The sequence below is a fragment of the Bacillus sp. M6-12 genome (genome assembly GCF_002860285.1).
Classification (GTDB): Bacteria; Bacillota; Bacilli; order Bacillales; family DSM-1321; genus Peribacillus.
In genome coordinates this window covers 265,526-322,797 of record NZ_PGVF01000001.1, presented here as the reverse complement: position 1 = coordinate 322,797, position 57,272 = coordinate 265,526, and the positions used below count along the sequence as shown (strand labels likewise).

73 protein-coding genes and 1 pseudogene (1 of these 74 cut by a window edge) are annotated in these 57,272 nt (G+C 32.7%); 8 read left to right on the top strand and 66 right to left on the bottom strand.

Features of this window, described 5'->3' with window-relative positions; genetic code table 11:
- Positions 1–69: 69 nt before the first annotated feature.
- The 9 genes from CVD28_RS02310 to CVD28_RS02280 form a co-directional block, all read right to left on the bottom strand.
- On the bottom strand, positions 70–531 hold the full coding sequence (locus CVD28_RS02310; RefSeq protein ID WP_101590744.1) for a hypothetical protein: 462 nt from the start codon (positions 529–531) through the stop codon (positions 70–72).
- Between the two features lie 135 nt (positions 532–666).
- The gene (locus CVD28_RS02305) at positions 667–963 is read right to left on the bottom strand and encodes a hypothetical protein (protein WP_101590743.1); all 297 of its coding nucleotides are present in this window, start codon (positions 961–963) and stop codon (positions 667–669) included.
- 11 nt (positions 964–974) lie between these two features.
- On the bottom strand, positions 975–1,145 hold the full coding sequence (locus CVD28_RS29150; RefSeq protein ID WP_142384713.1) for a hypothetical protein: 171 nt from the start codon (positions 1,143–1,145) through the stop codon (positions 975–977).
- A gap of 164 nt (positions 1,146–1,309) precedes the next feature.
- Entirely contained in the window at positions 1,310–3,205 is a 1,896-nt protein-coding gene (locus CVD28_RS28535; RefSeq protein WP_101590742.1) for a zinc-ribbon domain-containing protein, read from the bottom strand.
- Between the two features lie 111 nt (positions 3,206–3,316).
- Positions 3,317–3,487, bottom strand: coding sequence for a plasmid mobilization protein (locus CVD28_RS27750; RefSeq protein ID WP_180953858.1), 171 nt, complete (start codon positions 3,485–3,487; stop codon positions 3,317–3,319).
- A gap of 418 nt (positions 3,488–3,905) precedes the next feature.
- On the bottom strand, positions 3,906–5,183 hold the full coding sequence (locus CVD28_RS02295) for a nuclease-related domain-containing protein (RefSeq protein WP_180953856.1): 1,278 nt from the start codon (positions 5,181–5,183) through the stop codon (positions 3,906–3,908).
- A gap of 147 nt (positions 5,184–5,330) precedes the next feature.
- Positions 5,331–5,990 carry a nuclease-related domain-containing protein gene (locus CVD28_RS02290; protein WP_101590740.1) on the bottom strand — a complete coding sequence of 220 codons (660 nt, stop codon included), beginning with the start codon at positions 5,988–5,990 and terminating at the stop codon, positions 5,331–5,333.
- 254 nt (positions 5,991–6,244) lie between these two features.
- Positions 6,245–6,751, bottom strand: coding sequence for a hypothetical protein (locus tag CVD28_RS02285; RefSeq protein WP_101590739.1), 507 nt, complete (start codon positions 6,749–6,751; stop codon positions 6,245–6,247).
- Positions 6,752–6,899: 148 nt separating this feature from the next.
- Positions 6,900–7,526, bottom strand: coding sequence for a hypothetical protein (locus CVD28_RS02280; RefSeq protein WP_101590738.1), 627 nt, complete (start codon positions 7,524–7,526; stop codon positions 6,900–6,902).
- Positions 7,527–7,689: 163 nt separating this feature from the next.
- On the opposite strand from CVD28_RS02280, the gene CVD28_RS02275 reads away from it, so the two are divergent.
- Positions 7,690–8,316 carry an immunity protein Imm33 domain-containing protein gene (locus CVD28_RS02275; RefSeq protein ID WP_101590737.1) on the top strand — a complete coding sequence of 209 codons (627 nt, stop codon included), beginning with the start codon at positions 7,690–7,692 and terminating at the stop codon, positions 8,314–8,316.
- A gap of 76 nt (positions 8,317–8,392) precedes the next feature.
- Here the strand turns inward: CVD28_RS02275 and CVD28_RS02270 are convergent, their stop codons facing one another.
- The 26 genes from CVD28_RS02270 to CVD28_RS02150 all read right to left on the bottom strand — a co-directional run bounded on the left by CVD28_RS02270 (position 8,393) and on the right by CVD28_RS02150 (position 29,545).
- On the bottom strand, positions 8,393–8,968 hold the full coding sequence (locus CVD28_RS02270; protein ID WP_101590736.1) for a hypothetical protein: 576 nt from the start codon (positions 8,966–8,968) through the stop codon (positions 8,393–8,395).
- A gap of 148 nt (positions 8,969–9,116) precedes the next feature.
- Positions 9,117–9,545: a hypothetical protein gene (locus CVD28_RS02265; RefSeq protein ID WP_101590735.1), complete on the bottom strand. Its 429-nt coding sequence runs from the start codon at positions 9,543–9,545 to the stop codon at positions 9,117–9,119.
- Between the two features lie 143 nt (positions 9,546–9,688).
- Positions 9,689–10,213 (bottom strand): hypothetical protein, encoded by a 525-nt coding sequence (locus CVD28_RS02260; protein ID WP_101590734.1) that lies wholly within the window; start codon positions 10,211–10,213, stop codon positions 9,689–9,691.
- Positions 10,214–10,295: 82 nt separating this feature from the next.
- On the bottom strand, positions 10,296–10,589 hold the full coding sequence (locus tag CVD28_RS02255; protein WP_101590733.1) for a hypothetical protein: 294 nt from the start codon (positions 10,587–10,589) through the stop codon (positions 10,296–10,298).
- Between the two features lie 163 nt (positions 10,590–10,752).
- On the bottom strand, positions 10,753–11,013 hold the full coding sequence (locus CVD28_RS02250) for a hypothetical protein (protein ID WP_101590732.1): 261 nt from the start codon (positions 11,011–11,013) through the stop codon (positions 10,753–10,755).
- Positions 11,014–11,117: 104 nt separating this feature from the next.
- Complete coding sequence (locus CVD28_RS02245; RefSeq protein WP_180953855.1) at positions 11,118–11,567, bottom strand: RDD family protein; 450 nt, start codon at positions 11,565–11,567, stop codon at positions 11,118–11,120.
- A gap of 395 nt (positions 11,568–11,962) precedes the next feature.
- Positions 11,963–12,388 carry a hypothetical protein gene (locus CVD28_RS02240; RefSeq protein ID WP_101590730.1) on the bottom strand — a complete coding sequence of 142 codons (426 nt, stop codon included), beginning with the start codon at positions 12,386–12,388 and terminating at the stop codon, positions 11,963–11,965.
- A gap of 156 nt (positions 12,389–12,544) precedes the next feature.
- The gene (locus CVD28_RS27745) at positions 12,545–12,691 is read right to left on the bottom strand and encodes a hypothetical protein (protein ID WP_180953853.1); all 147 of its coding nucleotides are present in this window, start codon (positions 12,689–12,691) and stop codon (positions 12,545–12,547) included.
- 111 nt (positions 12,692–12,802) lie between these two features.
- A complete protein-coding gene (locus CVD28_RS02235) occupies positions 12,803–12,997 on the bottom strand; it encodes a hypothetical protein (protein WP_101590729.1) in 195 nt (64 codons plus the stop codon).
- Positions 12,998–13,058: 61 nt separating this feature from the next.
- The gene (locus CVD28_RS02230; protein WP_101590728.1) at positions 13,059–13,901 is read right to left on the bottom strand and encodes a type II toxin-antitoxin system SpoIISA family toxin; all 843 of its coding nucleotides are present in this window, start codon (positions 13,899–13,901) and stop codon (positions 13,059–13,061) included.
- A gap of 207 nt (positions 13,902–14,108) precedes the next feature.
- The gene (locus CVD28_RS02225) at positions 14,109–14,570 is read right to left on the bottom strand and encodes a hypothetical protein (RefSeq protein ID WP_101590727.1); all 462 of its coding nucleotides are present in this window, start codon (positions 14,568–14,570) and stop codon (positions 14,109–14,111) included.
- A gap of 230 nt (positions 14,571–14,800) precedes the next feature.
- Positions 14,801–15,172 (bottom strand): hypothetical protein, encoded by a 372-nt coding sequence (locus tag CVD28_RS02220; RefSeq protein WP_101590726.1) that lies wholly within the window; start codon positions 15,170–15,172, stop codon positions 14,801–14,803.
- Entirely contained in the window at positions 15,153–16,043 is an 891-nt protein-coding gene (locus CVD28_RS02215; protein WP_101590725.1) for an AbrB/MazE/SpoVT family DNA-binding domain-containing protein, read from the bottom strand. Before CVD28_RS02215 ends, CVD28_RS02220 begins: the two co-directional genes overlap by 20 nt.
- Before the next feature lie 344 nt (positions 16,044–16,387).
- Positions 16,388–17,527, bottom strand: coding sequence for a GNAT family N-acetyltransferase (locus CVD28_RS02210; RefSeq protein ID WP_101590724.1), 1,140 nt, complete (start codon positions 17,525–17,527; stop codon positions 16,388–16,390).
- Complete coding sequence (locus CVD28_RS02205) at positions 17,524–18,867, bottom strand: F390 synthetase-related protein (protein WP_180953851.1); 1,344 nt, start codon at positions 18,865–18,867, stop codon at positions 17,524–17,526. Before CVD28_RS02205 ends, CVD28_RS02210 begins: the two co-directional genes overlap by 4 nt.
- A gap of 15 nt (positions 18,868–18,882) precedes the next feature.
- Positions 18,883–19,695, bottom strand: a complete 813-nt coding sequence (locus CVD28_RS02200; RefSeq protein WP_101590722.1) for an MBL fold metallo-hydrolase — start codon at positions 19,693–19,695, stop codon at positions 18,883–18,885.
- Positions 19,696–20,718: an NAD-dependent epimerase/dehydratase family protein gene (locus CVD28_RS02195; RefSeq protein WP_101590721.1), complete on the bottom strand. Its 1,023-nt coding sequence runs from the start codon at positions 20,716–20,718 to the stop codon at positions 19,696–19,698.
- A 2-nt stretch (positions 20,719–20,720) separates the two neighbouring features.
- Positions 20,721–21,884 (bottom strand): ATP-grasp domain-containing protein, encoded by a 1,164-nt coding sequence (locus CVD28_RS02190; protein WP_101590720.1) that lies wholly within the window; start codon positions 21,882–21,884, stop codon positions 20,721–20,723.
- Positions 21,874–22,869 (bottom strand): beta-ketoacyl-ACP synthase III, encoded by a 996-nt coding sequence (locus tag CVD28_RS02185; RefSeq protein WP_101590719.1) that lies wholly within the window; start codon positions 22,867–22,869, stop codon positions 21,874–21,876. The genes CVD28_RS02190 and CVD28_RS02185 overlap by 11 nt, the downstream gene beginning before the upstream one ends.
- Positions 22,870–23,083: 214 nt before the next feature.
- Positions 23,084–23,587, bottom strand: a complete 504-nt coding sequence (locus tag CVD28_RS02180; RefSeq protein ID WP_101590718.1) for a hypothetical protein — start codon at positions 23,585–23,587, stop codon at positions 23,084–23,086.
- A 304-nt stretch (positions 23,588–23,891) separates the two neighbouring features.
- Positions 23,892–25,124, bottom strand: coding sequence for a hypothetical protein (locus CVD28_RS02175; RefSeq protein ID WP_101590717.1), 1,233 nt, complete (start codon positions 25,122–25,124; stop codon positions 23,892–23,894).
- Positions 25,125–25,299: 175 nt separating this feature from the next.
- Entirely contained in the window at positions 25,300–25,743 is a 444-nt protein-coding gene (locus tag CVD28_RS02170; protein WP_101590716.1) for a flagellar export protein FliJ, read from the bottom strand.
- Between the two features lie 120 nt (positions 25,744–25,863).
- Positions 25,864–26,241, bottom strand: a complete 378-nt coding sequence (locus tag CVD28_RS02165) for a type II toxin-antitoxin system Phd/YefM family antitoxin (protein ID WP_101590715.1) — start codon at positions 26,239–26,241, stop codon at positions 25,864–25,866.
- Positions 26,242–26,459: 218 nt separating this feature from the next.
- Positions 26,460–27,248, bottom strand: a complete 789-nt coding sequence (locus CVD28_RS02160) for a hypothetical protein (protein WP_101590714.1) — start codon at positions 27,246–27,248, stop codon at positions 26,460–26,462.
- Between the two features lie 22 nt (positions 27,249–27,270).
- Complete coding sequence (locus tag CVD28_RS02155) at positions 27,271–27,966, bottom strand: DsbA family protein (protein WP_101590713.1); 696 nt, start codon at positions 27,964–27,966, stop codon at positions 27,271–27,273.
- Positions 27,967–28,117: 151 nt separating this feature from the next.
- Positions 28,118–29,545: a S8 family serine peptidase gene (locus CVD28_RS02150; RefSeq protein ID WP_101590712.1), complete on the bottom strand. Its 1,428-nt coding sequence runs from the start codon at positions 29,543–29,545 to the stop codon at positions 28,118–28,120.
- A gap of 161 nt (positions 29,546–29,706) precedes the next feature.
- Here CVD28_RS02150 and CVD28_RS02145 point away from each other — a divergent pair, with 161 nt between their 5' ends.
- Positions 29,707–29,937, top strand: a complete 231-nt coding sequence (locus tag CVD28_RS02145) for a hypothetical protein (RefSeq protein ID WP_101590711.1) — start codon at positions 29,707–29,709, stop codon at positions 29,935–29,937.
- Between the two features lie 44 nt (positions 29,938–29,981).
- Here the strand turns inward: CVD28_RS02145 and CVD28_RS02140 are convergent, their stop codons facing one another.
- The 6 genes from CVD28_RS02140 to CVD28_RS02115 form a co-directional block, all read right to left on the bottom strand.
- Positions 29,982–30,470, bottom strand: coding sequence for a hypothetical protein (locus CVD28_RS02140; RefSeq protein ID WP_101590710.1), 489 nt, complete (start codon positions 30,468–30,470; stop codon positions 29,982–29,984).
- Positions 30,471–30,617: 147 nt separating this feature from the next.
- Positions 30,618–31,073: a hypothetical protein gene (locus tag CVD28_RS02135; protein ID WP_101590709.1), complete on the bottom strand. Its 456-nt coding sequence runs from the start codon at positions 31,071–31,073 to the stop codon at positions 30,618–30,620.
- A 53-nt stretch (positions 31,074–31,126) separates the two neighbouring features.
- Positions 31,127–31,354 carry a hypothetical protein gene (locus tag CVD28_RS02130; protein WP_101590708.1) on the bottom strand — a complete coding sequence of 76 codons (228 nt, stop codon included), beginning with the start codon at positions 31,352–31,354 and terminating at the stop codon, positions 31,127–31,129.
- Between the two features lie 122 nt (positions 31,355–31,476).
- Complete coding sequence (locus CVD28_RS02125; RefSeq protein WP_101590707.1) at positions 31,477–31,836, bottom strand: hypothetical protein; 360 nt, start codon at positions 31,834–31,836, stop codon at positions 31,477–31,479.
- 96 nt (positions 31,837–31,932) lie between these two features.
- The gene (locus CVD28_RS02120; RefSeq protein WP_142384712.1) at positions 31,933–32,544 is read right to left on the bottom strand and encodes a hypothetical protein; all 612 of its coding nucleotides are present in this window, start codon (positions 32,542–32,544) and stop codon (positions 31,933–31,935) included.
- Positions 32,545–32,670: 126 nt separating this feature from the next.
- Positions 32,671–33,012 (bottom strand): YolD-like family protein, encoded by a 342-nt coding sequence (locus CVD28_RS02115; protein WP_101590705.1) that lies wholly within the window; start codon positions 33,010–33,012, stop codon positions 32,671–32,673.
- Positions 33,013–33,195: 183 nt separating this feature from the next.
- Between CVD28_RS02115 and CVD28_RS02110 the strand changes: the two genes are divergently transcribed.
- Positions 33,196–34,056, top strand: a complete 861-nt coding sequence (locus CVD28_RS02110; RefSeq protein ID WP_101590704.1) for a hypothetical protein — start codon at positions 33,196–33,198, stop codon at positions 34,054–34,056.
- A 103-nt stretch (positions 34,057–34,159) separates the two neighbouring features.
- Here CVD28_RS02110 and CVD28_RS29145 read toward each other — a convergent pair.
- Positions 34,160–34,699: pseudogene (locus CVD28_RS29145) on the bottom strand (methyl-accepting chemotaxis protein); the annotation flags it as partial.
- Positions 34,700–35,628: 929 nt separating this feature from the next.
- On the bottom strand, positions 35,629–36,192 hold the full coding sequence (locus CVD28_RS02100) for a GNAT family N-acetyltransferase (protein WP_101590700.1): 564 nt from the start codon (positions 36,190–36,192) through the stop codon (positions 35,629–35,631).
- 374 nt (positions 36,193–36,566) lie between these two features.
- Between CVD28_RS02100 and CVD28_RS02095 the strand changes: the two genes are divergently transcribed.
- Both CVD28_RS02095 and CVD28_RS02090 read left to right on the top strand, forming a co-directional pair.
- Complete coding sequence (locus CVD28_RS02095) at positions 36,567–37,064, top strand: hypothetical protein (RefSeq protein WP_101590698.1); 498 nt, start codon at positions 36,567–36,569, stop codon at positions 37,062–37,064.
- A gap of 260 nt (positions 37,065–37,324) precedes the next feature.
- A complete protein-coding gene (locus CVD28_RS02090) occupies positions 37,325–37,636 on the top strand; it encodes a hypothetical protein (protein WP_101590696.1) in 312 nt (103 codons plus the stop codon).
- Between the two features lie 246 nt (positions 37,637–37,882).
- Here CVD28_RS02090 and CVD28_RS02085 read toward each other — a convergent pair whose 3' ends face one another.
- From CVD28_RS02085 to CVD28_RS02055, 7 genes are all read right to left on the bottom strand, one after another.
- Positions 37,883–38,260 (bottom strand): FtsB family cell division protein, encoded by a 378-nt coding sequence (locus CVD28_RS02085; protein ID WP_101590694.1) that lies wholly within the window; start codon positions 38,258–38,260, stop codon positions 37,883–37,885.
- A 330-nt stretch (positions 38,261–38,590) separates the two neighbouring features.
- Positions 38,591–39,625, bottom strand: a complete 1,035-nt coding sequence (locus tag CVD28_RS02080) for a hypothetical protein (RefSeq protein ID WP_101590692.1) — start codon at positions 39,623–39,625, stop codon at positions 38,591–38,593.
- A gap of 168 nt (positions 39,626–39,793) precedes the next feature.
- Entirely contained in the window at positions 39,794–40,093 is a 300-nt protein-coding gene (locus tag CVD28_RS02075; RefSeq protein WP_101590690.1) for a hypothetical protein, read from the bottom strand.
- Between the two features lie 104 nt (positions 40,094–40,197).
- On the bottom strand, positions 40,198–40,848 hold the full coding sequence (locus tag CVD28_RS02070) for a hypothetical protein (protein ID WP_101590689.1): 651 nt from the start codon (positions 40,846–40,848) through the stop codon (positions 40,198–40,200).
- A gap of 122 nt (positions 40,849–40,970) precedes the next feature.
- A complete protein-coding gene (locus tag CVD28_RS02065; RefSeq protein ID WP_257985726.1) occupies positions 40,971–43,001 on the bottom strand; it encodes a phospholipase D-like domain-containing protein in 2,031 nt (676 codons plus the stop codon).
- Between the two features lie 191 nt (positions 43,002–43,192).
- A complete protein-coding gene (locus CVD28_RS02060; protein WP_101590687.1) occupies positions 43,193–43,594 on the bottom strand; it encodes a hypothetical protein in 402 nt (133 codons plus the stop codon).
- The gene (locus CVD28_RS02055) at positions 43,594–44,103 is read right to left on the bottom strand and encodes a DUF6036 family nucleotidyltransferase (RefSeq protein ID WP_101590686.1); all 510 of its coding nucleotides are present in this window, start codon (positions 44,101–44,103) and stop codon (positions 43,594–43,596) included. Before CVD28_RS02055 ends, CVD28_RS02060 begins: the two co-directional genes overlap by 1 nt.
- Positions 44,104–44,340: 237 nt before the next feature.
- Between CVD28_RS02055 and CVD28_RS02050 the strand changes: the two genes are divergently transcribed.
- On the top strand, positions 44,341–45,234 hold the full coding sequence (locus CVD28_RS02050) for a hypothetical protein (protein ID WP_101590684.1): 894 nt from the start codon (positions 44,341–44,343) through the stop codon (positions 45,232–45,234).
- Positions 45,235–45,306: 72 nt separating this feature from the next.
- Here the strand turns inward: CVD28_RS02050 and CVD28_RS02045 are convergent, their stop codons facing one another.
- The 7 genes from CVD28_RS02045 to CVD28_RS02020 all read right to left on the bottom strand — a co-directional run bounded on the left by CVD28_RS02045 (position 45,307) and on the right by CVD28_RS02020 (position 49,283).
- Positions 45,307–45,936 (bottom strand): YfbR-like 5'-deoxynucleotidase, encoded by a 630-nt coding sequence (locus CVD28_RS02045; RefSeq protein WP_101590682.1) that lies wholly within the window; start codon positions 45,934–45,936, stop codon positions 45,307–45,309.
- 158 nt (positions 45,937–46,094) lie between these two features.
- Positions 46,095–46,502: a hypothetical protein gene (locus tag CVD28_RS02040; protein ID WP_101590681.1), complete on the bottom strand. Its 408-nt coding sequence runs from the start codon at positions 46,500–46,502 to the stop codon at positions 46,095–46,097.
- A gap of 150 nt (positions 46,503–46,652) precedes the next feature.
- Positions 46,653–47,006: a hypothetical protein gene (locus tag CVD28_RS02035; protein WP_101590679.1), complete on the bottom strand. Its 354-nt coding sequence runs from the start codon at positions 47,004–47,006 to the stop codon at positions 46,653–46,655.
- A gap of 439 nt (positions 47,007–47,445) precedes the next feature.
- A complete protein-coding gene (locus tag CVD28_RS02030) occupies positions 47,446–47,850 on the bottom strand; it encodes a hypothetical protein (RefSeq protein ID WP_101590677.1) in 405 nt (134 codons plus the stop codon).
- A 63-nt stretch (positions 47,851–47,913) separates the two neighbouring features.
- Positions 47,914–48,279, bottom strand: a complete 366-nt coding sequence (locus tag CVD28_RS02025) for a hypothetical protein (protein WP_101590675.1) — start codon at positions 48,277–48,279, stop codon at positions 47,914–47,916.
- Between the two features lie 53 nt (positions 48,280–48,332).
- Complete coding sequence (locus CVD28_RS27740) at positions 48,333–48,473, bottom strand: hypothetical protein (RefSeq protein ID WP_180953849.1); 141 nt, start codon at positions 48,471–48,473, stop codon at positions 48,333–48,335.
- 30 nt (positions 48,474–48,503) lie between these two features.
- Positions 48,504–49,283, bottom strand: a complete 780-nt coding sequence (locus CVD28_RS02020; protein ID WP_101590674.1) for a hypothetical protein — start codon at positions 49,281–49,283, stop codon at positions 48,504–48,506.
- A gap of 186 nt (positions 49,284–49,469) precedes the next feature.
- On the opposite strand from CVD28_RS02020, the gene CVD28_RS02015 reads away from it, so the two are divergent.
- Together CVD28_RS02015 and CVD28_RS02010 are read left to right on the top strand one after the other, a co-directional pair.
- Positions 49,470–50,675 (top strand): hypothetical protein, encoded by a 1,206-nt coding sequence (locus CVD28_RS02015; protein ID WP_101590672.1) that lies wholly within the window; start codon positions 49,470–49,472, stop codon positions 50,673–50,675.
- 154 nt (positions 50,676–50,829) lie between these two features.
- Positions 50,830–51,630, top strand: a complete 801-nt coding sequence (locus CVD28_RS02010) for a hypothetical protein (RefSeq protein WP_101590671.1) — start codon at positions 50,830–50,832, stop codon at positions 51,628–51,630.
- Between the two features lie 138 nt (positions 51,631–51,768).
- On the opposite strand, the gene CVD28_RS02005 is transcribed toward CVD28_RS02010, so the two are convergent.
- The 9 genes from CVD28_RS02005 to CVD28_RS01965 all read right to left on the bottom strand — a co-directional run.
- Positions 51,769–52,416 carry a hypothetical protein gene (locus CVD28_RS02005; protein WP_101590669.1) on the bottom strand — a complete coding sequence of 216 codons (648 nt, stop codon included), beginning with the start codon at positions 52,414–52,416 and terminating at the stop codon, positions 51,769–51,771.
- Positions 52,417–52,447: 31 nt separating this feature from the next.
- Positions 52,448–52,837, bottom strand: a complete 390-nt coding sequence (locus CVD28_RS02000; protein WP_101590667.1) for a hypothetical protein — start codon at positions 52,835–52,837, stop codon at positions 52,448–52,450.
- A gap of 116 nt (positions 52,838–52,953) precedes the next feature.
- Positions 52,954–53,220 (bottom strand): hypothetical protein, encoded by a 267-nt coding sequence (locus CVD28_RS01995; protein ID WP_101590665.1) that lies wholly within the window; start codon positions 53,218–53,220, stop codon positions 52,954–52,956.
- Between the two features lie 14 nt (positions 53,221–53,234).
- Positions 53,235–53,609 carry a hypothetical protein gene (locus tag CVD28_RS01990; protein WP_101590663.1) on the bottom strand — a complete coding sequence of 125 codons (375 nt, stop codon included), beginning with the start codon at positions 53,607–53,609 and terminating at the stop codon, positions 53,235–53,237.
- 91 nt (positions 53,610–53,700) lie between these two features.
- Positions 53,701–54,078 carry a hypothetical protein gene (locus tag CVD28_RS01985; RefSeq protein WP_101590661.1) on the bottom strand — a complete coding sequence of 126 codons (378 nt, stop codon included), beginning with the start codon at positions 54,076–54,078 and terminating at the stop codon, positions 53,701–53,703.
- Between the two features lie 150 nt (positions 54,079–54,228).
- On the bottom strand, positions 54,229–55,839 hold the full coding sequence (locus CVD28_RS01980) for an FMN-binding glutamate synthase family protein (protein WP_101590660.1): 1,611 nt from the start codon (positions 55,837–55,839) through the stop codon (positions 54,229–54,231).
- 167 nt (positions 55,840–56,006) lie between these two features.
- Positions 56,007–56,465, bottom strand: a complete 459-nt coding sequence (locus tag CVD28_RS01975) for a hypothetical protein (protein WP_101590658.1) — start codon at positions 56,463–56,465, stop codon at positions 56,007–56,009.
- A 105-nt stretch (positions 56,466–56,570) separates the two neighbouring features.
- On the bottom strand, positions 56,571–56,990 hold the full coding sequence (locus CVD28_RS01970) for a hypothetical protein (RefSeq protein WP_101590656.1): 420 nt from the start codon (positions 56,988–56,990) through the stop codon (positions 56,571–56,573).
- A 143-nt stretch (positions 56,991–57,133) separates the two neighbouring features.
- A protein-coding gene (locus CVD28_RS01965; protein ID WP_101590653.1) for a transglutaminase domain-containing protein crosses the window boundary here: on the bottom strand, positions 57,134–57,272 show its 3' end. It continues 830 nt past the right edge of the window; 139 of the gene's 969 nt are visible here — the last part of the coding sequence; the start codon falls outside the window, past its right edge; it ends in the stop codon at positions 57,134–57,136.

Genomic DNA, 57,272 nt, shown 5'->3' with positions numbered 1-57,272 from the left:
ATGAATTAAAGGATATTTCTACAAAAAGTAGGTGATTATGTGGATTTATTGGTCTAAGAGCTACATAGCTTAAGACTCTAATTGAACCCATTCTTGCCATGAAAATGTATGATTTACTTGATAAAGGTCTTGTGATAAATCAACTGGAAGAATAGCGATTTCAGGTATTGGTAAATGGGTAAATTGAGCTAATGTCAGGTCTAAATAGAGTTCGTTTTTAAACAGCAACCATGTATGAGGCGTATTCCCAACAAATCCGTCACAAATTTGAATGTCTTGGAGCTTAAATTTACCCATACGGAGTTTATGGCTAATGGAATAAATCACATACATAGAAGCCTTACGACATGCTTTAAAAACTGCTTCGTTGTAGCTGACTGCAGGGTTTAGATTGCAATGAAGAAAAAATTCATGTGTATCAAGCACTGATAAGATTTGCTGAAGGTCTGAATCAAGTTTTGGTGAATCTGGTTGAATAAATTTACGTGTACGATGTAATTCTTTAAGGATTTCTTTATAAGAATCATTCATGAGCCAAACACCAACTTTTTATGTATTTTAGGGATATATCTGGATTATACCAGCTTACCCCTAAATTTCACACCTATATATTCCGAAAAGATTCGTTTTCACCATAAATGAACCATTATAATATAAACAAAAGAGCTACCCCTTCTTTCTATAATCTCTCTTGATTTTAGTCTTTGAATCCAGATTTTCAATTTCACGAACTCTGCGATAAAACATTCCAGTGCTGATTCCTAAAATCTCAATCGCTTTAGTGGCTTTTATTTGTTTGGTTTTCCACAATGGATAAATTTCAGCAAACTTATCAGCATCCACAAAATCCTTTGGTTGGCCACCTTGAAATGTATCATTATGAATTCGGTTCAGAATCGTATAATTATCCTTATAGGATTCGATGATTTGTTTCTCATATTTAAGGATTTCTTCGTCATCCATATTAACTTTCTCTATAACTTCCCTACTAAGTTTTCTTCTCCATAAATATTGAATAACTCCTGAAGCTCCTGGTTCGTTTGTTTACTTTGACGTAAACGCTTCTTATGATTCGTGATTCTGCTGTTATACGCCTGTGTTTTACCTATATAAACCTTATAAGGCTCTTGTTTAAAATACAGCATGTAGATATATTGTTTGTTGTTTTATTACTAACTCCATTAATTCCTCTTTTGACATATCACATAGATTGTTTATAGACAATGTTGTTCCTCTCTTTCACTATAAATTTCTATATGATAAGCAAAAAGAAAACACATGATAAATTATCATGTGTTTAAAAAGTAGATTAATCTTTAGTTTTTTTCCTGACACAAATAGGACAAGCACTACCATTTTTCCTATGAACAATACCAGTTTCCCATTCATGACCATTAGAGCATAACCACCATACTTTTCTATTAGTTCCGCTTGTTACCTTATATGGTGTAATATCTCCATTTTTAGTGGGATGCCATTCTTCTATCAATTCGGGTCTTATTGTTGCTAAACAATTTTCTGCATTAACTTTATTTCCAGAACAATAAGGACAACCTCTACCTTTTACTCTATTTCCAATGAAAGCATCCCATTCATGACCACATTTTCCTAACCACCATACTTTTTTATTACTTCCGCTTGTTACCTTATATGGTGTAATATCTCCATTTTTAGTGGGATGCCATTCTTTTGCCAATTCTGGTTTTAATGTTGCCAAGCAATTTTCTATATTAACTCTTTTTCCAGAACAATAAGGACAACCTCTTCCACCTCTTCTGTTATCAATACTTGCTTCCCACTCATGCCCTTTCTCACATAACCACCATACCTTTTTTCCACTTGATTTTGTATATTTATCAGGGGCGTTTTTATTTTTAGTGGGATGCCATTGAGAAGCCAATAAAGGATTTTTAGACAATAAATTATTTTCTGGTGAGGCATCCCTGCCAGAACACTGAGGGCAACCTATATTTTTAGAACGTGTATATACGCTTGCTTTCCATTCATGTCCTTTTTCACATAACCACCATACTTTTTTATTAGTTCCGCAAGTCACTTGCTTGGTTGTTAGCTTTTCATTTTTAGTGGGATGCCATTCTTTTGCTAATTCTGGTTTTAATGTTTCCAAACAATTATCGTCACAAACCTTTTGTCCAGCACAATAAGGACAACCATTACCTTGTGTTCTATTCCCAACTAATGATTGCCATTCATGTCCTTTTTCACATTTCCACCATAGAATTTTATTGCTATATGGACTTATCCCTGAAGGTTTTATACTTCCATTCTTGGTAGGATGCCATTCTTTTATTAATTCTGGATTAATTACTTCAATTGAATTTTCATATTTACCTCTGTCTAATTGTTCATAAATTTGAACTCTGTCATTAGATATATCAAATAAAATTTTATTAACACATAAATCCAATGAAGGATTATATTTTTTATTAATAAAACAAAATATATACTTTAGAGCCTCAATTAAAGTTGTTTCTTTTTTGTCAGGTAAAATATATATAACAGAATTATTGTCTGTTAGAATAGGACATTTTTTTTCTCTAATTCTTACTAAATCAATCATTTTTTCTTTGAAGTATAGATTTTTTGTAATGTCTTTTGTTAAATCCTTGTGATAAGCATCGCCATCATATTCTATACCTAACTTTAGTGAAGGGATAAAAATGTCTAACTCATATGGGTGTTCTTTATCTTTATATCTATTAATAGCATCAGGGAAATACTGTTTCAAATAAAAGTATATTACTTGTTCTGGAAATGATGTCTGCTTTCCTAAATTACAGATAGGACAATTTCTACCATCTACTCTCGAATAGATTCTTGCTTCCCATTCGTGTCCATGTTTGCATTTCCACCAGACCTTTTGATGACTTCTACATCTATAATCTTCTGGTTTATAGCTGTTTTTAGTGGGATGCCACTCTTTTGCTAATTCTGGATAGTTTTTTGCTAATGACGTTTCATTTGTAGCTCTTTTTTTTAAACAATGAGGACAACCACTTTTTTGAAATCTGCTATTAATTTGAGCTTTCCACTCATGCCCTTTTTCGCAAACCCACCATGCTTTTTTTCCACTACCATAGGTAACATTAAGTGGTGTTAAATCTCCATTTTTATCGAAATCCCACTCTTTAACCAAATCAGGTCTTTTATATGCCAAACTATCTTCTAACTTTACTTCATGCAAAAATACCGCCTCCGTTTTATAAGATTTTTATTTCTTATAGTCAACAAAAGCGGTATATATAAGGAATATTTAAATAAAGGGTGTCTTGTACAGATTTACCCTATAATATACTTATTTTTTAGACCTAAAGTGATTCACACCTTCATCATGGCTAACCAACATCAGAAGATAATCAGTCATATTCATTCTATTTTCTTTAGCTTGTCTTTTAATTTGTTCATATTCATCTTTACTAACTCTAATGTTAATTCGATGAACTTTCTTGTATTCTTTTCTTTCCAAATTGCTATGCCCCCTTTTAGAATTGTTTTTATATCTTACAATCAAGGGGTATAGTCTATAATTTGGAAAGTAATTAGAAACATATAATGTGTATATGAAATTGTAAAATTTTATTTACAGTAAATATTATTTATGGTATAGTTAAAATAACTCCTGATGTAGTCATAATAAAAAGAACTACCACCAATAGTTCTTAACTTCCTTTTTTATTACATAAACAGAACACAGAAAAAGAGTAGAGGTATTCCAGTGCCTCTACTCTTTTTTGTATTTTTATTTTTTCTACCAGAACAATAAGGACAACTACTTCCATTATTTCTACTTTAACAAAACAAATAAGAACTCTTTCTTAAAATGATGCTTTAATCATCTTCTATAAAAACTTAAAAAGCTCCCTATACTTAGGAAGCCTCTAATATTATTGAAATTGTATTTCCATTACCCCTATATCATCATAAGAGATTAGTACAGAGAGTTTATCAGACGGTACATTAGGTCCGTTGCTTTTGAAATAACTGAAACGCTTATCAGTCTTGTTTTCAAATTTGGAACTTGAAGAAAGTGGATGCATTTCAAATCCTTGATAAAATGGTTTTGCTAACTGATTATCAATAAGTTGAAACGCCTCTTTCTCTGTTATTCTTCTATTTGGTGATTCTTTAATTTTATCATTTATTTCTTGGTTTGATATTGCTAATGGGTTTGTTTCTACCTTCTTTACCTCTACTTCTTGTTGTGGTTGTTGTACATTTGTTTGTACTTCTTCAATAATGTCTTGTTTTTCCCTTTTGCTTTCAAGTGAATTTTGATAACTATTGCCAAAAGCATTTAGTCCACCCAATAAAATTAGGAAAACAACTGCATTAAGAATTAATTTCTCTATTTTCTTCTTTTTCTTAGTTGTAGAAGGTTTGGATTTGTGTTGTTTTTTAAACTCTCCTTTATTTTCAATTTTATCTTTATGCTCAACACGTAAAGGCTCTTCTCCATTTTTATTTCTTTCAATATTTTTAATGTGAAGTTGTTTTATTTCTTCGTTTACTTCGGTATATGGTTTAATAATCGAATAAATTGTTTCGATTTCTTCTGTTGTTAGTAATTTATTTGATTTTGAAATTTGTTTCTTCATAACTTTTACCAAATCGTATCTCTTTAATACAAATATATCTGGTGTATTAACAGTTATATTTTTCAATTCACATCGTTCACTAAAAACAATAAATGATGTGAAATAACGGTTAGGAACAAAAGTTAGCAAATTCTTTAATGCTTTCATATGACCTTCATTTTGTTTAATAGGGTTATAAAAATATTCTTTATGACCATTTGGGAAAGTCTGTGTCCAGTTCTTATCAGACTCATGACCAAATATCCATCCACTATAATTTTTTGATTCTATCACATATATTCCTGTTTCATGAATAAACAATACGTCTATTTCAGTAGTGCCTCCTTTTCCATTCGGTATATACGCATTAACAATTGTTTTATGATTACCAGGAATTTTATCTAATTCTTTAACCGTTAAATACTCACCATATAAACCTTTGTCTCCAATTACTTTAAAATAGGAATTTCCAGTTCTTTTAATAGGTAAGTTTTCAGCAGTGTTCTTATTCTTTGTTAATATGAGAACAAGAGATGCCACTCCTAATACCCATATAAAAAGAATAAATAAAACAAAAATTACTATCACTTCTTCATCTCCTTCCTTATTCATCCAAAAATTTATATATTATAAGCTCAAATTTAGGAATGATAAGGCTTTTCAGGCGTGATGACAAGCTATTAATCGTGTTTTCTACCAAACAAAAAAGCTCCCTTTTTTTAGGAAGCTCTGGTCTTAGGAAACCTTGCAATATGGTTTCAAGGTGTTATAGATTTCATCAATTTGCTCTTTTGTAAAGACTGCAAAGGATTGGTTGGTTTCTTTTTTAATCATTCCTTTTAACTTATCTTCTCTGCAGACAAAGGTTCTTTCTGAATACGTTTCAATCTTGATTAACAGACATTCTTCGCTAAAGTTTATGATGGATTTAAACTGATTCTCTGGAACAGTCGGGAGCAACTTCTTTAACTCCTCTATCCTTCCCTCATTTTCTTTTATCGGATTATCAAAAAGCTCTTTCTTGTTTTGTTTCAAGGTTTTAGTCCATTGACTTTCTTTTTCATTTCCAGAAATCCAACCATAAATTTTCATCATGTTTATGACATATATCCCTGTTTCATGAACAAAAAGAATATCAATTAAACTTGTACCCCCACTTTTGTTTGGGACATGCACATTGACTAACACTTTATGAGTACCAGGCATTTTATCCAGCTTATTTGTTGTAAAACATCCTTTTATCCTTGCAGTCCTGCTTAACATGTCTAAAAATGGCTGATTTGTTTCTTTCTTATACGTACTTTGGTTGTATATACTCTTCATAAAGAAGAATCCTATAAGGGCAAATAAGACCAATAATGCCACAATCAAACTTGCATAAACTAAATATATCAATTATTTTTTCTCCCCTTCCTTATTCATTCAAAAATTTATATATTATAAGCCCAAAACCTTGAATGATAAGGCTTTATAGGAGCGATGACATACTATATGTCGTATCAGCATCCACAAAATCTTTTGGTCTTGGTGGCTACCTATGGATTGCTATAAATTTTTGTTTTAAAACAAACAAAAGAACCACCTTAATTCAGGTAGTCCTATTTAAAAATTATTCAACAAATTGGCTAAATTGTTTAATCAAAGCGATTTCACTCATAACAATCTAATTCAATACTTAATTGTGCTAATCGTGTTACTTGTTCAATCGTTAATAGATTCATCTTCTTTGTATCATTTTGAGATAGAATACTGAAAGGCATTAAACCATCTTTTAATTGTTCAATGATTTCTTCTTTATAATCTTGAATTTGATAATGCCATTCTCCTAACTCAATATCTAATTCCAGATAATCCGATAGTTCTGATACCAGTTGTCTAAATCCATCATCAAAATTCTTTCCCATAACATATTTTTTTGCGTAATTCTTCTTCAAAATCTGGTTTTTTTCAAGTCCAGATAGTTCAAATTTTAGTGTTGTGGGATAATCTTTCTTTTCGCTTACCATACCTACTTGAAACCATTTTTGTTTATTATCTGCTAAACTAACAAGTAAATTATTTGCTGTAATCCCTGTTTGTTGATAGTCAATATCGTCATAAATGGTTAATAATATTAAAAATTTCATTTGTTTTCTAATGCTGTTTTTGGTTGTCATATATCTGTATCCTCTCTATAATTCATTTTTCAAAATCTGTTATCTCCATTTTAAATATACCATATTTAATTGACTATAATCAAAAAATATTATGATGTTTTATTAGCTTGGTGTGAATATTGTTTTTATCCAAATAAAAAACCTCCCATTACTTAATAGGAGGATTTTGTGAATCTTTCTTTTGAGTTGTTTTTGATTTTACTTCTCTTTCTGTCAAAGAACGAACAATTGCTGTAATGATTTTCAGCAATAACCAAGGAATTAAAGCAACATATAGAACATAAATGAAACCGTATTTTGCTAATTCTAATGAATCGGATTCATAGAAAAAAGCCATATAGTCTTGATTTTCAAACATCTCTACAATCAATGGAAATAAGCTGGTTGAAATCGCAAATAACCCTATATAGAATAGAAAGTTTAAAGATTTCGATGCTCCTTTTCCTACGTACATTAATACTGCAGAAGCAACAAAACCGACAATGATTGGCAACATGTGTTCATAAGCAAAGTAAAATACCAAATGAACATAATTCAATGCTACAAAGAAAGCCACTAATCCTGCAATAACTAAAATGGCTTTAAAGATAAACCAGTTAGTATCCGAATCCTCTTCCAAACTTTTTTCATATTCTTCGTCATCCATCCATTCACCATTATTATAATGATAGCCTCTTCCTCGTAATTCACGTTCTGCTTCATCACGAAGTTTTCCACTCTTTTCTCTATAAATATCTTCTAATTCATCATCTGTATTACCCCTAAGATTTGCCAATATGCCTTCCTCTCCTTTCTCGAACCATCATTCTAAAATTTATATATTATAAGCTCAAATTCATGAATGATAAGGCTTTATAAGAGCGACATCTTACTATAATCATGATTTCTTCCAAACCTCTTTATCTATAATAAATTATCAAAATTTAAGGAGGTATTTTATGATTCAAAATCAAACTGTACGACTTTCCAAACCAATTGGAAAACAAAAGGTATCACTTACCTGTCTCGAACATCTATCTACACAAGGTAACTTTTTGCTGGATTTAATTGAAAAAGAACATAAAACGTATGACATTTTAAAAGATAATTACAAAATTCAAGTGGGATGGTCATTTTATATCCTATGTCTTCATGATGGTGTATTTTCAGTTTTATCCCCTGACCATATATCAAATCCTTTTAAAGAAACGACTGAAGACCTCTCTCTTTCTTTATTTGTTCAGGTTCAACAAAATGAAGTCTTAAAGAAAGCGAAAATTCAAGGTGAATCTGTTTCTTTTCAAGATACCATTCTGGTTCATAAGGATGCCTTGAAATCTGATTCCCTATGTTTAGAACGAATGGATGGTCGTCAATCGGGTGAATCTGGTTGGTTCATAGGAACGCTTGATGACACAGATAGTTCCTCAACAACAGAGAATGATTTCAAACAAATTTATGTATATGAATTGCTTCATTCCAAACCTGAACTCATGAAATTCCTCTCTCTTCCGACAGGCTGTTTAGTTGTTCTTGAAAATAAGGAGATAACAGTATTAGATACGAAAAATGAGCGGTTATTGTAAACAAAAGAAGAACCCAAGCTATTAGCCAAAGGGTTCTTTTTATATGGAGCAACTATCTACTCCACACCTATATCATTTAATTTACTCTTAATTTCCAATTTTTACTGATTTGCATGGCTTTATACTTTTTATTACTTTTATATTCGTCTGTCAACCTAAATAAATCCATGTGACACTCTTTTATTTTGCTTAGAGCTTTTGCTATTTTATCTCTATCATATGAGCGAATAAAGAAAAATGGTAATCCATACATATATCCACTCTCGTTTATCATTAGTGTTTCTTCATCTAAATCTAAGTAATAGCAATTAGGTATTAAGTTTAGATTTATTTGTGCATCCATGATATGTACTGTTCCATCTGTAAAGGAGGCTATCATATCTTCACCTTTAAATAACTCTTCAATCTTATTTTGAGTATCCGTTCCACTCTCTCCAAAAAGACAGTCCTCTGAATAACAATAATCTTCATCCTCTTCTAATTCAATGTGGTGAAACATCTCAAGCAATTCTTCCTTTGTTCGGGCTTTTACTATATTACATAAATGAAATAAAACACCTTCATTAGATAAATTGATAAAAAAAACATCCGAGTGACCATACGTTACTTTATATTGATTTCGGTATTTAAGACCTATTGCACAATTTACCATGTCTATCACTCCTTTTTCTTTCATTTTTTCCAGAAGAAAAAAAGATATTCATAATAATCATAAGAATTTACAAAACCCTGTTAGTCATTCTCTTTTTAACCAAACAAAAAAGCCTCCTAAAATAGAAGGCTTAAAATATGTTTCTTTTTCAATCTGGTTTATTATTTGTCTTGTATATAGTAAGAACTGTGTTTTTAAACCAAAAATGAATTAATATCAACCAGGATAAAGTATCAACCATTGCTAATATGGAGAACATAATTGGATTTGTTTCAAACAATCCTGTTTCATAATAAACTTTATGAAATCTATGACCTTGTACAAGAATGACTATCCATTGAAGTAATTCACCACGAAACCATATTCGATTATCTGTAAACAGTTCTGCCATCTCAGTTGTTGTCTCTTTCCACATTCTTTGTGAAAAATAAAAAAGACAAACAAAAGAAAGCAAATCAACATAGATAAAATTACTTTTATCAAAAGCAAAGTCAAGTATATAGTAACTTACTATGTAAGTTAAAATTTTTGAAATTAAAAAGATACTGAATCCAATAGCAATACGATTTTTCTTCAAAAAACATCATCTCCTTTCCTTTATTATCAAAAATAGTGTTATTTAAATCTATATTAGAATGGCTCTATTAGGTTTTATGTAAAAAAACTAAAGGATACAAAAAGAACTACCTATTAGGCAGTTCCTCATGCAGATATTTAGTATTAAGCTAACATTTCTTTGTATTCTTGATATTGTTCTTCAGGAATACCTAATACGTTTAACCAATTTTTAAAGTATTGTGATAGTCTATCACTTCGGTCAAAGGTATCTTTGTTTTCTTGACTCTCATAGTGCATTTCAAAGTCTTTTCGGTTTTGAACCTTATCAGCAATAAGCATATCATTTACTTCTGGATATTCACTTAAAGTAACAACATCATCTTTTGATTGATAATGACGTTTGCAAAGATAAGAATTTGCCGTTTTTGCGTATTCTTTTGCCAACAAGACCACATGTGGATTGAAGGAAGATTCATATTTAGCGATATAATCCAATTCCTCTTGTGTTTTCTTTGCTTGATAAATCGGGTGCAGACAATAAGCATCTTTAGATTCTTGTGTAGCTCCGATAGCGTTCAAAACTTTTAGCCCCTCAAAAATGTGATTAATATATGGAACTTGTGTACGTTTAGCCACTTTTCCCTCATAGTATTCACTGATTACGCCTAAATAAATATTCTTTTCCATTACAATCCCCAACCTTTTCTTATTTTTAAATTGTCTTTTAACACCTTTTTTTGCACAGATAAGTATAAATTTTGTTTAATATTTATTCTTTTGTATCAAACAATTTATCAATACCAGCGTAAATCATTCCCATTTCTTCAGTAGATACAAAATCTTTAGATATCCACTGCATCAACCTTTTCATCCAATCTTTATCCACTTCAATGTCTCTATCATGCCAATCTTCATATCCACGCCACAATTTTTCAACATCAAGCAATGACAATTTTTCGCAATTTTTATCTGCTAATGATAAAACTTTCCTAATGGTAACTAATTGTGAAATTTCCATAGAAATATCAACAGCCAACATGTCTCTACATTTTTCATATAACATCTTAAAAAACCACCTTTTAAATTGATTAAATATCACCTTATCATGAGTATGCTATATTATAATTGATACAAAGAAACAATATTCTATCTATGTAGAGAGAAATCGCACCAAAAAAAGGATATATACAATATATACCCCTTTTGTTATGGCTTATTTTTTCTCTTTACTTATACTCGATTGGGTTTGCTTGAAACAGTTCAGCAAAGTATTTCTCAATTAGGATTAACTCTCCATTATCCATTTTCTTTAATCTATCTTCAGCAAAACCTTTTCCTTTATCAGTCAAATCACCGTCTTCATCCATATAGCTCTTCGATTTTAGTTCTTCTACGACTTCGTGAGGCTCTAATAATCCGAAATTCAATGCTCTATCAAATGTTTTTCCTTGTCCCTTAAAACTTCCTTTAGGTCGCCCTTTTTTCATTTATGCTATCCTCCCTATTGTAGATAGGCTCATTATATCAAATCTCCAACTGATACTGAAAAATAAAAAAGACCTTCTTTTTCAGAAAGTCCTCTTTATAGGGTTTACTTCTTAACAACATAAGTTTTACAAATCAAGTCATGCAACCCTTGTTTCTCTACTGTAAGAGCAACCATAATAAATCCGATATTTAAAATGCTGGAAGGAATATAAGCAAAGTATCTTCCGATTGCTCGACCAACAGAAATAAATTGTCCATTCTTTCCAACTACACGTAAACCTAATGCCAGTTTGCCAAGTGTACCACCTAATTTAGATGTCAATAAACCATAATAGAGGATACCTATTAAGGTAATGACAATAAGACTTACTGTATCATAAGAAGTCCACATATCTACATATTGGTCATCAAGAATGTAGTCTAAATAAGGAACGTCAGGACCTATCAGGCGATAGATTAAATAGTCTACCCCAAATAAAGGTATAAATAAAACTAAGAAATCTATGACACTTGCTACTACACGTATCCAAAAGCCTCCATATTTATTTTCCACACAATCACCTCCTTCATTTTTATTTTTTATATGCTATACCAGTACATATCTGGTTATAGATTAATGAAAAAAGAGCCTCCCACTACCAAAGAAGCTCTGTCTTTCGTCATTTTTTCTTTTTAGATGGTTGTTTGTTTTTGTTAGAAGATACAACAGGCACAACAACCTTTACTTGCTTCTTCTTTTTCACATTTTTGTTCTTAGCCAATTCGATTTGATTCCCCTTTCTCTTTTTATTTCTTGGTAATTTATTATATGGTTATGTTTAGTGAATAATCGTTTTAGTGGTCGAACCCTTCCCAACCTTTTCCATTTTTTTGAAGTAAAATAAAAAACTACCACACTATTAGATAGTCCTTTACGATTCTTCAATACATGAAATTCTTTTCAATTTATTATTGATTATCTCTTGCTCGATACAAGGTAAGAGTAAAACTTCGGAACAACATATTAAAAAATAGAGCTATAGCAATAGCATCTATTGCTCCTATTCCAATGAATAATAATTTATTTGATTCAAAGATTGGTAGCATATGGTAATCTTTATGATGTTTATCACCAGACATTATCAGTACAAGAGTTATACAAATGTGATGATAAAAACTTACTTTATTGTTTGTTAATGTATTAAGAAATCCATTTGTTGTATGTCTCCATAAATTCATAGAAAAATATATCATGACGATAGAGAAAAATAATGGTGCATATATAAAAAATTCCTTATTTGGCTCAACTTCCATCCAATGTTTTATAGAAACAAAATATAATATTTTCAATAAAATGAAGATAATGACCGTTAATACAATATTCCTTTTTTTCAAAATATCCTCTCCTCTCCTTTCCTTCATTATCTAATAAAATAAAATATCTCGATATGTTTAGACTGTTTAACCACGTTCTATAAAATTCCACAAAAAAAGTCTCCTTTTAGGGAGACCTTTGAATTAATTATTATGGATAACTTATTTACTTTATGATTAGCTGGAATACCTCTTCTTTTTGTCCATTTTATTCAATAATTCCAATGCTTTCTTGTTTTCCTTTGAAATAGGGTGTGTCATATCAGCGACAGACATGCGTCTACGACTTGGATTGGTAGCAGGGCGATTTCGTTCAAATGCCATAAGCAGTCTCCTCTCTCTTATTATGATTTATTAACCATTCTATCCAGAGAGTGTAAACTTTATGACAAACAAAAAGGAGTGCAAGAGAAAATCTCTTACACCCCTTCATTTTTATGCTCTTTTTGCTAATAATTTAAGTGCTTTTTGGTTCATGTCATGTATCTCTTCAAATGAATCAGAAATAGAGACAGACATTTTTCTTCTATTAGGATTCGTAGAACCTTTGCTTCTGCGAACACTTGCCTTCATCGGTTTTTTAACTGTTCCATGAATCGAATTAGGAGATGTTTGCTGTTTTTGTTGCATATTGATTTCCTCCTTTGGATTCTATACTCTCATTATACTACAAATATCGTAGTTTGGTAGATTAAACCATGTACCAATCGTAAATTTGTGCAAGGTTTAAAATATGAGAAGCATCGATTCCGTCTACCTCTACAAATTTTGAACTAACCCCAATCAGCATATTGTAACTTTTCCCATAATAAGCCACAATAAACACTTTGTTCTTCAACTCTCCTGGTATATCGGAGTTCTTTTCTTCCTTTTTGTTACGCAATTCAATACTTTTTCCATCTAATAGCTGTTGGATTAATCCTTCTTTCCAATCATCCGCTTCATCAATGGTTTGATTGTAGCACTGTTCTACTCGATTAAGAGCATGGGTAATGCTGGTTTTTAATAAATCAGCGTCAGCAGTCGTATCAAACTCGAAGATAGATACATGGAATTGAAACGTATCTGCATAAAGATTTAAATACGTTCGTAGTTCATCTTTATACTGTCTCCATTGTGTCGGAACATTTCTTGTATCGAAATGGTCTTCAGTAACGGAAATAACATCTGTAAAACATTGAACCTTTTTAAAATTGTAGCCTATGATTTCTTCATTTTTCTTAATGATTTTTCGGATGTAGTTGTTATGTTGAAATTCTGCTTTCCAGATTTTCAATATGTCAGGTGTTTGAAATACCGCTAAATCCATAAATACAAACGTAGCGGTTAAGTAGAAGAGTTCTTGCCACTTGGTCATATCAATTTCCCCCAAGATAATCCCCAAGCCAACTCCAACTACATAAATGACATAGAATATTTTCCGTAACAACTGCAGATTCTCCACATATTTATCCGTAAAGAAAGTGAAGTAAATCAAACTAAATAATACATAAGCCAATACCATTGAGAAAAAGATAATATAAAACAAACTCAATGTATCTCCCCCTTTAAACAAAATCTTACCTGTTTTCTTTCTACTTTGTTATTCTAACATTTTCCTTCCTTCCCTTCTTTCATAGATATAAAAATATCTCCTTATTTTTGTTGAATCCTTATATTATAGTCTCGATTTATTTCTCCTATTTTCCATAATTATGTAAAAAAGCCCCCTTCATGAGAAGAGAGCTTTGATAGTCTTTATTTACTTCCAGTCTTGAAAGTCTTTATACATTTTGGCGTTTTTGGTTAGTTTGTCGCCATCTTTCAATAAGTGAGCTAATTGTTGCTTCATTTCTTCTAAATGCTTCGCATCATCATGAATCAGGTAAATCGTTACCGCCTCATTCTCAAAACGATGTTTGTTTTTCAACACGATTTGTTCTTCCATTTTTAGACCTTCTTCTTTTCCACTTAACGCATATTCCGCAATCTCTTGGTTTTCGAGAATCCAATCAAAATCAGTAAGCTCAACAGGAGTAGCCTTTTCCATTGGTTCAAATCGTAATACGACCTCTCCGAACTGTCGTGCGACCAATTTGTTTGTACTAAAGGATACATACCTATTTTTATGTTTGTTAAAGGATTTCTTTCCTTTCAATAGTCGGTTGCTCAAAATTGATACTGCATTTTCAATGCTTGTTCCATGATAGTAGTAAATAATCATCCACCTCTTTCTATTTTTTATTACACCGATTTTAAATTCCTAAATCATCCAGTAATTGATACTATCATAAGCTACTTTCCTTGATATATAAGGGTTTCAGAGGTTGACAAGTTTTTACTAAAAAGAAAATGTAAAACAAATCCAGTTTTGAAGGTATCTTGACCTATAAAATCGTGTTGTAAACCAAACAAAAAAAGAGCACCTGAATATCAGGTAGCTCTTTACTTTAACTATTTAATTACTCTTATTTTCATTTCCTCTGCTTTACATGCAATATAAATATCGAATAGATTAGAATTGCTATGATACTTTTTGAATCTATGAAGAGTATTTAAGATTACATTCCGTTCTTCAAGCTCCAAACAACCTGTATCCATTAAAGATAAAAATGCCAATGCACTTTCTTGATAAGGAATACCTTTCTGTTCTTTTAGTTCTAACATGGTTTGTACGATGACACAACTTGGGAGAAACAAAGAAATTTCTCCTTTATCCAAAGAGTGTAGACGTTTTGTTACCATTGGATTTTTAGTATCTGTAAAAAAGCTAATAAGCCATTCTGATGTTGGGATTACCATACTATCATTCTGTTTCAGCCTCATAATTTAAAATTCCCCTTACCGCAGTTATACTTTTCTTTTCTTTGACTTTTACGGACACGACTTCATGGTGAGAAAGACCAAACTCCAATCTATCACCCTCTTTCATATCCAATGCTTCTCTCACTTCAACAGGGATGGTTAATTGCCCTTTTTGCGTCATCTTCCCTGAATCATATCGTTCTAAATATTCATCTTCTTCTAAATGACCATCTAAAGCATAAAAAATATTTCCAAATGAATGAACGGATTTTTCAACATTTTCTATGGAACTTTCTCTTATTTTAGAAAATGAAAGTTTGAAGATATTATAATCATGTAAAATATCCAACACATTATCGTCTAAATCAATGATAAAATGTGTACTATAACTATCCAAAGCATCACTATAATCAGGGATTATCATTTTGCCATTAGAGGCAACCATTTTAGAACTTGCTTCACTTAAAAAATCAATCAAAAGATACTGTATTTCACTTGGCTGATAAAAAGGAAATTCATCTGTTTTATATTCATTAACATTTTCTTTCATTTGTTTGTATTGATGCTCAATGTCTTTAAGTCTTTTTCTTATTAATTCACTATCAGCCCCATGTGATATTTCTCTCATAACAGAAAACATTTCTTGACCATATTGATTTATAAATTTTTCTTCTTCTTTAATCATTATGTCATCTATGTTCTCTTCTTCATTATCTGTTATGATATGATGAAACATATTCGTTAGCTCTTCATTAGAAAGTTGATGAACAAATTTACAAACATGATACATGGTACTATAACTTAAACCATCCATAAACCCACCAAAATTATGTACATATGTTACCCTGTATTGACCATCTTTTTTCATTCCAAATAACGCTGGATTACCCATCTTTATCTCCCCTTAATTCAATATAAATATGAAAGTATTACAAAACATCAAAAAAGTATTACTTGATAAACGTATTGTAGCTTTATCGTTATAGATAGTCAATTATTTTTTAAAAAGATACAAATTACCCAAGATATACATACTTACCCAATGTTCGTGTTTAAAACGAAATGGCTGGTGTTGGGCTGATGGAGCATTGGCATTTTCGCTTAAAATTAACGTATATTCAATCATATTTCTTCATTTAATGTTCGGCTTTCAGTTAATCATTAAATGATTTTTTTATAGTCAAAAACAAAAAAACAACTAAAAAATAAAAGACCACCTAAAAAATAGGCAGTCTTTTATAACTTTTTATTTTTTAACAGCTTTACCCCAATTTGATTACAAAGAAGTCGTAGCAATCCAATACCGATTCTTCTTTTCATTGGTAAATGCTTATTATAAATCATGCTGTATTCGACTGAGGAGATTGCTCCACGATTTAGCTTGAATTCGGAAGCTCCTGCACTTCTATGACCAATCAATCCCTGCCTCTCTCCTTCTTGATAAAGGAGATTGCTTAATATTCGATACAATCCTGATTCATTTCCTAAATCCACTTTATATCCCAATATGGGGGCTGTCATGACCCCATTTAACTTCCAGTAACCAATACAGCCAACCATTTCCCCATCTTTTAAGACCCCTGTAAATTTTAACAACCTATTTTCAAGGAAATGACGGTACAAGGCTGGTGTAAACTTTGGATTGTAATTGGAATACTTGTTAATATAAAGTTCGTTATATAACGAATGTATTTGCTGGATATTTTCATGGGTTGGTTCAATTTCCTCGATTAGCTCATACCCATGTTTTTCAATCTGTTTTCTATCCCCTTTTAAACTTCCCTTTTCTTTCTTTGTCAATTGATTCCAAGGCTTCGCAATATACACTTGGCGACTTGCTAATTCCTTAAATCCATTTCCTTTAAAAGAAGAAATTAGTTTTGGGTGCAGATAATCGGATAAGGAACGGAAAACAATCATGTGTTCAGGAAACTTGCTGATTAAGAAAGCTACAATCCGTTTAATTTGTGTAGGTGTTAAGTCTACTTGCAAATTTGTAGAAAATAACCAGTTGTTTACATAAATGACTTTATTAATCTCTGTACCTTTTAAAAAGTGTCCTGCTCCTTTAATCAGATGTGTTAATCCTTTTTCAAGAAGAGGTTGTTTTAAAAGATACAGTTCTTCTATGGCGTAAGAAATATAGTGAGAATAAAGAGAAGATACATAGGAGTTCTCGTATTCCTCTTCATTAATGTTTACAGATAATAGAATATCGTCAACCGATAAAAAAGCCATTTTTGTTTTCACATTTTCAATGTATTGAGTGCTTTCTCCTGTTACAAAGGGATAAAAAAATGCTTTGACATATTTTGAATTCTTACCTTTCGGTTCAGGCATTTCGTCAATATTCTTTTTGTCATAAAACCGAATCATGTAATGCCTCCTTCAATCTGAAAACATCTTTCCACCCTTCTTATTTTTGTCCCTTTTGGTGGTGCTTGGTACGTAGAGAAGGAAATAGTCGGAAGAACACAATCCATTTCTTTGAAAAACGCATGAAAATTGGTTTCAATCTTCATTTCCACCTGTTCACGTTCACGTTCATCAGCTAATTGCAGTTCCACTGTCATATCATTCAATGATAATTGCCTTACCTTATACTCTAAAGAAACATCAGAAGCCGAAATAATCGCTCTACGGATAAAATCTGCAAATAAAATGCGAATTTCTCCATTTTCTACTTTTTTACCATAGAATAAGTCATCACAACGACCATCTATTTGTTTTAAGGTCATAAAATGACTCCCACAAGAACAGCTTTCTCCTTCTGTTAAGACATCATTTAAACGGTAACGAATGATAGGTTGAGACGTTCGGGTAAAGTCTGTAATAATTGGCACAAACTTACCATTCTCTTTATCTAAGTATTCTTTTTCAATCACGACTAAATCCTCATTAACATGTAATGTACCATGAGAGCAAGTATAAGCTAAGAATCCTTCTGTACATTGATACACTTGATGAACTTTCTGATTGAAAACTTCCTCTATCTCCATTTTGTCTTCGCTGTTCAAGGCTTCTGCTACCGACACAATTTTTATCGGCTGGATAGATAACCTTCCTTCTTTCTTTTCGTGTGCCAAAATACGCAACATAGAAGAAGGGGCTATGAGAATCGTTGGTTGATAGCGGTTCAATCGCTCAATATGATGTTCAATTTCCTCTAATAAATCAAAGAAGTGAAAAGCGACCTTTGGATTGTTGACGCTATTATAGAGATTGCTATTCGCACGTAAGAAAAAGGCGATGGTTTGCTTTTTTCCAAATAGCAAAGAAGTTGGATACACTTTTCCAAGGATATTACCAGCCCAACGAGCCTGTTCTTCTTGGCTAACCAGGAATAACCCTCTATTTCCAGACGTTCCAGAGGATAAACCTACCGTTACATTCTTTAAAGTAGAAGAAAAGTCTCTCGACTCTTCACTGGCTAATGCAATCTCAAAAGCCTCTTTCTTTTTGATTCCAACCGTATTTAAGTCGTCAAAGGATTCCATCATGATAGACTTATCCATGACTGGTAGCTTCCTCCACTCTGAAAAAGAATAGGATTCAAAGCGTTTTTGATAAAAGCGTGAAAGAGGTACAACATGAGATAAGTGAGCTTGTAATTTTTCTTCTTGATATTGCTGAATTTGTTCAAGAGATGTAAAACGATTTACCTTTCTTGCGTGATTGTATTCTTTTAAAAACAGATAGATAAATTTAAGATTCACTATTATCCCCCTTTTCTATAAAGTTACTTCTTCATCGTGACAAGGGATAATCCTTACATTTGGGTGCAATGTATAGACCTTATGCAACTTCTGAATGTTTTCATAGTAGTCTCGATGTTTCTTCATGATTAATTTTGCGACCTTACTTGGAAAGACCAACTTTTGATATGTTTCAGATAGCCAACAAGCGTCAGAAACAAAAAAGTAAGGTTGTTCCTTATAATTCAGTAAAATGCCGAATTGGTGGCTTGTATGCCCTGGTAAGCTGATGCCTAAAATGCTTCCATCTCCAAGTAAGTCATAGGCTTTTGGATAAATGTCATGAATGATAGGTGTTTTCACAATAGGAGCTTCCTCTAAATACAAGGAGCGTTGAGCAAAGTCTTTTGGTAATAACGAAGGGATAAAAGCACTTTGTAAAGCTGAAAAGCCTTTTTTGTCCTTTACTTCCCGATACTCTTCCCTTGAACAAATAAATTTGGCATGAGGGAAATCTAATAAACCGCCCATATGGTCAACATGGAAATGAGATAAAATCACGTATTTTACTTCCTCTGCAGAAATACCCATACTTTCTAACTGCTCTTTTGCACTTTCTCCCTGTTTCAAATAGATAGGAGTTGTTTTTGCATAAATTTGAAAAGGAAATGCCTTCATCGCTTCCATAACATGTTGGGAGTATCCTGTATCAAATAAAATGACTCCTTTTGTTGGGTGCTTAATTAGCAAAAAGGAAGCAGGGAAACGAATATTCTTCATTCTCCCATTGGTTTTGGCTATTCGTTCTAATTGAGTGCAATATCCAGCTTTTAATAATGTAATTTCCATTTAGTTGCCCTTCTTTTCTTGTTGTTTATACCACTCTACATATTTCTCTATACCTTCCTCAATAGATACTTGTGGTTTGTATCCTAACTCTAATTGAGCTTTTTCAATGTTTAAGGTTTGTGTTTTTGCTAATACACTCACGCTGTATTTCGTCAGTGTTGGCTCTTTGTACTGAAAGAAATGTTTATGAGTCCATTCCATAACCCCTGCTAATGCAAACAAAAGACCATATGGAAGTTGAAGTTTACGGAATGGTTTCCCCATTTTCTTAAATGAGTAGTCTAATAGTTCATAAAACTCAATGGTTTTTCCATTTGTAATGTTGTATTTCTTTCCAAGGTTCTTTTCGTCTGTAAACAAACAAAGTTCAATGGCGTGAACAACATTTCCTACATAGGTAATATCCATTCTATTTTTTCCACCGTTAAAAATAGGGACACCTACTTTGTCATTAACAGCTATCAGTTTTGGCATTAGGGCGTTATCCCCTTCACCAAAAATGGCTCTTGGTCGTATCGTAATAATCGGCAAACCTTCTGCAAAGGCTTTATCGACTTCTTGTTCTGCTAACCATTTCGTTTTCGCATAATAATTGACCATTTCTTTTGGCAGGGGATGGTCTTCTCTTACACCTTTTCCATCAAAACCTTCGTCATCATTAAAGCGGAAATATAAACTTGGAGTAGAAACATGAACAATACGTTTTGCTCCATATTTCTTTGCACCTTTAATAATGTTCATTGTCCCTACCACATTGGATTGATAAAATTCTTCATATCTTCCCCAAGGAGATGATAATGCACCAGCATGAATGATAAAATCCATTCCCTTACAGGCTTCTATCATTTCTTCCTCTTGTGTGAAATCCATATTTAGAAAATGAATCCCTTTTTCTTCGAGCTGTTTCCCCTTATCCTTATTTCGACCTATGGCGTAAACGTCATAGTTTAATTGTTTAAAATGTTCGACAACATGACTACCTAAGAACCCTGTCGCACCTGTCACTAAAACTTTTTCGCTCATAGTTATTTTCCACTCCATTCAATATCCGTTGTTGTTAATTCGGTTAAGCCTTTTCCACTCTTTAATTTTCTTGCAACCATAACAAAGAAAATAACACTTTGATAAAGATAAGGCAGTTTATCTTTAGAAGAATAAATCGTATCTTTGGAGTGAATAAAATCTTTGATAAAAGAACCTGGTTGACGGAAAAGGAATCCCTCTGATATTCCATACATCAGCATAGGCAATCCAAGTTTAAAGGCTTTTTCACCTGTCGGATTTACGTTCCCATGAGTTTCTTCACCTAAAAAAACAGAACAAAACTCTTTGTTTCCCTCAAATAAATGCAGTCCACTGGTTGCTCTTGGGTTACATTCAATTGGATAAAAGTCACCGTTGCTATCACTCATAAAGTCAAAAGCGATTTGTCCTGTGAAATTTAATTCTTTGACCAAACGCTCTACGAATTTCTCAATTTTAGATTCATTAACATGCTTAAAATAGACATTTGCCCCTAATCCTGCTGTATAAATAGTCGGATAACACGTATGAGCCATTAATTTCCCTTCAATGGCAATAGAATAAGAACAGTATTGCGTTCCCTTTATGTACTCCTGTACAATCCAAGGATTTTCTTCTGAAATCTGTATATCAGGAAGTTTTTGATTGGGGCTTATGAAATAAACACCCGAAGCAAAGCGAGAATAAACTGCTTTTAAGACCAATTTTGAATAAGAAGTTTGAGTTAAATACTCTTTTAAGCTATCTAATGACGTAAATTCATGCGTTTCAGGATATAAATAATCATGTTCTTTTAGATATTGGTTAAATGCAAATTTATTATGAAGTAATCGTAGCTTATCTAAATCGTCACAAAACACTGATATTTGATGCTCTTGAAACTGAACCTTTGCTTTTGAAATATGGAACAATTCTTCGCATGTAGGAATGAGTATATCTATCGAACAACTCTTACAGATTTCAATAAGGGACTGAATGTAATCAGCGTGATTGTCATTTGGTTTTGGAACAAGGAAGCTCTTTTGAATGACGTTTGATTTTTTGGAAAGATGATAAGACTCACTTTCCGCAACATAAATGGTGTGTCCGTTTTCATGTAACATTCTGGATAGATGAAGGGCGACAGGAGAACGCCCTCCTGTCACCAATATGTTTTTAGTATTCAAAGATTAATCCTCCAAGTGATAACCCTGCAGACGTTCCAAGAAGCATAACTTTATCTCCACGTTTGATTCGATTTTGAACAATTGCTTCATGAAGAGCCATTGGAATCGAAGCGGAAATAATATTTCCATGATTCTCGATAATGTTCATGAATTTCTCTTCAGGAACACCTAACTTTTTACGCATAATGTCCATTGCCATTGCACTTGCTTGGTGAGGAATAACCATATCCATGTCTTGAATGGTTAAGCCACTGTCATTGAATAGTCGTTCCATAAAACCATTAATTAAACGTGAAGACAAGCGGAATACCGCACGACCATCCATATCAAAAAGATATTCTGTCTTCGTTTGTTCAGAATAATGTCGGGAATGAAGGGCTGACCCACCACCTCTAACTTCCGTCATGTGTACGCCTTCTGGATAGGTTTCAACCAATGATGTGTTAATAGAAGAAGTTTCTTCATTTGAAGATTTCGTAATAATAACTGCAGAAGCTCCGTCTCCAAACAATGTATAGCTTTCAGGTTGATTTGGATTGATAGCAAGAGAAGAAATTTCACTTGAAACAATCGCTACATTTTTATATCTTCCAGCTTCTACAAGATAAGAAATCGTGTCTAAACCGACAACAAAACCTAAACAAGTAGAATCAATATCAAAGGCAGGAATTGGGTTGTTTTTGAATCCCATTTTTTCTTTGATAAGACTGGCTTGACAAGGTAGTGGTTGGTCAAAAGAAGCAGAGGTTGAAATAATGCAGTCCAAATCTTCCTTCTTCATGTTTGCATTTTCTAATGCTTGTTCAATTGCCTTTACAGCCATATCAGAGTTTACTTCTCCATCTACCACATGTCGTACTTTTACACCTGATTTTTTGGCTACCCATCCTTCTCTTAATCCTAATTTTTTATCTAACTCTTCCGATGTCACCATTTTTGAAGGTAAATATTTACCTGTTCCGAGAATACGAATATTTCTGTTCATTTTACTTTTCCTCTCTCTCTCCAGCTATTTAAGATAATTAATGATTTATTCTATATAAAAATAGTAATCTATTAGTAGTCTATAGTCAATATTTTGAAGTGAATTGTTTATAAAATAAGTGTTTTGGCGAATAAAAATACGATTTCATACAAAAATACAGTTTTTAACCAAACAAAAAAGACCACCTGAACATCAGGTAGTCTCTTTCGGAAGATTATCCAACCATTTTAAAATTCCAAGCATTCATTCTGTGATTGACCCAATCAGTACAATCTTTTTGATTACCAAATGTGATAACACTGAACCCTTCTACTTTGGTTTTAGATACTTCTTCTTTATCATTATCAAAATAGATAGTGTGTTTATCATAGTTCAAATCTTTATCCTGTACATATAGAATCACTTCATCCAAGAATCGTTCCAGCTTCTCTTTCTTCTTCAAATTCCGAATAATCGTATCCATTTTCACATTTAAGCGTAGTGACTTTAGTTCACTTGCAAATGGAACAAAATATTCTTCAATCTTTCTTGGGTAGTTATCTCTAAGATTACCACCACCATTGTTATATACGTCATAGTAAACATTTGAAGCAATAATAAATAAATTGATATAAGGATTATCAGTCATTCCCCAATCAGGTCTTAAATCATTTAACTGCTTTATTTCAACTTCAAACTTTCCATTTTCATTCCAATAAGTATTCATGTTTTCTGCCATTTTTCATCATCCTTTTCCTTAATAAAGTTGTTATCCAAACACCTTCTTTAATGATTACCTTTTATTATAGAGTGTTCTTTTTAGATAAATTACCCCCCGAACTCCCTCTACATATACAATTTTCCAGAAAACAACTTTCGGAAAACATAAACCTATATAGGTTTTATAAAAATTCCATAGACTCTTATGAAATGTCGCATTTTTAGACTATTAATCACAGCCAAGCTGTTTTATTTAAAAGAAAAGAGCGATTGTTTGCAAATAAAAAAGCCTCCTTATGATAAGGAAGCTCTCATATTATAATTTATTTGAAACGTAAGTTCTCATAAAATTGTTTAAATGCTTTTTCTTCTTCAACAGGAATAAAGTCCAATAGAGCAAGACCAGTTTTATTATCTACATAATATCCTGCTTCTTTAAAATTTAGAAATTCAATATGGCTATAATCAATCCCGATAGATTCCTTTACACTTCTTGGTAATAAACCAGGATAAGCTATCATATTTCCAAACTGATTAAGAATTGATTTTTCGTAAACACCATTTTTCTTTGTCAGTTTTTCACCTTCAAGAGAAAGGGTAATGCTTACACCCCATTCTTCGCTGTTTCTAACCAAATCGGTCAAGGGAAATAGCGGAGGAGTGTCTATAATATATAAGGATTGAACGACTTCATTGTTTGCTCTGCTATCATGCTGAACTGCCTCTTTCATTCTTGCTTCAATAATAGAAAGTAGTTCTTTTTCTTTTGGGTTTTCTCCCTTTTCTGATACAGAAATTAACAATACGTTGTTCTCATTTAAGAAATCCTCTTTGGTTAATCCTGATACTTTTTCAATATATGATTCGGGTGATTTTAAATTAATATAAGTAACCGTCTTCTTGTAATACCTTGCCATGATAAATGATTTATCTAACACATCGGTATTGGAAGATAAAACGGTCATCGCTTGATTCTTTTTCATTAAATCTTGATAAATCATAGGTAAAACCGATAAGGATAACTTACCAGAACCAACTCCACCTAATAAAAGGGTATTTTTTAATCTATTTTGGTTCATCAAGAATACTTTTTCTCCTGTTTCTTTATCTCTTCCTAAGATAATTTCACTTCGTTCTTTTTCTCTTATAATTTCCTCAACCCTTGCAATGACATAAGATATATTGTGACACAATAAATTAGCTCCTTCATCGAACATGATTAATGGCACACCTATTTCACGATAGTCTTGAATCACTTGATAAAAGGAGTTCATTGTTATCTTTAAAAAGAAGGGTTCTCCATTAGGATTCGTTAATTCATAGTGTTTTGCAAAGTTTTTAGCAATTTCAGCCTCCGTAAAGACATAAAAGCAAGGTACATTTTGAAAATGACCGACAAATGGGTAAACGTCTTGAAGATTTTCTTTCCATGAAGCCACACAGTAAAAATAGTCTTGTTTTGTAAATTCTCTTAAAAATCCTTCAATGAGCTTATCTTGAAGCTCCTTTTCTTTTGTTTGATTAATTAATAGTAATTGATTTTGTAATATTGACATTTGTTTTTATCCCCTTTCCTCTATTATCCAGTCCTACATTATAGGCCACCCCTTTTGAATCTATAAGAGCTTAAAAGAGGAACATAGAATGACTAATAGGGTTTGATTTAATACAAAAAAAGCCACATGTATTCAGGAAGCTCATTTGTTTATGATTTTTCGTTATTTTGGTTCATTAAAATGAAAGACTTTTGCGGAAATGACTTAATATTGCCACTTCATCTGCTTCTAATTGTTCTTTTCGTTCTTCTTCTTTATAAAATGCGGTCATAGAACGCTCTTTCCATTGATTCCATACCTTTGTATCCTTCATTTTTTCGAGCATGACTTCCTGTTGTTTTTCTACTTCTTGAACTGCTTTTTCTATCAGGAAATCAATAAAGTCTATTTCTTTATCCATATACTCTATCCATTGTTGAAAAGTGATTATCTCTGAAATTGTCTTTTTTGGTTGTTGTTCAAATTCTAACCTCATTTTCTCTTTCTGGTTTTGCACTCTTTCACGTTCTTCCTCTAAGTCCAATTGTCTTTTCTTTCGTGAGACATATTCTTGTTGAGCTTGTTTTTCTTCAAGCTCTTTTAATCCAAGTATCCTCTGGTGAGGAAAATGATAATTCATATAGATTCCTCCTCTCTCTCTTTATTATCAAAAAATAAACCCTTCCTTTCTATGGATAAGCGGTTCTATTCTGTTCAATAAAAAAACACTCAACCATTTGTACAGTTGAGTGTTCAGGGATTATTTTTTCAATTCGTAATGAGCGACTAATTCTTCTGTAGTCAGCGTTTGTTCTACATTTGGATTTCCAAGATATTGAGTAAAATGGAGCTTGTACTCACCAGATGTTTTCATTTTAAGATATGTTTTAATCGCAATTTGGTTATCTTCTTGCTCCACACATACTTTAACGACAACTCCATTGCTTAGTGTAATATCTTCTCCTGTCGCTTTTATGACCTCATTCATAGAGAGATATTGTTCATATGGCATAAAGATAGATACAGGTTCATTGTTTTTGATAATAACCTTTGTAGATTTTTTAGTGATAATATCAGGTATTTGTTTTTTAAAGTCTGTTAGACTAATCATTAGTTCTTTTAGATTTGGCAATTTCACTTATATTCCTCCCATGTACGTTTATCGTATTTTTTATTATACACAAATAAGTGGCTATATTCAATACTGAATATAGTATTAAATTTAGATTTATTTTTAATGTTAAATTTCAGTATATATTAACGAACAAAAAAGACTATGGTTTCCCATAGCCTCTCAATCATTAAGCTCCTTTATAAGCTCTCATATATTCCTTATATGGCAAATAGCATTTTTCATTAAGCAGTGATATCTTCATCTGAAATCCATCTTCGCATATCTTGAAGAAAGCTAATATTGTTTGTTTTAAACACCATGAAATTCAGTTCAGGGTTTCCAGTTGGCTGAAATCCAAATCGTTCATGATAATAGTAAAACAATTTTTGTTTATATTTATTTATGTATTTTCGATTCTCATTTATTTGAAAAGGCGTTAATTGTTCTCCTTGATGGGGAAATGACTGTATATAAGGCTGAGCTTGTAAAAGGATAAAATGCACATTTAGAATATGAGTAAGAAAGGATAATAGCTCTTTCATAAATTCTGTCCCATATCCTTGATTTTGAAACTCTTTAAAAATAGTGAAGTTGTCTAAAATGGCTAATCTTCCATATACGATTCTTCTATGTAAATCATGAGATGGTTCATCTATCGGAACAAAGCCATACTGTTCCTCACATTCTTTAAAACAGACGGATGTTATCATATCTAATCGGGTAGAGCTATGCTCGTCAGCAAATTCAACTACATTCCCCCAATTTTCATCATATATGTTGAGTACAGCTTCTCCAACTTTTCTTTGTTCGACTTCTGTAGATGCAATAGCATAGGCTTCAATGGAAATATCTAAATAACCAAGTTCTTTATTTTGTTCCATTTTTATGTTTTTTAGCTCTATATCTATCTCTCTTTCAGCCTTATCCATTTTTTCACCCTCTCTTTTCATGTCATGATTACCTTCTATTTTAAAAGGATAGAAAGATGGGTTCAATGCTAAACTGATAAAAAAAGAAAAAAGAGCCAACAAATTGTCAACTCTCCTCTCTTTATTATTTATTTTCAGCAACAGCTTTGTCTAACTCTTGGAAGAACGCTTCTGGTGATGTTAAAACCATTTCTTTTCCATTAACCATTATCGTTGGCGTTCCTTTTACTTGCAATTTATTCGTTAATTGATTTTGTTCCTCAATATTTTTCTGATATTTGTTTTCTTGAACTGCTTTTACTACTTTCTGAACATCTTCTTCGTTCGATACAACGTCTTTTAGGATATCTGTCAAGAACTCTTCTGTACCCCATACGGTTGATTCGTCTCCTTGATTTGCATAAACTGCGTCATGGAATGTCCAAAATTCTTCTTCACCTAATTCTTGGCGAACGGTTTCTGTAAATTGAGCAATATAAGGAGAATCTGTTCCTAAGAAGCTGTAGTTGATAAAGTGAAATTGAGCTTTTCCTGTATCTACATAGTTTTCGATAATCGTAGGAACAACAGACGCATTAAATTCCTTACAGAAAGGACACTTGTAATCTCCGAACTCTACGATATGAACAGGTGAAGACTTTTCTCCAATGGTTGATAGTTCAGAATACATATTTTCTAAATCCTTAGAGGTATCACCTTTACTTTTTTCCTGCAAAAATATCAGTGAACTCATAAGCACGATAATTCCAAGAAGAACAAGACCAATGATAGTGATGCTTGTCTTATTGCTTTGAGCTTGTTTTTGATTATTCTTTCCCATGTACGATAAAAACTCCTTTATGTTAGATTTAAATGCTATTTTTATTGTAGCATTTTCAATGACTATAGACAATTAATTTATTTAGGGTGTTTATAGGCAAAATAAAAACTCCCTCATATATATGTAAAAAACCCATTCAAAAGAATGGGTATTAGCGAATTGGAAGATAATGCGTTTGGTTATCAACCAGTTTCGTTGTATATTTTGGCTTTTGTGGAATTTTCCAATCAGGTTGTCCATCTACTGATTTTGACTGTTTCAGAACTAATTCTTTTAATTCTTGTGCTGTTGCGTTCGGAAAGGCTTCTTTGTAAAGAGCGAAGATTCCTGTTACATAAGGAGCGGAGAATGATGTTCCATTCCAGCCACTATCATATGAACCAAATCGGTTAGTGCTGTAAATGTTTGCTCCTTGTGCCATATAATCTACTTTTCCAATATAGGAAGAGAAATAGGCTCTTGTTTTCCAATCGGAATTTAATGCTCCTACGGAAATCACACCATCTAAAGAAGCAGGATTTGTGACATTTCCTCCGTTATTTCCTGCACAAGCAACAAGGATAATCCCATGTTCCAGAGCTTTTTTAATTGCTTGATTGAGGTAATAATCTTCAGTATCCATAATAATGCTCATGTTGATAATATCAATATCGTTCTCAATCGCCCAATCAATGGCATTGACCATCATGTAGCCCCAACCTCTATTGTTGTTGTCTAATACTCTCAAAGAATATAACTCTACATCAGGAGCAAGTCCATATTTCTTTCCAGCAACAATACCAGCAACGATTGTTCCATGACCATGACCATCAGCATAAGAAGCGTTAGAATCTACGAAATTTTTCCCTCCTGCAATCGTTAGGTCAGAGTGAGCAGAAATACCAGAATCCATAATGGCTACTTTTACCCCTTTTCCAGTTGCTTCTTTCAATAGACCAGGTTCTTCTTTCTGTTCAGTCACTACAGGCTTTGCAGGGATAACAGGCGTTTTTACTGGCTTTTCCTCTTCTTTTTCAGTTGGAGTTTGTGAAACAGGTGTAGTCGGTTTTTTTACAGGCTCTTTTACTGGTGCTGGTTTTGGTGTTACTGGTTTGGTTACGACAGGCTTCGTTACTGGCTTTGTAACTGGTTTTTTACCTGTTGGCGATGTAATCCAAACTGTATTCTTCTTTGCATCCCATTTTATTGTTGTACCCAATGCTTCACTAACAAATCGTAAAGGAACAACAACTTGTCCTTTTACTAAAGAAGCCGAAGCATCTAATTTAATCGTTTTACCGTTTACAATCGCTTTCTTTGTATTGATTGGTAGAATAATGGTTTTTGATTTCGACTTAATGATGACCATCTTGGTTTTGGATACCCAAGTTACTTTTGCTCCCATTTTTTCTGATACCGCTCGAACAGGAAGCATAACTCGGTGCGTTTTATTATCCATATAAGGTTTTACTTGTGAAAAAGCAACTGATTTGCCATTATAAGAGACATTGATTGATTTTCCAGATGCAAAACTTGTAATAGGGGTAAGAAATAACAAAACGATTAACATTAAGAGTAGAAAAGGTGTTTTTTTGTTCACGACAAGCCCTCCTTTGATGCATTTTCTTTCTTATATGCAGGAAGACTATAATGAAACTATTATCATATGTTTGATGCTGTTTAATGATAGAAAAAACTGGTTATAAAAGAGAAAGTCACCAAGTAAGAGATAGAAAGAATTGAGATAGAGGAGGCATTACATTGGAATTTATGAAAAAGAAATTCGTTTTGATAATAGGTATCCTGCTTGTAAGCACCCTATTATCAGGCTGTATGATATTGACAGATTCAGGAATTGTGAAGAATGAAGACGGAAGCTACAAATCTATTAGTCAAAGTGAGTTAGAAGAATACAACCGATTAACACAAGAAGCGTATGAGAAGGGGGAAGACCCTGAAGAGTATGCGAAAAAGCATGGCTGGAATTACTAAACAACAAAAAAAGAGCCTCTTTTTTAAAAAGAGACTTTTTTTTATTAACTTATTTTGAAAACATGCCTACATGTCCAAAATACTTTAAAATAAGAGAGCTTTTCTCCCTTTTTATGCTTAGAGGACATAACGGTTAGAGCGACTAAAGTTGTTGTTAAATAAAGTTCGAGAGCAAAGTGATTAATAACCTTTGTAATTCCTAATAGAAAAGAAACTAAACTATCTGTATCACCAGCTTGTATAATGAGATTGCAAACCCACCATATTTGGCTAAAACAATCCCAAATCGACACAAAAATTAGAAACAAAAAACCTTTTACTAAAAAATTCACCGATAACAAAGCAACCTTTTGAGCACTTTTTATTTCACCTGTATCTGTTAATTTTTTCAGTGTTACCTTTAGAATAAAAAGACATGCTCCGATTATACCCATTTTATAAAAGAGGGAAAGAGCCATCTTAAACCATAAACCAGTTACCTTAACCTCTCCCTTGTTTTGGTTTTTACAAGGGTCAATTTGTAAATACATCATGATTTACCTCACCTGTCCTATCTATTGTTTTTATAAAACACCTTGTTTTTTGTTCCTCCTCTCTTATATGTAAATTTATCTTTGGATATAGATGCCAATTTACAAACAAAAAAAGCCCTTTTAAAAAAGGACTTCGCAACTTTTGGTCTATATTACGTTGTACATCTCAAAAATTTCTTTATAGTGAAATCGAATCGTTCTAAATGGGATAGTGTTTGTCATCCAAACAATATCATATTGGTTTGCATCGATAATTACTAAAGTGATTTTATCCTGATGGATAAGAGTAGATAAAAAACGGTGAGCTTGGTGAGATAAAATCTCTGTTTCCAGTATCATATCTAAGACTTCAAATCGAAGAATTAAGTTTTTACCTTCATTATACATGGTGAACTCCACAGAGGTTCTTTCTTTCATACTTCTTCCCTTTACAGGTTCATACATAAAAGGAGAACATTTGGATACAAAGATAAATTGTCTTTCTCCATTTCTACTATCCCCAACCTCAAAAGGAGTGGTGCTATTTACTGGTGACACTTTAAGGGCATCTAAAAAGTGTTCATGGATAAACGCCTCAAATTGAGATATGTACTCAGGTTTCATCTTTAATTCCTTCTCCAATCGTAAACATACTTATCATTTTTCCAGACTTTATGTTAAGTGTGTTTTACATTTTTTCGCTTTTTATACTCATTATACTTTACAATCAACCATTTAACCGCTATTTCTACCCAATTTGCTTTCACAATTTCTATGTATCCTTTTCTTCTCCCTACTACTTTATACGTTGTTGCTCTTTTCTCCAATATAGACTGATATTGAAAAATATATCCCCTGACAAACTCTTGTCCGTTCATTCTTAACAATCTTTTTTCTCTAAACATAGCCTTCCCCTTTTCTTTGTAGTTTCATAAAACCATTATACAAAAGAAAAAGGTTTAGGTAAAATATTTTTTACATTTTACTATTTAGTTTACCATAATCATATTATGAATACTTTAGTGGTTTATTTATCTTTTATTAGAAGAAAAGATAAGGATTTTCGATTTAGTTGTTTTTCTTTAAGTCGAGCCTTCATTTCATCAGAAAGATTAGCTTTGAGGTGAAGGTCTTTGGCTATAACATGTAGCATTTTGACCACATCTTTTATTCTTTCTTCATCCAAATGCGGAAAGAAAGTTGTTACATATTGTATGGTTGCTTCACGATGTAAAAATGGTGTGCTTTTGCCTGTCTTTTTAGCCACTTCTAAGGCTATTTTAGCTGTTTCAGTTCGATAGCTTGTTCCACCATTAGCATGATACTTATACTCCTGTTCAAGCTCTTTTACAAATTCTAAAAAGGATACTGTTATCTCTTCGTTCATTTTACTCTCCCTCCTTTTTCCGTTTCTTTTTCATTTACTATACCTTTTCAATAAAAAAAGAAGGACCCCTATTTTGCAGGAGTCCTCTTTATCATCTTATTTGTTACTGAAATAGTATAAGCCTCCGCCTACCTTTTCTACCTTTTTGAAATACCGACTAACAAATTCCATACGGTCAGGCTGAATGTAGAGTAAACAATGTTCAAAATCACGTTGCAAGGCTTCACATTGTTCCGTTAAGGTTTTTTCATTTTCATACAGATACACATTCCAAGTCAAACATAACACCGATACACCTAAATCCCCTTTTTGTACAGGCAATTCACATGGATAGCGGTTAATGATGTACTGGAAGTTATCTTTGTTCCAGAAATTTGCTGTATGGTCAGTTACCCCAATATAGTCAAGCCCTTCTTTTAAAAAGGTTTCACTTTGATGACCATAAGCACAACCAATATCAAAAACACGTTCTACTCCGATAGATTTAGCAAATGTAGCAATATCCTCATACGTTTTGTATCCTTCACACTCAAAGAAATGGTCAATACAATCCATTTCCATGTCGTATTCCATATTTTTTGTTTTTGCTAAATACTCTTTTCTACCCAATTCAAGTAATGTCTTTCGTTGGTCAATTATTCGTTGGTACTTTCTCTCCTTCTTCACTGGTGCTTCATCCACTGTTTCATTCATAAGTAAAGTTTGCATCATATCTTCTCCTTTTTCATGTACAAAAATATGTTCCATTTTTATATAAAATCTTCTTTATCTTATGCGTTTTATGCTATAGCCATAAAAGAGACACTAAAAAACCTCCTATCAGGTAGGAAGCTCTTATTCATTCAGAATTTGAATGTTGAGAATATCGCTTATTGTTACTTTATTTCTAAACCCATCATTGTCTACAATATAAAGAGTTTGGTCAATTGGATTTACATAATGAATATGTCCCTTTATATCCTGGTAATGACCTTTTTGATAGTGTGTAACATGGATTTTATAATGGAACTCTATTGCTTCATGGATTTTATCATTCATTTCTTCTAATTGTTGCTCGTCTATTTCAGGCTTTTCTACCCGATAGTATTCATCTTCAAAATAATCTCTTAACTGCTCCACATGTTCTGTTAGCATAAGAGAAGTCCACTTTTTCGTTCCCCTATCTCGAATCGTCATTCTTTTCACCTCATGTTTAGTATAACTCTATTTAAATTCCGTTTGAATAAAAACAATATTGAGAGAAAAATATGACTAAAAACTGGTTGAAATCAGCTTGATTACTGGAATTATCAGTTATATTCAATAATGAAAAATCTATAATAAATAATCGAAATTTTATAATTGAAAGGTGGAAAAAAATTGAAAACAAAAAATAAAATTATGTTAGGATTAGGCGTTACCGTTGCAATGGTAAGTTCTTTAGGAGTTGAAAGTTTTGCAACAAGCATTGTACAAGATACAACGTATCAAGCGACAGGGAAGTTTGTAGACCGTATTGAAACACAGAAAGACCCTCGTACTGGAAGATATATCTCTTTCAAAGTTCTTCATTTCCAAACTGGAAGTCAATTTATCCCTGTAGCGGATAACGATAGAGCTGTTGCTCAAAAATACGGAATGGGAAAAACCATTACGGTAAAAGGTAAGTTCGTAAATACTGTAACAGGAAAAAGAGTGTTGGATATTGATACTGTAAGTGGAGAATTTACTTCATATAAAGGAACAGGTAAATTCATTCAAGTTAGAGATGTAGTTAAAAGCTCTACTGGAAAAACCTCTTACGTGACGAATGTGTACTTCCAGGCTGGAACACAAATGTTTAAAGTTGCAGATAATGACAGAGCAACTGTATTGAAGTACGGTTATAACAAATCGCTTACGGTTGAAGGAAAAGTTTCTTATCCAGAAGGAAAAGCCACTCTTGATGTAGATAAGGTATCAAGCAATTCTTCTACTGTTCAAGCATCAGGTAAATTCATTGTTCGTAATGCGTTTGACACCTTAAAAGGAGGCTATGTGCCAACTTACTATTTACAAACGACACAAGGGCAATTATATAGATTAGCAGACAATGATAAAGCAGTAGTGCTGAAATATGGGTTAAATAGACACTTAACGGTTGTAGGTGAAATGCTTTATAGCGTCAATGGTGGCGTTTTGGACATTGATAAAGTCTTAGACGTAACTGACCAACCCTTCGCAACATTGCCTGTTAAATAAATGAAGATAAGAAAGCATAGGGAATGAAATCCCTATGCTTTTTCTACGCCAAAAATTTTGAACAAAAAAGAACCCTATTGATTTCAATAGGGTCTTTTGGTAATTAATGATTTAATTCTTGTAGTTTGTGTTCAATATTCTTAAATCCATCCGATAGAGAACCAATTTCTTCGTGTTGAGTAGAAACAAGCTCTAATACTTCATGAAGGCTTCGTTTATTCGATTCCGTCATGGTAACACTTTCTTCTGCTTTTGCCTCTACCTCTTGCATCATGCCTTGTACGGAAATGATAAAATCTTGAAGATTTTTCGTTTTGTTCGAGACACTTTGAATATTGGATTCAACATCAGTGAAAATATTTTTAACTTCTTGCATACTCTCTCTGTTCTTTTCAATCGAAGATTGAGATTCAGAAATCGTATTTGACGCTGAAGAAATACGTTCTCTAAAGGTCAATAGAAGGTTTGAAATAGATTGAGATGATTGTTTAGATGATTCAGCCAATTTACGAACTTCTTCTGCTACCACTGCAAAACCTTTTCCATGCTCACCAGCACGAGCGGCCTCGATACTTGCGTTAAGTGCCAATAAGTTTGTTTGAGCCGAAATATCAGCAATCGTTTGAATGATTTGCTCAATGTGCTCTGTTTCCAAATGTAGCTCTTGCATGTAATCAATGGTTTTTTGAATATCTCCGTTAAAACTCTCTAAATCATGTTCCAATACAACAATTCGTTTTTCACTTTCTTTCGTTGCTTCTTGTGTAGAAACAAGGTATTCATTCATGTCTTGCATGGATTTTGTCATATCTTCCACTTGATAGTTTGTTTCAACCATTCCACTTACCAATTCATTTGATTGTTCTGTTTGAATATCAAAAGATTCTACAATGCTTTGAATAGATTGAATGATTTCAGCAGATTGCATACTTGCTACCTCTGTTGTCTGATTCAATCCTTCTTGATATTCTTTAACCGAAACAAGGGAATCTCTTACTCGCTTCAAGATATTTTCCATTGATTCTTTAGAAGTAATCGCTTCTTCTTTTTGTACTTCAACCTCTGTTTGCAATTTTCTATTAAACATAGATTGCATAAAGCACGAAATAGATACGAAAACGAACATCAGAATGTAGTAAATTAGGTCAATTACACTTGTAGAATGGAAAATAACATCTCCTTGTGTAAGGAAGAAATAGCTCAATAGGCTGATAACAACTGTAATAGTTAAAAGGTTGATTAGTTTGTCTTGGTAAATCCCCATAACAGCAATAAAGAAAAACATTGCCATAATATTAATCATATGAGGGTCTAAGTTTAGAACGACAAACCAAAAGACTGCAATAACAATCAAGTTGAAATATTTCATAGGTACAGCTAATTGGTCTTTCCATTTGGTTTTATTCGCCACAAGCGTAGCAGAACCAAGTACACCACCCAAAATACCTAAAATAGAGAAAACAAGTCCCAATGGAATACCGAATATGATATTCAATATTTGAACTGTTAGAATTGTTCCACCAAATACAAAAGTTACCCAATTATTTCTTTTTCTCAATAGTTCGTGGTTCATTATGCCACTACCTCCTCTTTCGCTTCAATTGGTGTTTCATACCACGCATACTTTTCATCTTCAAGATTGTCATAAACCTCTTTTAGATAAAATAATGTTGGTATAACGTCATCACCTTTGTACCACATAGATTCTTTTACTTGCTCTCCTCTAATGTGATAAGTATTATTGAAAGATTTAAATACAGATGGTGCGGAAATTCCAATACCATGCGTGTATCCATAGGTTTGTGCGTAAAAAATCATGAAACGAACGATTTCTCGACCAAGTAGACCTCTGTATTCTGGCAAGACAGCAAAGCTATCCAGTTCCACAACCGTCATATCTTTTTGTACAACATCATCAAATAATTCTCTCATAAATGGTCTCGTAAACTGTGAATAGGGTGTAAACTCAAATGTTCCACCTGGAATACCGTTTACGTAAGCGATATATAAATCCGAACCCTCACGCCCATATTCCATGTCATATCCAGTTCCTTCCCATACGTCTTTTTTCACTTGATGAAAAATATCTTTTTCCTCTTGAGTGAAGACTTTCTTGAAAACTACTTGATTACTCATAAAATCTCTCCTTTTAAGTTGAAACCTGTTGAAATTTCTACAATTATGTAGACTCTTGTATCTTTTTAACCATTTATCTTATGCAAAAAAAATGGAAAAATTAATCAAGATTCTGTGTGTTGCGTCTAATGAAGACGCTTTTATGTGTAAATTCGTCTAATAACAAGTCCTATAAACATGATAATATATTATATTGCCAATAGTCAATATAAAAAGAAAACATTTTTTACAAAAATATAAACTTATCACTTACTCGTTATGGATTCTCAGCATTTTTTAGAAACCTAAAGCATTATTCAACCAATCTTATGCAGAAATAAATTCGATTTTTTTAGATAATATCAATAAATGTGGATGAAAAGGAAGGTGTAAGGGTGCTAAATATTGTTGGAGAAATGACAAATGAAGAAGCAACTGAAATAGCTGATTATATATTTTCTAATAAAAACAGTTCTTATCTATGTCAGATAGCAGAAGAAAAACAAGAATTTGTTCCAGAGGTATATAGAGGTACAAAAATTAAAAAAAGTGATTTGAAAATAGGTGGCATTTATCAGCATTGGAATTCTCTATCTTCATGGTCATTAGATGAAAGTGTTTCTCTTGGATTTGGTTTAGAGGACTTTATTCCAGCAGAGTTAATCAATGGGGAAAAAGAAGAACTTATTTCTGTTTTGCTTATTGCACAAAAGCAAAAAGGACTTATTGTAAATCAACATATTGAATATGGATGTTTTACAAATGAAAAAGAAGTGATTATTCATTCAGGAAAATGGGTAATCAATGAAATGCAGAAAAAAGTGAAAGATGGAAAGTCATATTTTGAAGTACATTTAGCTTCGTATCCATTGGATAAAAGAGCAGAAGGATGATATAGCCTTCTGTTTTTCAGTTTATAATGATAAAACATTTAAATTGTGTTTAAATAAAAGCATGATTGAAAGATGACATAAAAGATATATAGGCAAAGTCGCTATTTGATACGTTGTTGGTAATCGCATATAATATACAAATTTAAATAAAAAAGGATTTTATATAAAAATGTTATAAGGATAAGAAGATATATTGTTTTTATTAGAAGGTCTAATTTTTTTGTACTCTTGAACAAAGTGTACATATAAGGAGTGTATATATGTTTTATTTCGGTTTAACAGAAAAAGAAGGATGGTTTTTTACACCTACCTTTCATGTTTACCAGCGTGTGAATCATGACGTTTATTGCTATATAAGCCGACAGCTTGGCTTCTATACCCTTCAAATGTATGAGCGTGGCACAACAGGTTATTGCTTGTTAGAAGCACGTTCAGAGGCAAATATAGAGGCTTTATTTGAGTTAGGTGAAGATTGGTTGGGAAAGTATGAGGAATGGAACGAAAAAGCCTTAGTGAAGAACCCTTATTTTATAGGACAGCAGGATTGGAAAGAAAAATGCTGGATTCAATAAACAGAACCCCCTTATTTAAAAGGGGGTTCAATTTTTAACATTATCATTTCATCACTTCTTTTATTTAAGAATAAAAACCACTAAAAAAGTAAGTATCATAGAAATGATTAAATCTTGTTGAAAGGTACTTTTGATAAATCGACTATACCTTCCTCCGACAATACTAATGGTTCGAGTAATGACAACAAATCCAATAAGCCATAAAATACTGGTTATAAAAGTAGACATCTGCTTCTCTCTCCCGTTTTATTTTTTTTCTGGTATATGGAAAAGGATTTCTCCTTTTTTGGAAAGAAAATAGTCTCTTCTGGCAATTTGTTCTATGTATTCGGGTGTTTCTAATTTAGTTACTTCGTTTTCTAAGGTTTTCCCTTCTTTTTTTAATTGTTTTAAGTCTTTTTTCAAAAGGATATATTCTTTCTGTTTCTCCTCTAATTCTTGTGATTGCGAATATAAGGTTGCTCCACCATTAATAAGGAGCACTCCAGATACGATGGAAAAGACAATTAATCTTCTTTTTACATATTTATTGATTTTCGTATTGGGCTGAATCTGAACAGTGGTTATAAAGTCTTTCTTCGTTCTTTCTGTCATAGGTAAATCTTGATATTTTTTTGCTAACATGATGCTTTCTCCTTAGATGTAAACAATATCTGGTCAAATTTTAGTATGTCAATTTTACCACCCTTCATATTGTTTAGACAATAACAACATTGTTCTCATATAGGGATTTCCCCTCTTAGGTAATGGATAATCATGTGTTTGGTCATATCAATAAAAAACTCCTGTATTCAGGAGTTAAATGGTTTTCTTTATAAGGAAGACTCCATTTTCTCATGTTTCTTGTTTGATGATTCGCTTTGAACGTATTGAAAAAATCCTTTTCCTCATTAGTTAAAATGTTTAAATAAAAACAATATGTAAAATAAAAAGAGGCTAAAATAGCCCCTTTTTTTAAGATTCGATTGAAAGTTTAATCTTTAAGGCTTGTCCTTTTAGTAAAGGAGCAAATCCTGTTAGAAGCTGTTGCAATTCTTCCAGTGATAAACCTTCTTTTTCAATGTTAAATTGAAAATCTGACTTCTTTTCTTCCTTTGTTGCTGGTGAGGTTACAGGTGGTGCAACGATTTCCATTTTCTTTTCCTCTGCCTGGATATTCGTTTTGTTTTCCACTTTTTCTTTTGTCTCCACTTTTACCTCTCCCTGTTGTAATTCATTTTTTAATAAAAAGAACGCATTTCTGAGATAGTTATTGTTTTTGCCCCACTGTCTTGAAATTTTGGCAAAAGATATTTTTCTATCTGCATTACGCAGTTTTGTTAAGTAATTGAATTGCTCTTTTTTCGATAAGGAGCTAAACTCTTTGAAAGAAATGATACCAGTAATAGTAGTTTGATTTTGATTCACTTCTTTTTTAGACTTGTTATTTACTGCTTTCTGCTTTTTATCATTGTTAAGGATGACATACGCATAAGAATCACTTTTTCCCCACGCTTTTGACACTTTCAGTAAGAGCTTTCCTTTTTTCAGTTTCTTCAAATAAGAAATTTGCTCTTCTTTAGAAAATGCTTTGAAAACTTCAAAGCTGATAAAGTCTTCTTTTGCTTTATGAACATCTTTCTTTTGAACGGTTTTTAACACACTTTCCAACCCTAATCCAAATCGTTTGCATTCAAACTTTAATACTTGTGAACTTCCAAACTTCCCTGCTACTTCTTCAAACGGATAGTTTTTTGTCCAATGGTTAATATAAAGTTTTTTCATATCTTCGGATAGAGCGTTGTATTCGGAAACAGTTAAAATTTTATTCAAATTAAAATGTGTTATATCTCCATTTAATTTTTCTTTTTCTTCCTTTGATAATTGCAGATAAGCGTCTCCCAATCTCATTCCTCCTGTACGATAACCCTTTCTATTGTAAAGATTTCGACCAATTTTTTTCTTTTCAATTTCTTCCTCTTTAAATAAAACTTGAGCTTCAGATACCATCCAAAACACACCTTTCTAACGTGTTACAAAACACCTTTTTCATAAAATCTATATATTCTATGCAATTTTTACATTTCTACAAAAAAGAGAGCCTTCATTTGAAAGCTCCCTTGCCATTAAGAATCATGTTTAATTAACTCTTTTTTGATACATAGTAAATATTTTCGATTACTTGTTCACATTATCTTCTTCTTCGTTAGAATCATTCGATATATTTTTTCCCTTTTCTAATTCGCTCAAAAAAACCACAGCAGGGCTAAGTAAAAGCGTTAAAACAACTAAAACTAACATCTGCCACCCATTTAGCCAGTCAAGCATCAATGATACGTATATAGTAGCAAAACTTAACCCCCATAAATAAGCTATTGGATACACCCAAGCGTGTTTCTTTTTGTAGGTTTTATTTTTGAAGAATTTAAAGAGATGGTAAGGTGCTGTTAAAATTAAACCAAGCAAAAGCAGGGACAATAAGAATACCTCTCTTTCTATTTTTTATTTTTGACACTAAAAGAATGTTTGAATAGAAACTTTAATACATAAGAAACAACCCTCTTGCATAGAGGGCTTTCTTGTTACTGACTATTCTTAATGAGTTTCTTTAAATGACGGATATTCTTTGTTAAGACAGAGCATTTTTGTAAAACTCCATCTTCTGTATGAAGGGACAATTCTTTTGATTCACAGAATGGACATTCCTTCTCTTCTTCTCCATGTTGGTAAAAATGAAACACATTCTTCCCTTTTATGAAGTAGCGATTAGTAGAGTAAGTTTCATAAAGATAGACTGTATTGCCCTCTTGGTTTTCAATGACAAAGCTATCATTAAAATCTTCTTGCTCCATAATATCTTCAAAATTATCGTCAATGTAGACTTCAATGGCTAAGTCTAAGATTTCATCTTTGGTAAATCCACATTCATGCAGAAAAGCGTGTTCTGTATCATCCGATTCTTTTTCTGCTTCAAACTCCTGACAGAACTCCATATCCGTTGTCCCACACATTGGACAAGGCTCAATTCTCGTTCCGTATTGAACCGTAGTGGCACGAACCAATTCCACCTTATGTTCTGGTTCATGATGAATTTCAAACTCTATTTCAAGAGCTTTATTAAACTCTTTATCTATATAAACAAGATAAGTCCATGTTTCAATGACTTCTCCTTCATTTTCAACATCTACAAAATCGTATTCGGAATGAACACTTGCGTTATGGCGTAGATTCAATCTATTCCCCTCCTTAGAAGTAGTATCTAAATTTTAAAACGGTTATTGACTTTAGTCAATGAAAATTGGGTTATATAAGAACGAAGAAAAGAGCCACGCTAAAACGTGACCCCTTCTTGTAATTACTTTTCACGATGAATGACTTCATTTAGTCTTTCTACCAGAGAAGTTCTTTCAGCACTTAAATAAAGAGCAGATACACGTTCTTGTGCTTTGCGAATATGCGTGTCATTACCTACTTTTTCAGCAAGATACACTTCTTTTTCCGCATGTTTTAACTCTTTTTCTGTATTGAAGTGATTCGTTACAGCGATTGCATTTAAGCGGTTTGTTAATGTTTCTTTATCAGTTGTACGTAATTTATCTACCAATAAAGAAGCCAAATACACATCTTCACCAGATTTTGTAGATTCTGCTTTTTCAACAAAGCCTGTAACAGAATTTACTTGTTTTTGATAGTTTATTGCCTCCTGAACTACTTGAAGTCTTTCAGTTAAATCCCCTCTTTTCCCTTCTGCCACAATGGAAAGAGCTTCATTTGCTTTGTCTACATCTTCTTGCTTCATAGATTTTTCTGCAATAGGAACAAGTAATTTTGCTCTTTCTAAGGCATTTGTTTCATCGACCATTAAAACATCAGGAACTCCCGCTTGTTTTTCTCTTGCGTAAAATTCTTGTACAAATTGATTAGTAATGTCTTTATCATGGATATAAAGCATATTCTCGTCATTGGTAGAATCGCCATTAGCAGACCAGTTTGTAGAACCAACAACTACTGTTGGGTCACTATCGGTATCTGCATCGATTAACATCGTTTTTGCATGAAGTTTTCTTACTTCATTGTCTTTGTAAACAGGAGCAGGATTCGCCCAACGTGTATTCGGGTTATTCTTGCTTCCAGTCATTGTCTTGCCCCACATATCAATATTTGCTGACCAATACTGATTAATGAAGCTCTTATCAAATAAACCTTTAATTTCAAAGCCTGTACGAACGCCTACTTGGTCTTCGTATGAACCCTCATATTTGTATTTTAATTCATCTACTAATCCTTGGTCTGACCAAGAGAAAATCGTGAAAAATACACGTTCATCAGCATCTTCTTTAACGGTATCTGTTAATTTTTGAAGTGCTCCATCACCAGGAGAGAAATATACTTCTACTAATTTCCCACCAATATATAAAGATTTTTGTGTATTATCTGTTTTTCTCGAATGGAAGTTTGATTTTTTAATATCAGGTGTTTCAGTAGAGCTTCCATACATTTCTTCAAACTCTGTCTTATAAATAGAAGCTAATTCACTTGAATTAATTTCAACAGAATGATTTTGATTTCCGTCTAAAATATTTTTCTCCATGTTTTCTTCTGAACCATATACACCTGTTATCGTATAGTTCCAAGTACCAGTAGATACCCAACTATTGTCGATAATCACAAATTTATTGTGCATTTGGTCAGCAGGGCTGTAATATCCACCACCAGAGGTTGTTTTCACTTCCCCATCTGCAATTAAATGACCAGTTACGTTCTTTGTGCTAATTTTTAAAGTTTTTTCAGAAATATCTTCTGCAGTTTCAGGCAGTCCCATTGATTTACGCTCTGTTGGGTCTGTTACTGCAAAGATTGGAGAATCAGCGATTACATGAACGTCATCATCTGTTCCAATGATATTGTCATGACCTCTTACTAATTTTTCTACATTCAAACGCATAGTGTCATATCTACCGTCATCTTCCTCTGCTCCACCGTCTGGTTTTGCATCTGCTACCATACGAACTTGAACGCCTTCCGATGCTTTGTCCATAAGAGCATCAACCAAATTTGGTAAATTGATTTCATACGTAGCAATGTCAATGGTATCTGTTGCTTCATTAATACGATTAATTAATTGTTGCTCTAAATTCACACTTTGGTTCGCTTCATTACCAGGATAAGCATATTCCGTCATAGCAGTTTTATTAAAATAAACATTAATTGCTCCTTCTTCATCAGATACACGTAAAGGGTCTTTAGCAACATTTCGATTCTCAAATCCACCATTTTCTGATAGGGTTTCTGCCTTTACACTTAATACATTAAAAGGGATAGTCGTAACAGTCATAGCAACTATCATGGCAACACTTAATTGTTTTTTTCGATTTTTATTATTCAACTTATTCTTCCTCACTTTCTATATCTTTCGTCACTTTTTTACAGTGCTTTATATAATAGAAAGAGAGGAACTTATGTATAAGAGGCAATACGCAGGAATACGCTTACAAGTGACAAATATATACTTTTGGATATGATTAAGTCGTGTCGAACACAAAAAAAGAGAGAACCATAAATGTTCTCTCATTTTTCTTACTCTAATTCAGATTTTAATTCTTTTTTTGTTTGATAAAAGGAAAAAGCATGTAAGTCTTTTTCAATTTCTTTTATCTCATAAGAACTGACCTTCCCCATTATCATGTCTGGATGAAGCTCCAAACTCTTCACGAAAAATTGCTTTAACCGATTTTGCTCTTTTTTGTAAAGCAATGCAGTGATAATTTGATTAAACAACTTCTCTATCTGCAGTTCAGTTCGTCTCTCATAATAAGAATAAAAGATACTCTTTGTTTGTATGAGATACATAGCAACAAATCGCTTTCGCCTGTGACTTCCTTTGAAATTCTGTATGATTTGCTCAAATGGTTCATTATCAAACAAGTGAGCATGAAGCTCTTGAATGTATTCTTGAAACAACTTTTTGACCACTGTCATCAAACCACCTCTTTTAATGAAAAATAACGGTTGAAATACCTCCATTTATGACCAAATTCCATATCTTCTGCAGATAATTCTTCAGCCAATTTTGTTAGTAATGACATATCGACTTCTTCCATTATACCTGTGTCTTCAATGTCTCTCAAATCGTCTTCACTTAATCTACCAATTTTAGATAGAACCAAGTCTTCATGACTAAGTAAATACAAATCTAACACTTCAAACTTACCTTTTAGTTTTACTAATCGTTCTTTGTAAGACTTAGGAAGTTTTGTTACTTCTGAAGCAGAGTTGTTGATACTGAATGATTCCAAGAACTGTAATACATCGTGGTTCATTTCAGTAATCGTATCAATATCCAACGTAAATTTGTTACTAAAGCCCTTCAATAAGAAAGAAGCTCCCCCTGTAATAACAAATGATAGTTTGTCCATGTCTGGAAAAACCGTTGACATATATTGGTCTGCAAACTTTAAATTTTCTAATACTTCTTTACGACTGTTCATGATTATCTCTCCTAATAAATAAAATCTGTCCTGTAATATATAAAAAACTGCTAAAAAATGATAAAAAATCACCTATTTATTTTCTGATGTTTTATCATACGCTTTTGGCTCTTGATGTATAAGAAACAACTCATTTACCTGAAATTAATGGAGAAAAAAATTGAATATAATAGAAGATAATGAAAAGAAAATAGGCATACTGGAAAGTATCTTTATTTAAAGGGAGAGAGTGTTTCGATGCAAAATCAGCCACCCTACATTCAAGTAGTAAAAGAGATAGGACAAAACAATCCGAAGGTATTTAAAGAAGAAAAGGTTTACGCTGGAATTGATGAAGTAGGTGTCAGCAGTATCGCTGGTTCATTGGTTTGTTCTGTGGTGATTTTACCAGCAAACCATACGATTTCACGATTGCCGATTGACAGTAAAGTGCTTCATGATAACAGCATCACAGAAATGGCACAAGAAATTGAAAAACAAGCTCTTTATTATGCAATTTTGGCTGTTTCTCCGCAGGATGTGGACAAACAAGTACAGAAAAAGGGAATGTTAAAATTACAGAAGATAATATGGAGAAAGGCAATAGAAACCGTTAGGCAATGGTTTCCTGATATTCCAATTGTATTAGATGGAAAGCATACGGTGAATGACATGCGTTTTATTAGTCCCATAATAGGAGCAGATAGAACTCATGATGCAGTATCCGCTTCTGCTATTCTTTCTAAATATTGGTGTGACGAAGAGCTTCGAGAAGAAGGAAAGAAGTATCCTCATTATTTGTTAGCCAAACATAAAGGATATCCTACGACTGAACATCTGGATAAGATACGTCAATATGGAACAACCTCTTTTCATCGACCAATGATGACGGAAAAGGCATTAGAGAAACCGCAGGATATACGAACTTTTACCTTATCTGATATGGAAAAATCATTGAGAAAAGCGGGAGAATATCTAAAAGAAGATAGTTCTTTAGCAAATGAATCTACTCTTCCCTTTTTAAGACAAATGTGGAAGCAAGTGATTCAGCAAAAAACACTTCCTTCTGAAAAACAACAGCGTTTTACTATGAACGTATGTAGAGAAGTGATAAAGAATCAAAAAAGAAAGACAAAGAAGCAGACATCTTAATGGTGTTTGCTTTTCTTTTTATCATAGCGTAAAAACCAAAAAAGCCCTCAAATAATATGAGGACTTTCTGGATTAAACCGCTAATGCTTCTTCGGTAATTTGCTTAATATCTACCATTGAGTTTGATTTCTCTTCTAACATTTCTGGTAAAATGTTATTTAAGAAATACTCTACGCTGTAAAGAGGAATATTTTTAATTTTGATAATGGCTTTGCGGTAAATATTGACGAATACTTCATCTGTATTTCCACGTTGGATTTCAGCATATGATTCATACAATTGGTCGAGCTTATCAGCCAATTCTAAAATCATTCCTTCAGTCGAACCATCTTTTCCTTCTTTCAGTTTTTCATGATAAATCGCTTGGAACTCTTCAGGAAATTCTTCTTTAACAAAAGTTTCCGTCATGCCTTCCTCCACCTTCGCAATCATTTCACGCAATTCTGGTGAAGCGTATTTGACAGGTGTCTTAATATCCCCAATAAAAATTTCAGGATAGTCATGATTTAATGCTTTTTCATAAAGTGATTTCCAATCAATTGTAGCTCCGTTTTTCGCTTCAACTTCACCAAAAAATTGTGCATATTGCGTAACTTTCCAAGAGTGACTTGCTACATTGTGCTGTTCAAATTGAAATTCTCCAGGACAACGATACATTCTCTCTAATTTTGATAAACTTTTAAAATATGTGTGTACTCCCATTGTTCAATTCCTACCTTCTCAAATATGTTTTTAAATAAACTCCTTAATATATATAAAGAATGTTATATTCTATGCGATTTATATGGCTCTCATAATTTTTAAGGGTCACAATAGGCAATGAAAACACTTTCATTTCATCCAATAAAAAAACCTTCCTTTTATTGAGGAAGGTCTTGGTCTTTATTTTGACTGGAATCATTTTTAGGTGGAAAAAGATTAGATAGAAAATAAATAAATATGAATGCTTGTGTAACGGATAATCCAATTATGGCATAAACACCTTCTATGTTTGTAATGTTAGAACGATAATAAAACATGATGCCAAAATAGACGACATTAATTAAAATATAAAGAATAAATAATGTAATACCAGTAGGTTTAAATTCCTTCATTTCTTCATCTTTTAAATCTACTAATGAAAGTATGTCAAAAAAACAAATAATGACCAATATAAAAGATAGTATAGATGGAATCCATCCTGTTTGTGTTATACCAATGTTTTCAAAGTTTGATAAGGTTACTATAATTAGTTGCGGAAAAATTAGCAGAAACTTAAAATCATACATATATTTTTATCAACTCCTTTTAATTTATTATGTTTCAAACTTACTTTCTTTGATAGATAAGGATGGTTTTATAAGGTTCTATGTACAGAGATTACCCTTCCCCAAGGATAATCTTTGTGAAATCAATAATTGGATATACCTATTAACCTATTAGAATTGCTCTTTACTTGAGAAGTTGTGAAACTTTCCTGTATGAAGAAGGACAGCACCCATAGATGCTACATATAGAGTTAGGAAAATACCATATGCTTCATAACCTGTATGGGTTAAAGCAAATGCAACAACATATGCTATAAAAGATAAAAGTTGCCAAAGCACTCTTTTAAACCTTCCCTCTATTTCCTCATGGAATATTTGTTCACTAAACAAAATGGAGAATATTTTTATACCAAGGATAAAAGGTAAATTACCTGTTAATCCCCAAGCAATATAGATAAGAAAGAATTCCCCTCCCATCCATACATACTCTGCTTTTTCTTTCATAATATTCATTAATTTTTTCAAATGAATCGCTCCTCTCTTAAAGTAGATTAAGAGAAAACAAAAAAGGAGCAATTCTTCACCCTCACAGGAATGAATAAATCACTCCCATTCGGGAAACTACCTTATATAAAACGAATATCCTATTGATTTCTTTATATAATGAGAGTAAACTAATTTTAGCAAATTGTTTATTCTCTAAGTTCTTAACCTTTGATAAGTCACATCTATGTGTTCCCTATTTTTTGTTTTCATACAAAAATTATAGGGTAAAATTAGAGAAATATTCCATGTAACCTGTTCCCCGACAGGTTGCATATACATAAAAAAGACCTTCTTTTTTGAGAGGGTCTTTTTATTTTGGGCGAATCGTAATTTGATTGCGATACGTTGGACTGTAGAGATGATGAACGGTTTGCAAAAAAAAAGAACCCTTTCCCTAAAGAAAAGGTTCTTTGCTTACTTAGATATACGTTTTTTTCATTTCACGTACAATATGAATGTTCTCTTCCATGATAGCCCCTGTATAAACATAGCAAGTGCTAAAAGAAATTTTTTGATTTTCTTCATTGTATGTGCCATCTGCATTAAGCTCAATGGCTACAATGGTGTTTTGATACGAACTCGTTCGATGTCCAACAGTTGTTTGTGGAAACTGTTCTTCTACGGATAGTACCAAATATTCTTTTTCACTTCGGTTTTCATCAATGGAAGGTTCTCCATTCGCATATTGTTCATGATTATAGTATTTCAAATAGATATAGTTATCCTCATAATCACCTACTTTAATGATTTGGTCTCTCCCCATGTTCCCTCTCACAAAGAATGATGACTGAACGACTTGACCCTCTTTTAATTTTGTACCCATTTTATCTCTCTCCTTTTATTCAGCGAATGGTTTATGGATTTACTACAATAAACTCCTAACCTATTAATCCTCTAATTCTTGCATTGGGAATCCTCTTTTGATAAAGTCCTTAAATTCCTCTAATTTAGATACCGAACAAAGTTTGTTGTACATTAATCGCATATCCTGTTTTGTTAAGTTTGTTTGGAAATAACTATTTACTCGATTCAATAGCCTTGTAGCTGATGTATCATCTAAACCTTTACCAATCGGGCGACAAAGAGCATATACAACATACGTTTTTACGTCTTCCATGTCCTTGCAACGACCAATTCCTACATAGGTATTGGTTGGTTCGTCAATAATCAGTTCATCAAATCGGTTAATTAAATCCACCTTAAATTCTTTCATAAATTGCATTACTTCATTGTAATTTAGTGATTCAGCCATTTTAAATCAATCCTCCGCTACGTTTTTATCTTGAAATGTTTTTAATCAACGAATTATTTTAACCAGCCTAATTTCACAGCATAATACCTTGCTTTTTCAACATGAAACGCATAAAGCGTCTGATATTTTACTCCAAAATATCTCTCGGCAAGTTGTTGGTGTCGTTTATTTCTCCATTGGTAATACCATTTCATATAAAAGCACTCCTATTCCTATTAAATTGATTATTTGATTCCTAATTTAGAGCAGATATCCATTTCATCAAATGGCATAAGTTCATTCATTCTCCATGAAGCACTGTTGAGTAACCAAGAAAATGTTTGCTTTACCATATTGAAGTAAAAAAGAACATCGACATGTAATTCATGATTGGTTTGACCTTTCAACATATCTTCGTAAGAAATTCTATCTGTATTTGGCTTTAAATGTACTTCCCCTAACCAGTGACCAATCTGTTTAAATCGTTCTTGTTGATTCATAGGTTTTGAGAAAACAACTGCCATATACAAACGATTTTTTTCTACACGCTTATCCATGCAATACACCTTATCTTCTCCTTTAATAATCGGAGTTGAATATAATACTGGTCGGTTTGCATATTCCGAAAAAGCAAAGGTCTTTTCATCTTCAAAACATTCTCGTAAAATAGCATTTAGCTTCTCACGATGTTTTTCTTGAAATTCTCCATTAATAAATCGTTCATGAGAAAGATAATCTAAGGCTAACAAAAGTGTTTTTAATACATTAAACAAGCCCTTATCTATCATTTCTTCTTCCACTAATTGAGGGAACTTTTGAATGAGTTCTTCAATATAGGAAAACAGCAAAGAGCGTTCATGTTGTGGATATGGAGAAAGCAAATGAACCTCTGAATGTAAATACGGAAGCCATTCTTTTTCCACTTCTAATGTCACTTCTTCACCCATTCGTGGGGTATGATTCAGCCTTAATAAATGATGTCCATTCTTAAATCTTTCTTTGATTTCCTCTTGTATTCTTTCCATTTTTTTCACCTGTCCTTTTATGTAGTCTTGCTACTCCTTATATATAAAACCTTTTATATTGTAGAGAAATAATCCCTGCTCCATAACTCTCCATCTTCATCTCTCTTTAAAATCGTTATAATTCGACAAAAAAACCTTATCATAAAAAGAATGATTTATTTTTAATCTATAAAGGAGGTTTACCAATTGAAAAAAGGAAAAAAAACATATTCAAAATCTGTCAATATCGGATGTCTTGCTATGATTTCTATTGGAATGATTGGCTCAATTATCCCTTTTCCTTCTTTTGCTACAGATGTAAATACGACCTCTGAACGAACCAAAGTGATAGGAACATTTGAAGCAACAATAGTAGATGTTCGAGTTCCTGCTATGACTACGTTTATTTATAATTCAAATACAGCAACAATGGTCTCACAAAATATACCTATTGATAATCAAACGAACGCACCTATCTATGCAAAAATGAAAGAGATTAATGTATCCGATACCTCTTCATGGAAACCTTCATTGGTTTCTCCTGACACTCATTCTGCTGAAGGCTGGAACAACTTAACACAATCTCAATCGTCAGAAAAGGTGGCTCTTGGATTGTTTGCTTTAGAAGGTGATAATTGGCTATATGACGTAGAAACGACACCTATATGGAGTGTCTATAGCGGAGATAAAACAAAGATAGGTACAATCAAGAATCATGGTTTAGTGGAAGCAAAACCTACGTTAAAAGCTGGTACGTCTCTTCCGACAGAACAAGTATTAACAACAAACTATATTTTTGAATTTGGTTTAGAGGAAGGAACAATTGAAACAGATGACAGCAAAGAGTTTACCATTGATATAAATAAGGATGTTCAGGTAAATTCTAATGGCTCTTTTTCATTCGATAATTCCTCTTGGACTTATAATGGGGATAGAGCTAAAGTTTTAACAAGTGATGGAGCATTTTTTGTTGGTGGTAAGGGAGTATCAGGCAATTACTCTCACCCATTAACCGAAACTACTGCTACCTTTGAATTAGATGTGAAGGCTATGGGTAACGATGGATACAGAGGGTTTAACAGTATGATGCTCATTCGTACTGGAAATACAGGATTAAGTCTATCCTTCTATCCTGACCGAGTAGAATTGTATGATGATATTTTTGCAAGTCCTATTGTTACTCACAAATTGACTGGAAACCAATATCATACGTATCGAATTGTTAAAGATGAAAACAAAGGAACATTGTATATAGATGGTCAATTGATTAAAACATTTAACTTGCGTAACGGTTCTGGTTTTGGACAATATCTATTCAATTTCGGAGATGGCACGTCAAATGGTGGAAGTTTAGCGGATACTTATTATAAGAATATCCGTATTGCTCCTGGTAAAGCCTTATATTTGAATTGATTTTTAAAAAGGAGAGGTTCATCCCTCTTCTTTTTTTATGCGTATCCAGCTTTTTATACTTTTTTAAAATTAGTAATCTCCTTTCTTTTTGTATAGAATATAAGGTTTTAAAAAACAAAGGCGTAATCATTTACATATTTGGAGGCTGATTTTTATGAACATCAAAAAAGGGACAATTGCAAAAGTAGCAGTATTAAATTCAGAGGTGAAACAGTGGGGATTTAACCTTAAAGATTTAGAAGGTCAAATCATGGTAATTGAAGATATGAACGAAACAGAAGTCGTACTTTTAAACCAAGATTACAATGTCAAAGTGAAATTAGCAGATATTTCATTAGGTTCTGCTCGTTTAAATTCAGACGTAAGAACAAAATTAAAAGAACTGTACAATACTAAGATAGAAATGGAAAAGGTAAAGAAACAAATCAAAGAATTAGAAAATAAGACATGGGAACTTAGAAAAGGATTTGAAAATCAAGAATCCGAACTACGTGACTTGATTTCTACGGTTAATAATAATAACGTGACTCGTATCACAACGACTAACTACTATACTGTTGGAAATCATGACAAACATGTTGAATTAGGTATTGGCTTTGAACAATGTATTGCTAAATGGATTAATGAAAACAAATTTTCATTTATTATGCAAGAGTACGATAATAGTCTTCACATTTACGACAGTAAACAAGCGGTTAAACAATGTGCGTTAAACATTTCTGCTTATGCAACTGTTGTTGAAGCGATTAAGACCCTAACAAAAAGCATGAAAGGGTTAAAATTAAAAGGAATTGAAGATAAAGTTTCCATTGGGGATAAAAATACGTTATATGCTGGTAAGATTTTTGTTTTTGAAATTAAAAAAGGCTTACTTTTATCGGAATTAAAAGAGGTTTTTGCAAAAATTGATAAAGAAATTGCTAAAATTTCTCGTCATTTCCCTGATAAATTCTAACAAAGAAGCAGGACATTCTATTTTGATGTCCTGTTTTTATTTTACCTTAATTGCTGGTTTTTCATTTTACTATAACTATTTGTGACGGTCAGAATAGATTAAGAGGAACAAAAAGGTAGCCTTTCAGCTACCCATCTATTATTCTTTATTCTTTTTAGCTTCTTCTTCGTTCTTTTGTTGTTCTGCTTTTTCTTTTGCTATCCGTTCATTTTCTTCAGATAATTCCTTCATACGTTTATCTGCTTCTTCCATTTGTTTTGCATATTCTTCACGCTTTTGCTCTTCACTTGCATCTATATCCGTTAAAATCGTATTGTTTTGAAGTGTGTATGGTACAGGACTAATAAAGTAATCCCCTTTATGCTGATGTGGCAGTCCTGTTGGGTCAAACCAGAAGATATACTCCCCACTTGAACCATACGTACCCATTTCATCAGGAAGCTCTTCACTGGTTGAAGTGTTAGCGTTATACCCCTCTGTTGCTGTTAGTCGTTTATTTCCGCTTGTTACCTTCCCCTTAACAGGGAATCGACCAATAATCGTTCCTGCACTCATAGGGTAAATCCATTGAAGGGTATCCGAATCATTAGACACCAAAATACGTTGGCGAATATTTTCACGTTCCAAACTTTTTTCTACACTCGGCACTTTTGTTTGACTCATCAGCTTGTTTGCATTTTCTACTTTTTCATTTTGTTGCTTCTCAATTTCACTCACTTCCATACATCCTGTAAGCATCGTAGCAACCAGTGTAATTGGAATAATCCATTTCAGTCCTTTTTTCATTGTTATCCCCTATTCTTTATCATATTTTTTGTTAAATAGCTTGTTTGTTTATCATTCGTTCATTTATATCCCATATTGTTTCAAGGGGTATCTCTTTTTTAGAAACAATCCCTTCTCTTGTGAACAAAATTTGATGTTCTTCCACTATGAATTGTTCACTCTCAAATTCAAAGAGTTTATAGCCATTCTCATGCAACTCAAAAGCATCCAAATCACTAAACCAGTGCCTCATAAGTTCTTTGCTATGACAACCACTGAACCACTTTAAACCGCCATTGGAATACCTATCATCGAAATCCATTGGTAAATGTTTTGATTTCCCTTCTGATAGGTTCACAATGAATGGATTGTAATTTCCATTGATGTCGTACCACATTCCATTCATCGTATTTTCATTTTCAATTCGATAAATTTTCATCATTGTATGTAGCTCCCTTTGTTTTTCCTTAATAGCCATTTTGATTTTTGTATAACTCTTTGTGACGGACAGAATCAATCAATAGGGATTTTTAAAAGTGGCTTTTAGACCACTTTTGTTTACTCCTCTATTTTTTGAATGTCCCAAATACCCTGTATCATTTCAATGGAATCATTCCATTCTGCTTTCATTTTATAGTGACCTTTTTCTTTTGGAAGTTTCACCTTGTCACAATGGAATCCTTCAAAATCAACTAACCAACTTCCGTCAAAGCCAAAATTCAGCTTTTTCCCTGTTGGATGATGATAAAATGCGATGACTTGTGAATCTTCTTCTGTATCTGCTACCACAATTTCTAATACAATCGTTGTACAGTCAAAACTCATAGATGCCCCACTCCTTATTTAACAAACTCTTTTAATCGGTCTACATACAAGTCAATTCCAGAAATAAATTCAGCCAATATCCGATGGGCTTTTTCCTGGTCTTTCTCATTCCACTCTTCTGAAATGACAACAGCAAATGGAACATCGTCTCCATAATGGTCTTTCGGTGCATAAACATAATAATTCGCATCTGTTGCTTCTAATGTATCTTCCTGATAACCATTCACCCATAGATTATATTTTTCTTTGGTTAAATATCCTTTTCCATAACACCAAGTCATAAAGGTTAGTTCGTGCAAATTAAACCCTTGGTCTAAGAAAGATTCTCCTGCTCTTTGTTCAAAATTTACAATTTCTTGATAGATTTCTTCTTGGTTCATACCTTTCACACAGCCTCTCTCACCTATTTAATTCTTTTTTTGAACGAAATCGTTTTTTGTAATTTCCTTGTGACGGACACAATTGAATAATAGGAATCAATTACTTCATTACGATTACTTTCAATTTAACAAACCCTTGGTCACGACTAAAATCTATCACTTCAAACTGAATTGACTCTATCTCTTTTAATCGAAATGTGTAACCTATTTTTGCTGGATGAAAAGAACTGTAAGTCTTATCATATTGTGATTGTTCAAAAGATAACGTATCTTCTCCTATAAACCCATTAAATACGTAATCTACATAACCATCAGATACAATTTCATCTTCTGTATGTAAAACGACCTCTTTAGGATAATTAATCTCTTCGTTTGAAGAATGTGTATCTTCTTTAATAGGCTCTTTTGCTTCCGCACACCCAAACAACAAAGTTGATACTATGGAGATAGTGCCGATTAACATTATTGTTTTTTTCACATTCAGCTCTCCTTTTTTAATTCTTTTTCTATACTTTAATCATAATCGTGTTATAGACTATTGTCAATGAAATATGATGTATTTTATCTCCGCTTTTTTAATAATGTAATGAACAAAAAAGACACCTTGTTTTAGGTGTCTAATTGTTCATTACACGAATAAAGACTCTTTCTTTTCTTCGTTTTTTGTTAATTGAGCTAATGTCTTTACTTGAAAATCCTTATCTACGTAAACGACATGTTTTTCATTGAACTGTCTTGGAGATGTTAGTCCAGCAGAAGCAGATAATGTAAACAATTCTTCACGAAGCGTTGTGATATAATTCGTTACTCGATAGCGTTTTTCTTCTACAACTAACGCCTTTTGTAATTTTGGATTAGTTGTTGCAACCCCAACTGGACAGTCATTAGAATGACATTTTTGTGCTCCAATACATCCTACTGAAATCATTAATCCCCTTGCGATTTGAACAATATCCGCTCCCATTGATAGAGCAACTGCTATTCTATCAGGAGAGAATAGTTTACCACTTGCAATAAGGGTTACTTTTTCACGAATACCATATTTTTTTAATACTCGTTGAGCAATCATTAAGGCTGGTTTTATTGGAAGTCCTACAGAATCTGCCATAGATTGATAGGTTGCTCCTGTACCGCCTTCTCCCCCATCAATGGTGATAAAGTCAGGGTGGCGATTTGTTTTTGCCATATATTCTGCAAATTCTTCAAATGTTTCTTCACTACCAATCACAATTTTTACTCCAACTGGTTTTCCGCTTTCCAATCGAATTTTTTCAACGAAGTCGAAAAGACTTGGCATATCATTAAATTCTTCAAATCGGTTAGGAGAATCAATCGTTTTGTATGGTTCAACCCCACGAATTTCAGCGATTTCAGGTGTAACCTTTGAACCTTCAATATGTCCACCACGAATTTTTGCACCTTGACCTAATTTTATTTCAAAGGCTTTGATTTGAGGAATGTTTGCTTTTTTACGAAGTTCTTCCCAAGAGAATGAACCATCAGCATTTCGGAATCCAAACTTGGCAGGACCTATCTGGGCGATAATATCTGCTCCACCCTCTAAATGGTGAGGAGATATACCACCTTCTCCTGTATTCATATATGTTCCAGCGTCTTTTAATCCATAAGATAAAGAACGGATAGCGTGGTCTCCTAATGCACCGTAACTCATACCTGACATAGCGACAGGGCTTTTTAATACATATGGGTATTCACATGTATCTTTCCCAATAACAATTGCATCTTTATCTATATACTTCCAAGGTTTCAATGTAGCCTCTTCCATATGTTCTTTTCGACCAAAAAAAGTATCTTCGTCTGTAATATATTTTTTTGTTTCAGTCATGGTGTTATTGTCTGCTTCTAAATCCGTAATTTGTTTAGCAAAGAACGCATTTCGGATATAAAATCCTGGTTTATCGAAATCACGTTTACTTCCAAACGCTATAATAGTTTTTGCATATTTCGCTGATTTAACAATAGATTGGAAGTCCAATCGTGAAAATGGTTTTCCTTCATGGTCTCCCTCAAAGAAATATTGTTTTAGTTCAGGGCTTAAATGCTCGGCTAAATAGCGGATACGTGCAAAGACAGGAAAAGTTCTACGAACGGAATGTTGCTCTTGTGTCAAATCCTGTTTCCTAATAATAAAAAATAAAGCGATTCCAAAAATAAGAATAACAACCAGTAAGAGTAATAAGAATGATACTCCGTATAAGACCAAGTTGTGTAAGTTCATGTCTCCTCTGTTTCCTCTCTTTTTAAAGTTAATGACTACATTCAAAGATTACCATATACATTGACTATAATCAATGATAATTGTCTAAAAAATCGCTAAATCTTATCTATTTCCCCTATTTTTATATATAAAAAAGAGAAGGAATAAACCCCTCTCCTTTTTATGCTCTATTCAGTAAATACAGAGCTTAATGATTTAAATATTGTAACTGATTCATTGATTTGTTCTTTTGCTGTATTCGTTAGCTCTTCACCTTTTTCAATTCCAGTTGCAACCGTATTGTTTGTATTCATGGCTAATTCTAATCCACTTACAAATGTATCATGTTTGTCTTGCATATCTGCAGGAACATTTATAGTTGTTGCTTCTGAATGGATTTTCTCTATCGCCTCTTTATTTGTATAGAAATCTTCTTTCCACTCTGCTGTTCCATACTGCAAAGGATTTTGATATAAGGTATATAAGCTGAGAGATGCATCGGCACTTTGAACAACTAATTTACTCATGGTTGCCATATACTCAACCTTTGTTTTTCCTTCTTCTACTTTGTTTGCAACATCTTGGACACATCCTGTTAAACTGAATACCATTAGTAGCAATGCTACGATAAAAAATGACTTCTTCATGGTGTAGCCTCCTGTTTTTTATGATTACTTCTTATCATACTATAAATATTGACTATAAACAACGTGTTTTGACATATATTATTTACCCAAACAAAAAAGCCTCTCTTAATGAGTAGGCTCTAATGTTTGGCAATAAATAGTGAAAGGTAAAAGAAAGTCTTCTTCTAACTCCTCACCATTTACTACTGATTCTTCATATTGTTTGTAAAGAGTGGAATTAAACTCCGCTCCCATTTTACTCCAAAAAGGAATTGCTGGAACAACAGATTCCCCCCAAATTTCTTCTTTATCAGGGAGTTCTTTTAGAAATTCAATAAATTCCCTTCCATGACCCTTTCCTTTATCCATGCTCTCTACCATCTTGATACAAATATCTTCTTCAGTGATTCTGATTTCACCTATCATGGTTACAATATCATCTACTAAAAAGACAAAAGGTTCAGGATAGTATTTCATTTTTTCTTCCATTTCAGGGACAGTTTTTTTGATTTCTTCATAATTTGTTAATAACAGCATTTTCTTCATAGGTATCTTCCCTTTCTTTATACAGACATTCAAATAGAAACCCTTTTTTATTTCTTTTTACATTGTATGCAAATTCTCAAGTATCCAATAAAAATGTAGAAAAAGGGGCTTCCCAATAGAGAAGTCCCTTTGCAAAATTCCTATTATTTATAAGACATTTTAAGTAAAGAATTAGATAACTTTAAAAATTCTTCTTTTTGTTCTTTATCTAAAAAGTCTGCTTGTGCAGATTCACGACTAACTGGTTTCGCCCAATAAAAGCCTACCTTCGATACATAATTT

Excerpts from the sequence above, each read along its gene's own strand:
- CVD28_RS02200 (WP_101590722.1), bottom strand. The coding sequence starts at position 19,695 with ATGGAAATTACATTATTAAAAGCTGGATATTGCACTCAATTAGAACGA.
- CVD28_RS02080 (WP_101590692.1), bottom strand. The coding sequence starts at position 39,625 with ATGGTATCTGAAGCTCAAGTTTTATTTAAAGAGGAAGAAATTGAAAAG.
- CVD28_RS02025 (WP_101590675.1), bottom strand. The coding sequence starts at position 48,279 with ATGGCTGAATCACTAAATTACAATGAAGTAATGCAATTTATGAAAGAA.
- CVD28_RS27745 (WP_180953853.1), bottom strand. The coding sequence starts at position 12,691 with ATGGCATTTGAACGAAATCGCCCTGCTACCAATCCAAGTCGTAGACGC.
- CVD28_RS02010 (WP_101590671.1), top strand. The coding sequence starts at position 50,830 with ATGAACATCAAAAAAGGGACAATTGCAAAAGTAGCAGTATTAAATTCA.
- CVD28_RS02085 (WP_101590694.1), bottom strand. The coding sequence starts at position 38,260 with ATGTTAGCAAAAAAATATCAAGATTTACCTATGACAGAAAGAACGAAG.
- CVD28_RS02270 (WP_101590736.1), bottom strand. The coding sequence starts at position 8,968 with ATGGTAAATTGTGCAATAGGTCTTAAATACCGAAATCAATATAAAGTA.
- CVD28_RS02180 (WP_101590718.1), bottom strand. The coding sequence starts at position 23,587 with ATGGCAGAAAACATGAATACTTATTGGAATGAAAATGGAAAGTTTGAA.
- CVD28_RS02185 (WP_101590719.1), bottom strand. The coding sequence starts at position 22,869 with ATGAACAGAAATATTCGTATTCTCGGAACAGGTAAATATTTACCTTCA.
- CVD28_RS29150 (WP_142384713.1), bottom strand. The coding sequence starts at position 1,145 with ATGCTGTATTTTAAACAAGAGCCTTATAAGGTTTATATAGGTAAAACA.
- CVD28_RS02000 (WP_101590667.1), bottom strand. The coding sequence starts at position 52,837 with ATGATGAAAATTTATCGAATTGAAAATGAAAATACGATGAATGGAATG.
- CVD28_RS02020 (WP_101590674.1), bottom strand. The coding sequence starts at position 49,283 with ATGGAAAGAATACAAGAGGAAATCAAAGAAAGATTTAAGAATGGACAT.
- CVD28_RS01980 (WP_101590660.1), bottom strand. The coding sequence starts at position 55,839 with ATGAACTTACACAACTTGGTCTTATACGGAGTATCATTCTTATTACTC.
- CVD28_RS02175 (WP_101590717.1), bottom strand. The coding sequence starts at position 25,124 with ATGTCAATATTACAAAATCAATTACTATTAATTAATCAAACAAAAGAA.
- CVD28_RS02285 (WP_101590739.1), bottom strand. The coding sequence starts at position 6,751 with ATGACAACCAAAAACAGCATTAGAAAACAAATGAAATTTTTAATATTA.
- CVD28_RS02100 (WP_101590700.1), bottom strand. The coding sequence starts at position 36,192 with ATGAGTAATCAAGTAGTTTTCAAGAAAGTCTTCACTCAAGAGGAAAAA.
- CVD28_RS02225 (WP_101590727.1), bottom strand. The coding sequence starts at position 14,570 with ATGATTATTTACTACTATCATGGAACAAGCATTGAAAATGCAGTATCA.
- CVD28_RS02120 (WP_142384712.1), bottom strand. The coding sequence starts at position 32,544 with ATGCAAACTTTACTTATGAATGAAACAGTGGATGAAGCACCAGTGAAG.
- CVD28_RS01970 (WP_101590656.1), bottom strand. The coding sequence starts at position 56,990 with ATGAAGAAAATGCTGTTATTAACAAATTATGAAGAAATCAAAAAAACT.
- CVD28_RS02195 (WP_101590721.1), bottom strand. The coding sequence starts at position 20,718 with ATGAGCGAAAAAGTTTTAGTGACAGGTGCGACAGGGTTCTTAGGTAGT.
- CVD28_RS02305 (WP_101590743.1), bottom strand. The coding sequence starts at position 963 with ATGGATGACGAAGAAATCCTTAAATATGAGAAACAAATCATCGAATCC.
- CVD28_RS01975 (WP_101590658.1), bottom strand. The coding sequence starts at position 56,465 with ATGAAGAAGTCATTTTTTATCGTAGCATTGCTACTAATGGTATTCAGT.
- CVD28_RS02310 (WP_101590744.1), bottom strand. The coding sequence starts at position 531 with ATGAATGATTCTTATAAAGAAATCCTTAAAGAATTACATCGTACACGT.
- CVD28_RS02275 (WP_101590737.1), top strand. The coding sequence starts at position 7,690 with ATGATTCAAAATCAAACTGTACGACTTTCCAAACCAATTGGAAAACAA.
- CVD28_RS02130 (WP_101590708.1), bottom strand. The coding sequence starts at position 31,354 with ATGTTTAGAGAAAAAAGATTGTTAAGAATGAACGGACAAGAGTTTGTC.
- CVD28_RS02115 (WP_101590705.1), bottom strand. The coding sequence starts at position 33,012 with ATGACGATTCGAGATAGGGGAACGAAAAAGTGGACTTCTCTTATGCTA.
- CVD28_RS02055 (WP_101590686.1), bottom strand. The coding sequence starts at position 44,103 with ATGAACAGTCGTAAAGAAGTATTAGAAAATTTAAAGTTTGCAGACCAA.
- CVD28_RS02135 (WP_101590709.1), bottom strand. The coding sequence starts at position 31,073 with ATGAAACCTGAGTACATATCTCAATTTGAGGCGTTTATCCATGAACAC.
- CVD28_RS27740 (WP_180953849.1), bottom strand. The coding sequence starts at position 48,473 with ATGAAATGGTATTACCAATGGAGAAATAAACGACACCAACAACTTGCC.
- CVD28_RS02050 (WP_101590684.1), top strand. The coding sequence starts at position 44,341 with ATGCAAAATCAGCCACCCTACATTCAAGTAGTAAAAGAGATAGGACAA.
- CVD28_RS02250 (WP_101590732.1), bottom strand. The coding sequence starts at position 11,013 with ATGAAAAAAGGGCGACCTAAAGGAAGTTTTAAGGGACAAGGAAAAACA.
- CVD28_RS02045 (WP_101590682.1), bottom strand. The coding sequence starts at position 45,936 with ATGGGAGTACACACATATTTTAAAAGTTTATCAAAATTAGAGAGAATG.
- CVD28_RS02260 (WP_101590734.1), bottom strand. The coding sequence starts at position 10,213 with ATGGAAAAGAATATTTATTTAGGCGTAATCAGTGAATACTATGAGGGA.
- CVD28_RS02215 (WP_101590725.1), bottom strand. The coding sequence starts at position 16,043 with ATGGGTAATCCAGCGTTATTTGGAATGAAAAAAGATGGTCAATACAGG.
- CVD28_RS02040 (WP_101590681.1), bottom strand. The coding sequence starts at position 46,502 with ATGTATGATTTTAAGTTTCTGCTAATTTTTCCGCAACTAATTATAGTA.
- CVD28_RS02125 (WP_101590707.1), bottom strand. The coding sequence starts at position 31,836 with ATGAACGAAGAGATAACAGTATCCTTTTTAGAATTTGTAAAAGAGCTT.
- CVD28_RS02155 (WP_101590713.1), bottom strand. The coding sequence starts at position 27,966 with ATGGGAAAGAATAATCAAAAACAAGCTCAAAGCAATAAGACAAGCATC.
- CVD28_RS01995 (WP_101590665.1), bottom strand. The coding sequence starts at position 53,220 with ATGAGTTTTGACTGTACAACGATTGTATTAGAAATTGTGGTAGCAGAT.
- CVD28_RS02220 (WP_101590726.1), bottom strand. The coding sequence starts at position 15,172 with ATGAGGCTGAAACAGAATGATAGTATGGTAATCCCAACATCAGAATGG.
- CVD28_RS02090 (WP_101590696.1), top strand. The coding sequence starts at position 37,325 with ATGTTTTATTTCGGTTTAACAGAAAAAGAAGGATGGTTTTTTACACCT.
- CVD28_RS02210 (WP_101590724.1), bottom strand. The coding sequence starts at position 17,527 with ATGATTCGGTTTTATGACAAAAAGAATATTGACGAAATGCCTGAACCG.
- CVD28_RS02060 (WP_101590687.1), bottom strand. The coding sequence starts at position 43,594 with ATGACAGTGGTCAAAAAGTTGTTTCAAGAATACATTCAAGAGCTTCAT.
- CVD28_RS02255 (WP_101590733.1), bottom strand. The coding sequence starts at position 10,589 with ATGTTATATGAAAAATGTAGAGACATGTTGGCTGTTGATATTTCTATG.
- CVD28_RS02030 (WP_101590677.1), bottom strand. The coding sequence starts at position 47,850 with ATGGGTACAAAATTAAAAGAGGGTCAAGTCGTTCAGTCATCATTCTTT.
- CVD28_RS02235 (WP_101590729.1), bottom strand. The coding sequence starts at position 12,997 with ATGCAACAAAAACAGCAAACATCTCCTAATTCGATTCATGGAACAGTT.
- CVD28_RS02140 (WP_101590710.1), bottom strand. The coding sequence starts at position 30,470 with ATGATGTATTTACAAATTGACCCTTGTAAAAACCAAAACAAGGGAGAG.
- CVD28_RS02170 (WP_101590716.1), bottom strand. The coding sequence starts at position 25,743 with ATGAATTATCATTTTCCTCACCAGAGGATACTTGGATTAAAAGAGCTT.
- CVD28_RS02005 (WP_101590669.1), bottom strand. The coding sequence starts at position 52,416 with ATGAAAAAAGGACTGAAATGGATTATTCCAATTACACTGGTTGCTACG.